This is a genomic window from Klebsiella sp. 1SOBk10mer (genome assembly GCF_046602535.1).
GTDB lineage: Bacteria > Pseudomonadota > Gammaproteobacteria > Enterobacterales > Enterobacteriaceae > Klebsiella > Klebsiella quasipneumoniae.
On sequence record NZ_JBKIUP010000011.1, the window covers coordinates 1 to 55536 of the forward strand.

The following is a 55536-nucleotide window of genomic DNA, read 5'->3' on the forward strand; positions in this document are numbered from 1 at the left end:
TCTTCTTAAAATATGGCGGTGAGGGGGGGATTCGAACCCCCGATACGTTGCCGTATACACACTTTCCAGGCGTGCTCCTTCAGCCACTCGGACACCTCACCATATTGTCTTTCCCGTTGTTGTCGGGAACGGGCGCTAATGTAGGGAAATACGTATCGCCCGTCAATCAACTTTTTGCAAAATCAGCGCGTTTAGACAAACTTCGAACAACTTGCTCCTTAAACGTGCGAAATCCGTTTTTTTTGTCGCCACTCCCTTTTCACTTTGCGGCAAGGGGAAATTTGTTATGCTGGCAAACCAATAGAAAACAATGAGTAAAATAAGACGCCAGCGTCAATCGGCCAAAGGCGTCTGCTATCAGGAGCCACTATGGAGATTATTTTTTACCATCCGACCTTTGATACCCAATACTGGATCCGAGAGCTGGAAAAGCAGTTACCCGGCGCGCGAGTACGCGAGTGGAAAGCGGGCGATAACCAGCCGGCGGACTATGCCCTGGTCTGGCATCCACCGGTAGAGATGCTGCAAGGCAGGGCGCTGAAGGCCGTGTTCGCCCTTGGGGCGGGGGTGGATTCGATCCTTAGTAAGCTGCGCGATCATCCGGATATGTTGCCCTTGTCGATCCCGCTGTTTCGTCTCGAAGATACCGGTATGGGACGGCAGATGCAGGAGTATGCCGTGAGCCAGGTGCTCCACTGGTTCCGCCGGTTCGATGACTATCAGGCGTTGAAGTTGGCTTCCCGCTGGCAGCCGCTGCCCGAGTACCGCGCCGACGAATTCACCATCGGGATTATGGGCGCCGGCGTGCTGGGGGCGAAGGTTGCGGAAAGCCTGCAACCCTGGGGATTCCCGCTTCGCGTCTGGAGCCGTAGCCGTAAATCCTGGCCGCAGGTACAGAGCTTTGCCGGCCAGGCCGAGCTGGGTGGATTCCTGCAGGGGACCCGCGTCCTGATCAACCTGCTGCCGAATACCGCCGAAACCGTCGGTATTATCAACCAGACGCTTTTGGCGCAGCTGCCTGATGAGAGTTATCTCCTCAACCTTGCCCGCGGCGTGCATGTCGTAGAAGAGGAGCTGCTGGCGGCGCTGAACAACGGTAAGCTCAAAGGCGCGATGCTCGATGTCTTCAGTCGCGAACCGCTGCCGCAGGAGAGTCCGCTATGGGCGCACCCGCGGGTGGCTATGACTCCCCACGTGGCGGCAGTCACCCGCCCGATGGAGGCAATTGCCTATATCGCCGGGACCATTAGCCGGCTGGAGCGAGGGGAATCGGTTAGCGGTCAGGTCGATCGTCAGCGCGGTTATTAAGATAAGCGAACCCCGCCACGGCGGGGTTTTTGCTAATCAATAGCCCGGTTTCCTGCTATTCTTGCGGCAAACAGAAGAGGAGAATGTGATGTATCCCGTTGACCTGCACATGCATACCGTCGCCAGCACCCACGCCTACAGCACCCTGCACGATTATATTGCGGAAGCAAAGCGTAAAGGGATCAAACTCTTCGCCATCACCGACCATGGCCCGGATATGGCGGATGCCCCGCATTACTGGCACTTCGTTAATATGCGCATCTGGCCCCGCCTGGTAGACGGGGTGGGGATCCTGCGCGGTATTGAGTCGAATATTAAAAATATCGAAGGTGAGATCGACTGCTCCGGGCCGATGTTGACGTCGCTCGATTTGATCATCGCCGGATTCCACGAGCCGGTGTTTCCGCCTCAGGATAGCGCCACCCATACGCAGGCGATGATTGCCGCGATGGCCAGCGGTAAAGTGCATATGATTAGCCATCCCGGTAATCCGAAATTCCCGGTGGATATCCCGGCCATTGCCGAAGCGGCGGCCCGTTACCAGGTGGCGCTGGAGATCAATAACTCCTCTTTCGTTTCATCGCGCGTGGGCAGTGAAGATAACTGCCGTGCTATCGCCGCCGCGGTGCGCGACGCCGGAGGGTGGGTGGCGCTGGGCTCGGACTCTCATACGGCGTTTACCCTCGGAGAGTTTACCGAGTGCCGCAAGATCCTCGATGCTGTCGATTTCCCGGAGGAGAGGATCCTCAACGTTTCTCCGCGTCGCCTGCTCGACTTCCTCGAGTCGCGTGGTATGCCGGCGATCCCGGAATTTGCTGACCTTTAATTTGTATAACTGGAATAACTGAATGAACGAGTTTTCAATCCTCTGCCGCGTGCTGGGTTCGCTGTATTTCCGTCAACCGCAGGACCCGCTGCTGGTGCCGTTGTTTAGCCTGATCCGCGAGGGCAAACTGGCCGCCAACTGGCCGCTGGAGCAGGACGAGCTGCTGGCGCGTCTGCAGAAAAGCTGTGAAATGCAGTCCCTGGCGACGGACTATAATGCGCTGTTCGTCGGTGAAGCCTGCAGCGTTCCGCCGTACCGTAGCGCGTGGGTGGAGGGTTCCTCTGAAGCGGAGGTCCGGGCTTTTCTGAGCAATCACGGCATCCCGACAGGAGAAGGTCCGGCGGATCATCTCGGATCGCTGCTGCTGGCCGCCTCCTGGCTGGAGGATCATGCCACAGAAGCGCAGAGCGAGACGCTGGAGCTCCTGTTTGCCGACTATATCCTGCCGTGGTGCGGGACGATGCTGGGGAAAGTCGAAGCGCATGCGCACACACTGTTCTGGCGCACCATGGCGCCGTTAACCCGCGACGCCATCGCCGCGATGTGGGACGAGCTTCAGGAAGAAGATGAGCAATAAAATGTGATTTAAGTCACTATTATAATGCAACTGAAATCAAGTTCATTCATTTAGTGTGTTTTAGATCGCATTCTTTCGGTGCGTATCTGCTAGGATACGCGCCATGAACATACTCTTCGCAATCGCATTAACGACGGGCATTCTCTCCGGGATTTGGGGATGGGTGGCCGTCGCCCTCGGCCTGCTGAGCTGGGCCGGTTTCCTCGGCTGTACGGCCTATTTCGCCTGCCCGCAGGGCGGTCTGAAAGGTCTGGCCATCTCCTCCTGCACGGTAATGAGCGGCGTGGTCTGGGCGTTGGTGATTATCCACGGTAGCGCGCTGGCCCCACAGCTGCAGATCCTCAGCTATATGATGACCGGCGTCGTGGCCTTTCTGATGTGCATCCAGGCGCGACAGACGCTGCTGTCGTTTGTCCCCGGCACCTTTATCGGCGCCTGCGCGACCTTCGCGGCAGATGGCGACTGGCGTCTGGTGATCCCTTCCCTGGCGCTGGGCCTGGTCTTTGGCTATGCCATGAAGAATAGTGGCCTGTGGCTGGCGGCCCGTGCGGAAAAGCAAAAATCGTTCGCCAACGACAACGCCTGAACGGCGGGACGATGATATCAACAGGACCCTCAGGGTCCTGTTTTTTTTACCATCTTGTCGCCGGCGCTGCGGGATAATCTTGCTCCCGGGGGCGGGTATGCCCTAGTATCGGCAGAAAGCCGTACCCACGCGCTATGCCGACAGGAGGAGAAATGGCTGTTCAACCTGAAGTAATTCTCGGCGATATTACGACGCTTGATGTCGATGTGATTGTGAATGCGGCAAACCCCTCGCTGTTGGGCGGCGGCGGGGTGGATGGCGCGATCCACCGGGCGGCCGGTCCCGCGTTGCTGGCGGCCTGCAAGCAGGTGTTGCAGCAGCAGGGCGAATGTCCCCCAGGTCATGCGGTGATCACGATAGCGGGCGATCTTCCCGCCAGCGCGGTGATCCATACCGTGGGTCCGGTCTGGCACGGCGGCGACCGCATGGAGGCGCAAACCCTGGCCGATGCCTACAAAAACAGCCTGCAGCTGGCGGCGGCAAACAACTATCGCTCCATTGCGTTTCCGGCGATCAGCACCGGCGTGTATGGCTATCCGAAAGAGGAAGCGGCGGCGATCGCCGTGCGCACCGTGACCGCGTTTCTCACCCGCTATAACCCGCTTGAACGGGTCCTGTTCGTCTGTTTCGACGAGGAAACGGCAGCTATCTATCGTCGCCTGCTGGCGGCATGCCCCTGATTCAGCAGAATAGGCTATGATAACCGCCGATATTGACAGGAATGATGGATAGCAGGAGGGAGCAGGGTGTCAGAAGGAAAAGTACAGCAGAAGCAGCAGGCGCGCCGCGCGGAGATCGTTGCCGCTGCGCAAAGATGTTTCGCGGCGAAGGGATTGCATGGCGCCTCTGTCGCGGATATCGCCCGCGAGGCGGGTCTGAGCGTCGGTCAGCTGTATCGCATTTTTGCCAGCAAGGAAGCGATCATCGAAGCAATTGTCAGCGAAATCGTCAACGCTAGAGTCGGCGAGATGATCGATGAGAACCACAATCTGGCGCGAAAAGCGGCGGTGCTGGCGGGCAGGATCCCGACTTCGGCAGCCACCAGAAGCGACAATTATCTGTTGATGGAAATTAACGCCGAAGCCTCGCGCAACCCACGCTTGCGCGAGATCCTGGTGCAGGCCGACCGGCGGTTGAAAGAGGAGGGCGGGCGTTTGTCGCAGCGTTATCATCCCGGGCTCAGCGATGCGCGACGCAATGCCGCTTCAGAGCTCATCGCCGTTCTGACGGAGGGGGCAGCCTACCGCTGTGAGCTGAGCGCATCCACCCCGGTCGATAAAGCGGATTTAGAAGCCCTGTATAACATGATCTTCGACCGGCTGTTTGAGGAGCAAGCGTAGCGCGGCACGCCAGGCGTGCCGCAAAAGCTAAAGGTTAACTGGCCGAGGCCGGGGTTTTGGCCGGTTTGTTCATCGGTTTACCGGAGAACAGGAAACGCAGCAGCGGAATACGCAGGTGAATTTCATACAGGATCAGGGCAATACCCACCACAAAAACCAACCCGCCAATAAAGCCTAAGGTATTCGACTTGATGGCCGGGGTGATCCACGCCCCGTACAACAGCGTCAGCGGATGGTGCACCAGGTAAATAAACAGCGAAGCATTGACGAAATAGGTCACCCGCGCCGACTGGAAGTTCAGCAGGCGATGGCCGAGCGAAAAGACCACATTGACCATCCACAGCCCCAGCACCATGGTGATCACCGATTCCGTTTCATACATCCAGCCGTCGCCGGAGCCGTACTGCTGGTTCAGCCGATAGGCGATAAATCCCAGCAGCGCTGCCGCGCAGCACCATGGCGACGGCGTGGTGAACATCGCCTTTAAGCGCGGATTAATAAAGGTCTGCGCCCCCAGCACAAAGAAGGGCAGATAGAACAGCGTCTGCATGACCACAAAGTTAAACAGACCATTGCTTAGCAGGGGCGGATAGATCACGAACAATGACCGACGGATCAGCGCGTAAAGCACCCCTAGCGCAAGGAAAATCATCGTCAGCTGGCCCATAGTGACAGTGTCACCGAAAGCGTGAGCACCTCCTGCCGGGCGGCGCGTCAGCCATTTGAACAGCACCACGCCCAGCGAAGTCAGCACCACCAGGACCAGCAAAAACCACAGGTGGGAAATGAGCTCCCACGCCAGGGTGTTGAATTTGTCGTACCCGGAAAGGGTGTGCCAGTTTTCCGCCTTGCCGTTGACGTACTGCAGCATAATAAACTGAGGCAGCGTCAGCAGCGGGATGGCGGTCAGCATCGGAATGCCGACCCGTTCGACGCGCACTTTCCACCACTTTTTCAGCGGGTAGCGCAGGAACAGCATATAGGAAAAATAGCCGGAGATGACGAAGAAGACCTGCATGCGGAAGGCATGAATGAAATCATTAAACAGCGTCAGCCACCACGAGGGCTCAGCGCTGTTGACATGCCAGCTGTGGCTGGAATAAATCAGCGAAATGTGAAAAGGGATCCCCAGCAGCATCAGCCAGGCGCGGATGCTGTCGAAAAAATATTCACGCTGTACCGGAGTATTATTCATACGATTCACGACAATCTCAGATAATTCGTCTTATCACTCAAGATGATAACGCTTACATTATCAGCAACCCTACATGAACTCGGGGTACCTGTCTCCAGGATAAGCACGCAAAGTGCAAACGGGACTGCGAACTGTTTATTCCCTGCGCCGCTACGCTGAACAAAGCAGGGATTATGTTGTCGGATTGCCTGAGTTTCCATTAAAATAGATCGGATCGATTTAAGCACACAAAGGGGGAAGTGCTTACTTATATGAAACATAAACCACAGATGATGAAAATGCGTTGGTTAAGCGCAGCCGTAATGTTGTCCCTGTGTACTTCATCTGCATGGGCATTTAGCATTGATGACGTTGCAAAAGAGGCCAAAACGTTAGCCGGGAAAGGCTATGAAGCGCCAAAGAGTAACCTGCCCTCCGCTTTCCGCGATATGAAATACGCGGACTACCAGCAAATTCAGTTTAATCACGATAAAGCTTACTGGAATAACCAGAAAACCCCATTCAAGCTTGAATTTTACCATCAGGGTATGTACTTCGACACGCCGGTCACCATCAATGAAGTGACGGCCACCAGCGTGCGTAAAATTAAATATAGCCCGGACTATTTTAACTTTGGTAACGTTCAGCACGATAAAGACACGGTGAAAGACCTTGGTTTCGCCGGCTTCAAAGTACTGTATCCGATCAACAGCAAAGATAAGAACGATGAAATCGTCAGCATGCTCGGTGCCAGCTACTTCCGCGTGCTGGGTCAGGGTCAGGTATACGGTCTGTCCGCGCGCGGTCTGGCTATCGATACCGCGCTGCCTTCCGGCGAAGAGTTCCCGCGTTTTCGTGAGTTCTGGATCGAGCGACCAAAAGCCACCGACAAGCGTCTGACTATCTATGCGCTGCTGGATTCGCCGCGGGCAACCGGCGCCTATCGCTTTGTGATCATGCCGGGACGCGACACCGTGGTGGATGTCCAGTCCAAAGTTTACCTGCGTGACAAAGTGGGCAAACTGGGCGTGGCGCCGCTGACCAGCATGTTCCTGTTCGGTTCCAACCAGCCTTCTCCGGCGCTCAACTATCGTCCGGCGCTGCACGACTCCAATGGTCTGTCGATCCTGGCGGGCAACGGCGAGTGGATCTGGCGTCCGCTGAACAACCCGAAACACCTGGCCGTTAGCAGCTATGCGATGGAAAACCCGCAAGGGTTCGGCCTGCTGCAGCGCGGCCGTCAGTTCTCGCGCTTCGAGGACCTTGACGATCGTTATGACCTGCGCCCGAGCGCCTGGATCACCCCGAAAGGGGAGTGGGGCAAAGGGAAAATCGAACTGGTCGAAATCCCGACCAACGATGAAACCAACGATAACATCGTGACTTACTGGACGCCGGATCAGCTGCCGGAGCCGGGCAAGGAGATGAACTTCAAGTACACCATCACCTTCAGCCGCGATGAAGACAAGCTGCATGCGCCGGATAACGCGTACGTTATGCAGACCCGCCGCTCTACCGGCGACGTGAAGCAGTCGAACCTGATCCGCCAGCCGGACGGCACCATTGCTTTCATTGTCGACTTTACCGGCGCCGATATGAAAAAACTGCCAGCGGATACCCCGGTCGCCGCCCAGGCGAGCACCGGCGATAACGCTGAAATCGTTGAAAATACCGTGCGTTACAATCCGGTGACCAAAGGCTGGCGTATGATCCTGCGTTTGAAGGTGAAAGATCCGAAGAAAACGACGGAAATGCGCGCCGCACTGGTTAACGGTGATGACACGTTGAGCGAAACCTGGAGCTATCAGCTGCCTGCCAATGAATAAGATAACGAAGTACATTGACGCATTGCCGCTGTCGGACGCCGAGAAATCGGCGCTGCCGGACACCAGCCTGCAGGCCGTTCATCAGGCCCTGGATGACGAACATCAGACCTTCGCCCGCGAAGACGACTCCCCGCTGGGGTCGGTAAAGGCGCGGCTGGCGCACAGCTGGCCGGATTCGCTGTCTGGCGATCAGCTGGTGAAGGATGATGAAGGCCGCACCCAGCTGCATGCGATGCCGAAAGCCAAGCGCTCCTCGATGATCCCGGACCCGTGGCGTACCAACCCGGTTGGCCGCTTCTGGGACCGCCTGCGCGGACGCGATGTCACGCCGCGCTATCTCTCCCGCCTGACGCAAGAAGAGCGCGAGAGCGAGCAAAAATGGCGTACCGTCGGCACTATTCGTCGCTACATCCTGCTGCTGCTGACGCTGTCGCAGACCGTGGTGGCTACCTGGTACATGAAAACCATTCTGCCTTATCAGGGCTGGGCGCTGATCAACCCGGCCGACATGGTGGGGCAGAACCTGTGGATCTCTTTCATGCAGCTGCTGCCGTACGTGTTGCAGAGCGGCATTCTGATCCTCTTCGCGGTGCTGTTCTGCTGGGTTTCCGCTGGCTTCTGGACCGCGTTAATGGGCTTCCTGCAGCTGTTGATCGGTCGCGATAAGTACAGTATTTCCGCCTCGACGGTCGGTGACGAACCGTTGAACCCGGCGCACCGGACAGCGCTTATTATGCCGATCTGTAACGAAGACGTTGACCGCGTGTTCGCCGGGCTGCGGGCGACCTGGGAGTCGGTGAAAGCCACCGGCAACGCCGCCCATTTCGACGTCTATATCCTCAGCGACAGCTATAACCCCGATATCTGTGTTGCTGAGCAAAAGGCGTGGATGGAGCTGATTGCCGAAGTGCAGGGCGAAGGGCAGATCTTCTACCGTCGTCGTCGTCGTCGCGTGAAGCGTAAGAGCGGCAACATCGATGATTTCTGCCGCCGCTGGGGCAGCCAGTATAGCTACATGGTGGTGCTTGACGCGGACTCGGTAATGACCGGAGAGTGTCTGAGCAGCCTGGTGCGTCTGATGGAAGCGAACCCGAACGCCGGGATCATCCAGTCATCCCCACGCGCCTCGGGCATGGACACGCTGTATGCGCGTTGCCAGCAGTTTGCCACCCGGGTGTATGGTCCGCTGTTTACGGCGGGTCTGCACTTCTGGCAGCTGGGGGAGTCCCACTACTGGGGACATAACGCCATTATCCGCGTGAAGCCGTTCATTGAGCACTGCGCGCTGGCGCCGCTGCCGGGCGAGGGCAACTTTGCCGGGTCGATTCTGTCGCACGACTTCGTTGAAGCCGCGCTGATGCGCCGCGCCGGCTGGGGCGTGTGGATTGCCTACGATCTGCCGGGCTCTTATGAAGAGCTGCCGCCGAACCTGCTGGACGAGCTGAAACGCGACCGCCGCTGGTGCCAGGGCAACCTGATGAACTTCCGCCTGTTCCTCGTGAGAGGGATGCACCCGGTCCACCGAGCGGTATTCCTTACCGGCGTGATGTCCTACCTGTCAGCGCCGCTGTGGTTTATGTTCCTTGCCCTGTCGACAGCGTTGCAGGTGGTGCATGCCCTGACCGAGCCGCAGTACTTCCTGCAGCCTCGTCAGCTGTTCCCGGTGTGGCCGCAGTGGCGTCCGGAGCTGGCTATTGCGCTGTTCGCCTCGACCATGGTGCTGCTGTTCCTGCCGAAGCTGCTGAGTATAATCCTGGTGTGGTGTAAGGGGCCGAAGGAGTACGGTGGATTTATCCGCGTGACGCTTTCCCTGCTGCTGGAGGTTCTGTTCTCGGTCCTGCTGGCGCCGGTTCGCATGCTGTTCCACACCGTCTTCGTGGTCAGCGCCTTCCTCGGCTGGGAAGTGGTGTGGAATTCGCCGCAGCGTGATGATGACTCCACGCCGTGGGGAGAAGCCTTTATGCGTCACGGCTCGCAGCTGCTGCTGGGGCTGGTATGGGCGGTCGGAATGGCATGGCTGGATCTGCGCTTCCTGTTCTGGCTGGCGCCGATTGTCGTATCGCTGATTCTGTCGCCGTTCGTGTCGGCTATCTCCAGCCGGGCGACCGTGGGCCTGCGCACCAAGCGCTGGAAGCTGTTCCTGATTCCGGAAGAGTATTCGCCGCCGCAGGTGCTCAAGGATACCGATGCGTACCTGACGCTGAACCGTCAGCGTTCGCTGGACGATGGCTTTATGCACGCGGTGTTTAACCCGTCGTTTAACGCCCTTGCCACCGCGATGGCCACCGCGCGGCACCGTCAGGGTCATATCCTGGAGATCGCCCGCGAGCGTCATGTCGAGCAGGCGCTGAATGAAACGCCGGATAAGCTGAACCGCGATCGTCGACTGGTGCTGTTGAGCGACCCGGTAACCATGTCGCGTCTGCACTATCGCGTATGGGCCGCGCCGGAGAAATACTCCTCGTGGGTGAACGCCTATCAGCAGCTGGCGCTTAACCCGCTGGCGCTGAAAACGAAATAAGCCGTACGTTAATGAAAATACCGGCAGCGATGCCGGTATTTTTTTATCTGAAAGACGAGGTTGTGGATGCGAATACTACCGATCATTGCCATGGCGCTGCTGCTCAGCGGCTGCGGCAGCATTATCAGCCGGACGGTGCCCGGGCAGGGGCATGGCAATCAATATTACCCGGGCGTGCAGTGGGACGTTCGCGATTCAGGATGGCGCTATCTCACCATTCTGGACCTGCCGTTCTCGCTGGTATTCGATACGCTTCTGCTGCCGCTGGACGCCAGCCACGGGCCCTATAACTGATTAACGCTCGTCCCACTCGTCGGCCGCCGTCTGTCCCTCTTCGGTGTCCAGAGAGGGCTCGAGCTGGAATTCACCTTCATCCCACTCATGAAGCGTATTTTCCTCCAGCCACTCCTGACGGAGCTCTATCTCATCATAATCCCCATCGAAGACGCTCTGCGCGGCTTCGCCGCTAAGCATCGGTAAGCATTCGCCTTGTTCCTCTTCGTCAGCAAAAAATTCGGCCTGCCAGGCGATATCGCCATCCTGCAGCACATACTTTTGAATATTGAGCTGCTCAACGTTAGCGCTCTCTTCATCGCTGTCAGGGTTGTTGGCGAGAAATTCTTCACGTGCTGCATCAATAGCTTCTTCGAGCGTGGCATAGAACATCGAATCCTTTGGCATAGCGAATCTCCTGAGAAGAATATGAATTGAACACGATTCAATCTATAGAAGGCGCTTGGCAAGGCGTCAAGGGGCTGAGCCCCTCTGGACGTTAATTTACTGAATGGCGGTCGGGCTGCGAGGCGTCCGCGGCTGGTCGGCGCAGGCTAAGGGTCGAATAGATCGCGTTAAACAATACCACTCCTGCGGTGACAAGGAAGACGGCGCGAAAGCCGTAGTTGGCGGAAACCGAGGCGCCGATCAGGGGGCCGGTGACGTTGCCAATATCACGAAATGACTGGTTATAGCTGAAGATCCGCCCGGAGATCTGGCTGGTGGAGTTATACACCAGCAGGGTTTGCACTGCCGGCAGCAGCGCGCCGTCCGCGGCGCCGAGCAGGAACCGCAAGATACCTAACTGCAGCGGGGTCTGGACGAACGCCATCGGGATCAGCAACAGCACCGAGATAATCAGCGCCACGATGAGGATTTTTTCCGGTCCGATACGATCCCCCAGTTTGCCCAGACGGGGGGCGCTCATCAGGGCGGCAATGCCCGGCACTGAGGCGATCATCCCGCTGATAAAGGCGATATTGCTCACATTACCCGCCAGATCGCGCACGTAAAGCGTCAGGATCGGCGCAATGGAGCCGGTGGCGACCTGGATGATCAGCGAGGTGACAAACAGACTGAGCACCAGTTTCGGATTCTGCAGAGAGGAGAATACCGCCTTCGCGCTGAGCATCTCTTTTTTAGCAATTGGGACAAAATTTTCACGGATTAAAAACAGGGTAAACAGAAAGCAGATAAACAGCACTGCGGCGGTCATAAAGAAGACGGTACGCAGGCCCCAGTGGTCTGCCAGGAAACCACCCGCCAGCGGGCCGAGCAGGGCGCCGCTTACCGCGCCGGTTGACAGCGTGCCCAGCGCCCAGCCGCTTTTATGACGTGGGATCTGGGTGGCGATCAGGGCGTTGGCGTTGGGAATAAAGCCGCCCAGCAGGCCGAGTAGCGCGCGCAGCAGCAGAAACTGCCAGATATTCTGCGCCATCCCCATCAACATCATGACGATGGCCATCCCGAGGGCTGAACGCAGCAGCATGATTTTACGTCCCTTGCGGTCAGCAAGTCCGCCCCAGAACGGCGAGGCGATGGCGGAGAAGAGAAAGGTAATGCTAAAGACCAGCCCGGACCACATGTTCAGGGCGCTATGGCCGGTGACGCCGAGTTGTTCGACATAGAGCGGTAGAAAGGGCATGACCAGGCTGAAGGCAGCGCCGGTTAAAAAGCAGCCAAGCCAGGTGACGGTCAGGTTTCGTTTCCAGTTAATGGGGGTATCAGCAGACGACATAGGGTTCCACTGGCCTGCGCAGCAGGTCAAATTAAGAGAAAATATGAGCCTGCTAATTATGCGCCTGGGAAATAAATGCCGCAATGGAGGAGAGCTTTTAAAGCTAAAGCAGAGCGTAAAGCCTGAGCGGTGGGGATTCCCGGCCGGGAGGCGCGCGGCCGGGAAAGGGGATCAGTAGCGGGAGGGCGTCCCCTCGGGGCGGGTTTTAAAGCGGCGATGGAGCCACATATATTGTTCCGGGGCCATCATAATGCACTGCTCTACGATCTTGTTCATCCACGCGGCGGTGGTTTCCGCGTCGTCCAGCGGCGGGGAGCACTCTGGCGGCAGGATAATCAGTTCATAACCTTTACCGTCCGGTTTACGGCGTGGAACAAAGGGCACGATGCAGGCTTTGGACATTTTCGCCAGCATCCAGGTGCCGGAGGTGGTCGCCGCCTGGTCAACGGCAAACAGTGGGGCGAAGACGCTGGCGGTCGGGCCGTAATCATGATCCGGCGCGTACCACACCACCTCGCCTTTTTTCAGCGCGCGGATCATACCTTTCAGATCCTTGCGGTCGATCATGTCCTTGTTGGAGCGCAGCCGGCCCCAGGTCTGCAGCCAGTCGATGACCGGGTTATCGTTGGGACGATAGACGCCAATCCCCGGCTCGTTCATGCCGAACATTCGCGCGCCCATTTCCAGTGTCAGGAAATGAATGCCGATCAGCAGAATGCCGCGCTGCTGCGCCTGCACATCGCGAATATGCTCAAAGCCGATGGTGTCGGTCCAGCGGGCGATTCGGCGAACTGGCCAGAACCAGGCCATACCGGTCTCCATCAGCCCCATGCCAACCGATTCGAAGTTCATCACCACCATCCGGTGACGTTCCTGCTCGCTTTTCTCGGGGAAGCAGAGCTCAAGGTTGCGATAGGCGATCTTCGCCCGGCGCTTCATAAAGCGCATGGCCAGGCGGCCGATGGCGTTCCCGATGCGGTAGATCAGCGGGTAGGGCAGTTGGACAACCAGCCACAGCAGGCCGATACCCAGCCACAGCAGCCAATAGCGCGGATGCAGCAGCGCCGGAGAAAATTTAGGCAAATGAGTCATTTCATACCCGTATCAGTAAGCAACATCTTATATTATCGCATTTTTTTACCGGCCAGCCAAAGGCGGCGACAGCCACATTGTTTTGTTAAGTGGGGGGCGACCGGGTGAGAAAAATGTAGCGTAAAATGTAGGGATGTAAATTAATAAGCTTTGCTATATCATGCCCGCCGTTTATTTCCTCATTTCTATGTCGAGCAGGTACACCATGCCAGTGTTACACAACCGCATTTCAAATGAGACGTTAAAGGCGCAAATGCTGGCTGAAACCGAGCCGCGCACGACGATCTCGTTCTATAAATATTTCACCATTGTCGATCCGCAGGCGACCCGCGATGCGCTGTGGGTTGCCTTAACCCAGCTGAAAGTCTTTGGCCGCATCTATCTGGCCCGGGAAGGGATCAACGCGCAAATCAGCGTGCCGCAAAGCAACGTTGAAGCCCTGCGTGAGTTTCTCTATGGCTTCGATCCGGCGCTGGCGGGGCTGCGTTTCAATATCGCTCTCGAGGACGACGGTAAGTCGTTCTGGGTACTACGCCTGAAAGTGCGTGACCGCATCGTTGCCGACGGCATCGACGATCCCTCCTTCGACGCCTCCAACGTCGGAGACTATCTCAAGGCGGCTGAGGTCAATGCGATGCTTGACGATCCGGATGCCGTGTTTATCGATATGCGCAACCACTATGAATATGAGGTGGGCCATTTCGAAAACGCGCTGGAGATCCCGGCGGATACCTTCCGCGACCAGTTGCCGAAAGCCGTGGAAATGATGCAGGACCATAAAGACAAGAAAATTGTCATGTATTGCACCGGCGGTATTCGCTGTGAAAAAGCCAGCGCCTGGATGAAGCATAACGGCTTCAATAAGGTCTGGCACATCGAGGGTGGCATCATCGAGTACGCCCGCCGCGCCCGTGAGCAGGGGCTGCCTGTGCGTTTCATTGGCAAAAACTTTGTCTTTGATGAACGGATGGGCGAGCGGATCTCCAATGACGTTATCGCGCACTGTCATCAGTGCGGCGCGCCGTGCGACACCCATACCAACTGCCTGAACGATGGTTGCCATCTGCTGTTTATCCAGTGCCCGAGCTGCGCCGAGAAGTTTGCCGGCTGCTGTAGCGAAGCCTGCATGGAAGAGCATAAGCTACCGGAAGAGGAGCAGCGTAAGCTGCGCGCCGGGCGTGAAAACGGCAATAAAATCTTTAATAAATCTCGTGGTCGGCTGAACACCAAACTCGGGATCCTCGATCCTGAGCCATCAGAAAAACCATAACCAGACGAGATCGATGATCGCCAGCAGCAGCCAAAGCGCCAGGTAGATCATAAAGTGCTCGCGGACGTTATTGACCAGCAAATTAAACAGGCGACGCATAATCGCTCTCAATGACTAACGGCCTCGACAGAGGCCGTTTTTTTTGCCCGACGGCAAAAGTGCCGCATTCCATTACGCGTTAAATCGCGCCAGCGAGAAGGGCGCCAGGTTGAAGCTCGATGCTTCGCCCTGAGCAAACTGACTGGCAATTTCCCCCAGCACCGGGGCAAACTTAAAGCCATGCCCGCTCAGACCGGTGATTAGCAACGTGTCTGGTCTGCCGGGTAACGTATCGATAATAAAATCTTCATCGACGGTATTGTCATAAGTACAGGAGGCGCCGTGCAGGCAGCCGCCGATCCCTGGCAGGACGTTGCGCAAAAAAGGAAACGATTCGGAGCCATCGCTGGCGACAGCGCCAAATGCCACTCGCTCCTGCGGCATGGAGATCGGTTGACCGCCGTTATGCTTGCCAATCTTCAGCTCGTTATCTTCTGCCGGGAAACCGTAGTATTGATCGCCGTTGGGCAACTCGCCGGTGAAGGCCGGAAAGTGATTCTTGCTGCTGTAACGGCCATCGGCCTGGTACCAGGCAAACACCTTACGTACCGGCTGGATGGGGAGGTCCGGGAGCAGGCGGGTGACCCAGGTCCCGGCGCTGATCAGCAGCTTTTTACCATGATATTCACCGTCGAGAGTATCGATGGTGATCCCGTCAGCATGGTGATGAATAGCCGAGACCGGACAGTTGAATAGCTGCGCGCAGCCTGCTTCCCGCGCCAGACGGATCCAGGTTTCGACGGCCAGCTCGCTGCGCAGTACGCCGGAAGCGGGTTCGAAAATCGCCCGATAGTCCTCGGGGAGGCGTATCTCTGGCCAGCGCTGCATTACGGCCTGGGCATCCAGCTCTTCCACCTCAAGCTTGAACGCACGGGCGCTGGCGGCGACGTTGGCGAGAAAAGCGGAGCTGGCGGGGCCGAGGTTAATGACGCCGGTGCGTTCAAACACGGCTTCGCCACTGATCTCTGCCAGTTCATCCCATAGCTGCTGGGCACGCAGCACCAGCGGAACATATTTCTCACCTTCGCCATAGGCGTGACGGATAAGACGGCTGCTGCCGTGATGGCTGCCTTCCTGGTGGGGAGGTTGATGGGCGTCGGTCATCAGAACATTGAGTCCGGCACGGCGCGCATAATAGCCAGCGGCGGCGCCGACGGAGCCGCTGCCAATAATGATAAGATCGTATTGCATGGTGAGTTCCGGGTAATTGCCTTGTTAGCAGGGTAATTAACTCCCTGTGCTTATACAAGCCCGAAAATAATTCAGGCACCCGCAGGTGCCTGTTAAGTTTAATGTTAAGTCATTCGCAAGCCGCGTTAATGTCGGCGGTACTCGTTTTCCTGGTATTCGCCAGATTCAATCTTCGCAATGCCTGCTTCCAGGATTGAAATAAACTGACGTGCGACGTCCGTCGTTAGCCATAGCGTCTGGCCGATCTCAGCATCATTACTGTTTTCTTGAGTGGGGTTCTGGTAGTGCAGGCGCAACATCAGCGCATCGTAGCTATCAACGGTGCTGATGTCCCATCCAACGAGGGGATGGGTCTGAATGACTTCATTATTTTTTTCCATCATAACCCCTTATTCATATGTTAAAAGACAACAATTCTCGAGGTTTAATGCATATTTTTTGAAGCAAGTTAATTATATCAGGGATCAAGAATAAACTCGAGAAATTAAATGAAAGGCAGCATGATTTTCTTCTTTTGCCGCTTTTTTATTCAAGATAAGCGCGTAAAATGGCCACTTTAGTCGATATTGAGCAGAATAATCAGGACTATTCTGAACAGAAGAGGGGCTAAAAAAAGCCGGGGCGACCCGGCAAAAAAAAGCACAATGAGGGAGCAAACCAGAGTAACTGGATCCCGCCATGCTTCAGGAGAGATCGTGGACAAACCAGTCGTCCGCGCTTTCCCATGTTTCCTGCAGGATTTCGCTTATCCGGTCTTTGTCTTCTTTCAGGGCGCCAAACACCGAGAGCTGATTGCCGGTGGCGTAGCGGACGCTCACCTGGCTGTCGATGGCCGGGAATTGCTCGGCGATACGGCGAGAGAGTTCGTTATTCAGCGCTTCCAGCGCGCCGTTGGGTAAGGCGGTAGTTTTGGCGATAGACACTTCAATGCGCATAATTGCCCCCTGCGTTCGATACTGGTTATTTATACAGTATCCGGTTGGCGTTGACAACAGGGGGCTACGTTTTTATTTCTTCACGGTCCAGCGAACGGTTTCACCTGCCAGGAAGGGCACCAGGGTGTCATTAGGCAGGGAAATGCTGTCCACAACGGTCGTCTCTTCACACACCAGTTCAACGTAGCTCTCATTGACCGGCAGACCGTAGAAGCGCGGGCCATTCAGCGAGCAGAAAGCCTCAAAGTGCTGCAGAGCGTTCATTTCTTCAAACACCGTGGCGTAGCTGCCGAGGGCGGTCGGGGCGTTGAAGCAGCCGGCGCAGCCGCAGCTGGCCTCCTTACGGTGGCGGGCATGCGGTGCGGAGTCGGTGCCGAGGAAGGCGCGGCTGAAGCCGCTGGCGACCAGCTCCCGCAGAGCCTGCTGATGAATATTGCGTTTAAGTACCGGCAGGCAGTATAAGTGAGGACGAATACCGCCGACCAGCATATGGTTACGGTTGAACATCAGATGCTGCGGGGTGATAGTGGCCGCCAGCAGTTCATTGCCGTCACGCACATACTCGGCGGCATCTTTGGTGGTGATATGCTCAAAGACCACCTTCAGTCCGGGCAGGCGCTGGCGCAGCGGCTCCATCACGGTTTCAATAAAGCGCGCTTCGCGATCGAATATATCAATCTCGGCGTGGGTGACTTCCCCATGTACCAGTAGCGGCATCCCCAGTTTTTCCATCCGCTCCAGCACCGGCATAATGGCGTCGGTGCTGGTGACGCCGTGGCTGGAGTTGGTGGTGGCGTTGGCCGGGTAGAGCTTGGCGGCGGTGAATACGCCTTCGTTAAAGCCGCGCTCCAGCTCCGCCGGGTCGAGGGAGTCTGTCAGATAGCAGGTCATCAGCGGGGTAAAATCATGCCCGGCCGGGACGGCGTCCATAATGCGCTGGCGATAGGCGATAGCCGCCGCGACGGTGGTGACAGGCGGCACCAGATTCGGCATCACGATCGCCCGGCCATAAAACTCACTGGTATAAGGCACGACGGTTTTCAGCATATCGTCATCACGTAGATGGATATGCCAGTCGTCTGGGCGGCGGATTTTCAATACCTGGGATTGTGCTGTCATGGAAGGCTCCGGCTAATAGGTTCAGTCATCAGGGCTGTTTTTTGCCGGGCACTAAGGATAAGCGTAAACGTTTTCCTTTGCACTCATTTCCGTAAAAAATTGAGGGCGCCGCGGCGCCCTGGAGATTAATTGGTAAAGGGGATGACAATCTCGCCCGGCTTCACCTCGATGCCTTTGGCGTATTTCTTCGCCAGCGCTTCACCGGTGCTGGCGTCCTCACGCAGGACATAGGCCGGCTGCTGGCTGAAGTAACTGCGCAGCGACTGATTCAGGTAGGGGAGCAGGGCCTGAATGACCGACTGCAGCTTCTCGGGCGCCACTTTGGCATCCACCACCTCCATTTCCTGCAGGAAGATGGCGCCTTTCTCTCTGTCAAAGGTTGGCAGCGCTTTGAGCTTCAGATCGATCGTCGCTTTCTGCGTGCCGAACAGGGAGTTCAGGTCAACGTTAGCGATCCCGGTCAGCGTGACTTTGCCCGGCTCCTCGCGTCCGATGGCGCTGGTGAGGTTCTGCAGTTCGATATGGGCGTCGGCAACGCCTTTCAGACCAATATCTTTGGCAAAATGGTTTCGCTTCTGCAGGGCCTGGTTAATCTCCTGCTCGCTTACCGTGTATTGGGTCAGCTGATTACAGCCGCTCAGCAGGCCGCTGACAATCAGCGCGGCGGCGATCAAAATCTTTTTCATGGGGTTCCTCTGGCTCATACCTTCATTCATCCTGACACAAAGCATCATGACCTGTCAGCATCCTCGATACCAGCAGAATAGGCTGAAAGCAGGAGAAACCGCCGCCGCGCGCATCAGGTCCGCGGCTCCAGCATGCCGGAGGCAGAGCGTTTCGGACTAAACTGCCACCACAGCGCCAGAAAGGTGATAACCCCGATGGCCCCGAGCATCAGCCACGGCAGCTCGGGCTGACCGGCGGCTTTACCAGCATCAAACAGCCAGCCGCCGCCTGCATATCCCAGCGCGCCGCCAAAGGCGAGCCCCAGGCGGCTGAAGCCCATATAGCTGCCGCGCGCCCGGGCGTCCGCCAGCGAGGCGCCCAGCGTCTCCCGGGCAGGTTCAGCAATGATGGAACCGATGTAAAACAGGCAGATCAGGGTAAACAGCTGCTGCAAACTGCTGGTCATGCCGATGGGGAGCATGGCCAGGGTCATCACCAGCAGACCGGCCATCAGCCGGTGCTCAAGGCGAAAACGTTTTTCGCTCCAGCGGGCAATGGGATAGAGCAGGGTCAGCGAAATGGTGGCTTCGATGGCGTACATCCACTTTACGGCGGCCGGCGAGCCGGCGATGTCATTCACCATGATCGGCAGCATCAGCATCACCTGAACCGCCAGCATGTAATAGCCCGTCAGAGTCAGGACATAGGTGACGAAGCGCTTGTCCCGCAGCACCCGGCCCAGCCCCTCGCGGATCGGCGTTTTTACCGTCGAGAGCTTCCACGCCGGCAGATACCAGGCGTTAAACGCCGCGCAGGCGATAAACAGCGCGGCGCCGGCGCTGCACACCAGGCGGAAATCATACTGCAGCAGCCAGCTGCCCAGCAGCGCGCCAATCACCGCGCCGGCGCTATCCTGCATCATCAGGATGGAGAAAAAGCGGCCGCGCTGATGCGGGCGCACCAGCTTAACCACCAGCGCCGCCCGCGGCGGGTCGAACAGCGTGCCGCCGAGCCCGGAAAGTATGCATGAGAACCACAGCACCCACGGCTCATGGGCGACGGCCATCGCCGCGAAGCCGCCGGCGCGCATCAGCATACCGGTGACGATCATCGGTTTGGCGCCAAAGCGGTCGGCGATGGCGCCGCCAAAGATACCTAATCCCTGCTGCACGAGCTGGCGCAGGCCGAGCGCGATGCCGACCATCAGCGCCGCCCAGCCCATCTGATCGACAAAGCGGATGGAAATCAGCGGGAAGACGACAAAAAAGCCCAGCACGACCAGCATGTTATCGACTAACAGGAAATATTTACCCAGGCTCCTTGCCTGCGAGACGCGGGACATTTCCCCTCCAGGGAAAAATAGAGATAAGCGTGGATATTCTGCGGGCAATCTGCTGCTTTTCCCAGCGCCCTTGCGACAATATTTTTTTATCAAAATGCAAGTTTGATTGAGGCTATTCATCGAAAAGAGGAGATGGCGCAGAAAATGGTATGTTGCTGTTTTCACACCGTCGCGCAGGACAGGTATAGTGAAGGCAGCAAGAATGAAGTCAGGGGGACTGAAAAGGAAATGTTTGGCTATCGCAGTAACGTGCCGAAGGTGCGTTTGACGACGGACCGGCTGGTGGTGCGCCTGGTTCACGATCGTGACGCCTGGCGTCTGGCCGATTATTACGCCGAGAATAAGGCGTTCTTAAAACCCTGGGAGCCGGTTCGTGACGACAGCCACTGCTATCCTTCCGGATGGCAGGTGCGTCTGTCGATGATCGCCGAGTTTCATAAGCAGGGGTCTGCTTTTTATTTCGCGCTACTCGATCCGGAGGAAAAGGAGATCGTCGGCGTGGCGAATTTTTCCAACGTGGTGCGCGGGTCATTCCATGCCTGTTATCTCGGCTACTCTATTGGCGAGAAGTGGCAGGGGCAGGGACTGATGTTTGAAGCGCTGACGTCGGCGATTCGCTATATGCAGCGTACGCAGCATATTCATCGCATTATGGCCAACTATATGCCGCATAATCAGCGCAGCGGCGCGCTGCTGGCGCGGTTGGGGTTTGAAAAAGAGGGTTACGCCAAAGATTACCTGCTGATTGACGGGCAGTGGCGTGACCATGTATTGACGGCGCTAACGACGCCGGACTGGTCAGCGGGACGTTAAGGAGAGAGGATGAAATATCAGTTAACCGCGCACGAAGCGCGCGTCATTGGCTGTCTGCTGGAAAAGCAGGTCACCACGCCCGAGCAGTATCCGCTGTCGGTGAACGCCGTAGTGACCGCCTGCAATCAGAAAACCAACCGCGAGCCGGTGATGTCGCTGAGCGAAGGCGAAGTCCAGGCTCTGCTGGATACCCTGGTGAAACGCCATTATCTGCGTACGGTCAGTGGCTTCGGCAATCGGGTAACCAAGTATGAGCAGCGCTTTTGCAACTCCGAATTTGGCGATCTGAAGCTCAGCGCCGGCGAGGTGGCGGTGGTGACGACGCTGCTGCTGCGCGGCGCCCAGACGCCGGGTGAATTACGCAGTCGGGCGCAGCGGATGCATGAGTTCAGCGATATGACGGAAGTGGAAAGCGTGCTGGAAGGGCTGGCGACCCGCGAAGATGGTCCCTTTGTCGCCCGTCTGCCCCGGGAGCCGGGGAAACGGGAAAGCCGCTATATGCATCTGTTTTGCGACGACATGGACACACTGATCACGACAGTGGAAGCACTCTCGCCGCTGGAAGAGGAAGACGATCTGCGTGCCAGGGTTGAAGCGCTGGAAGGCGAGGTGGCGGAGCTGAAAGCGCGCCTCGATTCGCTGTTACACCATCTGGGGGACTAAACGTGGGGACAAGATTGCGCATTGGGGTGGTTGGCCTGGGCGGTATTGCGCAGAAAGCGTGGCTGCCGGTTCTGGGGGCGGCGGAAAGCTGGACGCTGCAGGCGGCCTGGTCGCCGGGAAAAGAGAAGGCGCTGCGGGTTTGCGAAACCTGGCGGATGCCATACGCTGAATCGCTGGATGCCCTGGCGGCGCAGTGCGATGCGGTCTTTGTTCATACGTCGACGGCTTCACATTATGAAGTGGTGAATCATTTGCTGAATGCCGGGGTTCATGTTTGCGTAGATAAACCGCTGGCGGACAAGCTGAGTGAGGCGGAGACGCTGGTCGAGCTGGCGGCGCGGCGTCGTCTGACGTTGATGGTCGGTTTCAATCGCCGCTTCGCACCGCTCTATCGGGAGCTAAAGGGGCGGCTGGGCGAGGCGGCCTCGCTGCGGATGGATAAGCACCGCAGCGATAGCGTGGGCAACGATCTGCGCTTTACCCTGCTTGATGACTATCTGCACGTGGTGGATACCGCGCTATGGCTGGCCGACGGTCAGGCGCGTCTGCGCGGTGGCGCGCTACAGATCACTCCGCAGGGCGAGATGCTGTATGCCGAACACCAGTTCAGTTCGCCCCGGCTGCAGGTCACCACCAGCATGCACCGCCGCGCAGGCAGCCAGCGTGAGTGGGTGCAGGCGGTTACGGATGGCGGGCTATATGCTGTCAGCGAGATGCGCGAATGGCAGGAGGAGTGCGGTCACGGCGTGGTCCAGCGCCCGGTCGCCAGCTGGCAAACCACCCTGGAGCAGCGCGGCTTTGTCGGCTGCGCGCGCCATTTTATCGAATGCGTGCAAAATCAGACGGTTCCTGAAACCGCAGGCGAACAGGCGCTGCTGGCTCAGCGGGTGATCGACAAACTTTGGCGCGACGCCATCAGCGAATAATCCGTTGTAACAACTGACAGTAGTAATTCATGTTGAACCCGGTAGACTATCGCCACTTTCCAGCGCCCGCATTTGCGGGCGTTTTACTCCAGGGTTTGGAATAACAGCGTAATGAACCTTTTAAAATCACTGGCGGCCGTCAGTTCGATGACCATGTTTTCGCGCGTGCTGGGCTTTGCCCGCGATGCGATTGTGGCGCGCATTTTTGGCGCCGGGATGGCGACCGACGCCTTTTTCGTCGCCTTTAAACTGCCTAATCTGCTGCGGCGTATTTTTGCCGAAGGCGCCTTCTCTCAGGCGTTTGTACCGATCCTTGCCGAATATAAAAGCAAGCAGGGCGAAGATGCCACCCGGGTGTTTGTCTCGTATGTCTCCGGATTGCTGACCCTGGCCCTGGCGATCGTCACCGTTATCGGGATGCTGGCGGCGCCGTGGGTGATCACCATCACCGCCCCCGGGTTTGCTGATACCGCCGATAAATTTGCGCTGACTACCCAATTGCTGCGCATTACCTTCCCCTATATTTTGCTGATCTCCCTCGCCTCGCTGGTGGGGGCGATCCTTAATACCTGGAACCGCTTCTCGGTGCCGGCCTTTGCGCCGACGTTCCTCAACGTCAGCATGATTGGCTTTGCGCTGTTTGCCGCGCCGTACTTTCATCCGCCGGTGCTGGCCCTGGCCTGGGCGGTCACGGTCGGCGGCGTGCTACAGCTGGCCTACCAGCTGCCGCACCTGAAGAAAATTGGCATGCTGGTCCTGCCGCGCATCAATCTGAAAGATGCCGGCGCGATGCGGGTGGTGAAGCAGATGGGGCCGGCGATCCTTGGCGTGTCGGTAAGCCAGATCTCCCTTATTATCAATACTATCTTCGCTTCGTTTCTCGTGTCGGGATCGGTGTCTTGGATGTACTACGCCGACCGTCTGATGGAGTTTCCGTCCGGTGTCCTGGGAGTGGCGCTCGGCACTATCCTGCTGCCATCGCTGTCAAAAAGCTTCGCCAGCGGTAATCATGACGAGTATTGCCGGCTGATGGACTGGGGGCTGCGTCTCTGCTTCCTGCTGGCGCTGCCGAGCGCGGTGGCGCTGGGGATCCTCGCCAAACCGCTGACCGTGGCCCTGTTCCAGTACGGCAAATTTAGCGCTTTTGATGCGGCAATGACCCAGCGCGCGCTGGTGGCCTATTCCGTGGGACTAATGGGGCTTATCGTGGTGAAGGTGCTGGCGCCGGGCTTCTATTCCCGCCAGGACATCAAGACCCCGGTCAAGATTGCCATTGTCACCCTGATTATGACCCAGGTGATGAACCTGGCGTTTATCGGCCCGCTGAAGCATGCGGGTCTGTCGCTGTCCATTGGCCTGGCGGCCTGCCTGAACGCCGCGCTGCTTTACTGGCAGTTGCGTAAACAGAAGATCTTTACCCCGCAACCGGGCTGGCTGGCCTTCCTGCTGCGTCTGATTGCTGCGGTGCTGGTTATGGCTGCGGCGCTGCTGGGCGTCATGCATATCATGCCGGAGTGGTCGCTGGGGACGATGCCGTTCCGTCTGATGCGCCTGCTGGTGGTGGTTGTCGCCGGGGTGGTGGCCTATTTCGCCACACTGCTGCTGTTGGGCTTCCGCGTGAAAGAGTTTGCCCGACGTACAGCCTAAGCGGTTGTGCGGGAATGGATGAACCCGCTTCGCCTCAGGCGAAGCGGGTTTTTTTATGATGCGCGGCGTTCGGCAGCGACGATACGGGCATTCTCCAGCAGGCGGATTGCCAGGGCGATCGCCCCGCTGACCACCGCCAGGGTAACCACCCCGTTCCAGCCGGCCAGCACGTACAGCTTGCTGCCCAGCACCGACCCCAGCGACATCCCGATGAAGACCACGGTAAACAGCAGGGCGTTAAGGCGGCCGCGGGCCTGCGGCTCGAGGCCATACACCAGGTTCTGATGCGCCACCAGGCTTGACTGCAGGCCAAGGTCGAAGCCAATCGCCGACAGGGCAATCAGCGCCAGCTGGCCATGCAGTGGCAGCAGCGGCAGTATAAACATCAGGGCGAAGGAGACGGTGACCAGCGCCGCCCCCATTTGAGTCACTTTACCGGCACCAAATTTATCGGCCAGTCCGCCGGCCAGCGGCGCGGCCAGCGCCCCGGCAGCCCCGGCGATACCAAAGCCGCCCGCTACCGCACTGCCCATGTGATAGTGTTCGGAGAGCATCACCGCCAGCGTCGACCAGAAGGCGCTGAAGGCGACAGAGAGCGCCCCCTGAGCCAGCGCAGCGCGGCGTAGCGCCGGGTAGCGCTGCCACAAATGCGCCATTGAGGCCATCAGCTGCGGATAGCTCAGCGTCGAGTGAATGGCGAAGCGCGGCAGCACCCGCCACATCACCAGGCCAATCAGCGCCACGCTGACCGCCGCCGCCTGATACATCACCCGCCAGCCAAACACTGCGCCCACCACGCCGCTGACCGTCCGGGAAAGCAGGATCCCCAGCAGCAGCCCGGTCATCACCGTGCCCACCATTTTGCCCTGCTTGCCCGCCGGGGCGAGGATCGCCACCGCAGGGACGATATCCTGCGCCATGGTCGCCGCCATACCGATCAGCAGACTGACCACCAGCAGTGAGCTGAGCTGGCCGGTGAGGCTGCACAGGAGCAGCAGGAGCGCCAGCAGCGCGCTTTTCACCAAAATCAGCCGGCGGCGATCGTGGCGGTCGCCGAGCGGGAGCAGGAACAGAATGCCGAGCGCATAACCCGCCTGCGTCAGAGTAGGGACCAGACCCATACCTTCTACCGTCAGGTGGAGATTGGCGCCCATCAACGGCAGCAGCGGCTGCGCGTAGTAGATAGAGGCGACGCTAAAGCCGGCGCCGAGCGCGAGAATGAAGATAATCCAGCCTGCGTCGCGGGTGGAAAGGGAAGTCGGTGTCATGATCAATACCTCGTGAATGCGATGGGGCTATTTTTCCCTGAATGCGGCTGGCGCGGTAGCCGGGCTGGTGGTAAAACGGTTATACGTAGCACGTATAGGCAAAAGAAAAATGAAAAGACAGGAGCGTATAGATCGCATTGAGCTGATGCGTACCTATATTCGTATTATAGAGGCAGGGTCGCTCTCCGCCGCGGCGGGGCAGATGGAGACCACCCAGGCGACCGTCAGCCGCCGCCTGCAGTCCCTTGAAGGGCTGCTGGGAGTCAAGCTGATCCTGCGTACCACCCATGCGATGAAGCTCACTGACGATGGCGAACGTTGCTACCGTCACGCCCGCCAGCTGGTGGATGCCTGGCTGGCGCTGGAAGATGACCTGCGTATTGCCGACGATCGGCCGGTGGGGGTGCTGCGGGTGAGGGCGCCGCACGCTTTTGGCCAGCAGCAGCTGCTGGGGCCGCTGGTCGCCTTTCTCCAGCGCCACCCGCAACTGTCGGTGGAGTGGATGCTGAATGATAATACTGTCGACTTTCTCAGCGATAATATCGACTGCGCCATCCGCGTGGGGGCGGAGGTGGATCCGGCCACGGTCTCCGTGCTGCTGGCGGAAGTGCCGCGCTGCGTGGTGGCCTCCCCTGAACTGCTGGCGAAGTACCCGCCGTTAACCTCGCTGGAGGCGTTATCCGGCCTGCCGTGGATCGCCATTAACACCTTTTATCAGCATGAGGTGCGGCTCCGACATCAGGTCAGCGGACAGCTCGTCTCCACGGCGATCACCCCCTGTCTGAGCACCGACAGCCTTTACGTCGCGCGTAACACTGCGCTGGCGGGGCTGGGGGTGGCGATGGTGTCCAGCTGGGCCGTGGCGGAGGATCTTGCTGCCGGAAGGTTGACAGAGCTGTTCCCGCAGTGGCGTCCCGCCTCGCTGCCGGTCCACCTGGTCTATCCCTGGGCGCGCTATTATCCGACGCGGCTGCGTAAATTCCTCGACCTGATGCGGGAGATCATGCCGGACCTCGCCGGCATGCAGCCTCCGCAAAGCGCATAAAAAAACCGGCCAGGAGGCCGGTTTTTTATTTAGCACGCTTACTCGACGGGCTGTGGGCGGGTCGGTTCAGCGGTGGCTTTATGGGTGGCGCTATGACCGCCGGCGGCGCCTTTGCCTTCAAAAGCGAATGGCGGGCGCACCCAGGTGCTGTGGCGCGGCGCTTCCGGGACATAGTCCGGCGCTGGCGCACGGGTCATTGGCGCGGTGGCATGGCGATGACCCGCCACCACTACCGGCTTACTCACCGGAGGCTCGGCTTTGACCGGCTCGACAGGCGCGGCTTCGACAACCGGTGCGTCAACAACCGGTGCTTCAACTGCGGTTTCCGCCGCCGGCGCGATGGCTTCCACTGGCGCTTCAACGACAGGCGCCGTTTCCACCACTTCAGGTTCTACCACCACCGGCTCGGCGTCGAGCGTCGCTGGCGCGATAGCCTGAGGCGCTTCGACAGCCGGCGCTTCGGTGACCAGCTCCTGCGGCGCTGGCTCGACGGCTGCTGGCGCGACACCCTCCGCAGCATCAACCACCACCGGCTCGGCGGCTACGACCGGCTCGACGACCACAGGCTCGGCGGTAACCGGCTCCATGGTAGCCGGCTCGACGGTGACCGGGGCAGCGGTAACGGTTTCAACGACGGCAACCGGGGTCGCGACGGCCGCGACGGTTTCCACAAGGTTGTCGTTCTGAACCTGAACCTCTTCCGGCTGCTGATCCTGCGGACGAACCACCGGGTAGCGGATCCAGACTTTACCGGAAGCCATCTCCGGCGATGCGCAGGCCACGGTCAGCGGCATTGGCGACTGGGTCGGATAGCGTTCGTCACGATAGCGACGACGACGCTGACCGCTGACGCGCAGGTGACGCGGGGAACGACGTGAGCGACGCGGCATACCGTTCGCTTCACGGGATTCGCCATTTTCGTCCTGGTCAGCCACGCTCTCCACTACTGCTGGCAGCTCGCCTTTCACCGGCTCGCTGCGCGGAGCGATAACTTCCGCCACTACGGCTTCTGGCACGATCTCGGCAACCTGCTCAACGACAGCGGACTCAACGCGTACTTTCTGTGCCAGCTGGCGCGGTTTACGACGCGGCAGGGTCTGCACACGCTCTTCCTGCTCCGTCTCCTGCGCTACCGGCTCTTCGCGAGTCTGCGCTTTGGCTTCCTGCTGCGCCTGACGTTTGTCGTCATTGCGGCGGCGGGTGCGTTCGCGGCGCGGCTGCTGCTCGTCACGAGATTTCGCTTTCTCCGCGTCGTCGCCTGAGGTCTGGCGAACATCACGGGCTTCCACGTTCTGCGACGGCTTCTCACGACGGTTGCGACGGTTCTCTTCACGCGATTCGCGCGGTTCACGGCCCTCGGCATTGTCCGCACGAGTGTCACGATTGTCACGGTTATCGCGGTTGTCACGATTGTCGCGGCGGTCGTTGCGATCGCGGCGGTTGTTGGCGCGCGGTTTACGGCGCTCCTGCTGACGCTCCGGTTTTTCTTCCGCTTTCTTCTCGACCTGAACTTCAGCCGGTTTGGCCTCTTCGGCGCCTGAGAAGATATTCTTCAGCGCGCTGAAGAAGCGTGAGAGCAGGCCAGGCTGCGCCGGTGCGGTGGCCGCGACCGGTGCCGCTGCGGCGACAGGCGCGGCGACAGGCTCTTCAAGCATCGGGGCCGGCGGCGCGTCAGGCATGACAAAAGCGGCCAGGGCCGGCTGTTCCGGACGTTTCCGTTCTGCCGGCTCATCGTCGCCCGGCAGCGCCATCTCTTCTTCATGCAGCTTCGGCAGCAGGTAGCTCAGCGTTGAGGTCTCTTCACCTTTGCGCACGCGCAGGACGGAGTAGTGCGGCGTCTGCATTTCGTCGTTTGGCACGATAATAACGCGCACATCGCCCTGACGGGATTCGATAGCGCTCACCGCGGCACGTTTTTCGTTCAGCAGATAGGAGGCGATCGGTACCGGAACGATGGCGTGTACTTCTTTGGTGTTCTCTTTCAGCGCTTCTTCTTCAATCAGACGCAGAATAGAGAGCGACAGCGATTCGTTATCACGGACGGTACCGGTGCCGGAGCAGCGCGGGCAGACGTGGTGGCTGGATTCGCCCAGCGACGGGCTCAGGCGCTGGCGGGACATCTCCAGCAGGCCGAAGCGCGAGATATGGCTGATCTGAATGCGCGCCCGGTCCTGACGGACGGCTTCGCGCAGACGGTTCTCCACAGCGCGCTGGTGGCGAACCGGAGTCATATCGATAAAGTCGATAACGATCAGGCCGCCGAGGTCGCGCAGACGCAGCTGGCGGGCAATCTCGTCAGCCGCTTCGAGGTTGGTGTTGAACGCCGTCTCTTCGATATCGCCGCCGCGGGTGGCGCGGGCGGAGTTGATATCGATCGCGGTCAGCGCTTCAGTGCTGTCGATGACGATAGAGCCACCGGACGGCAGACGCACTTCACGCTGGAAGGCGGATTCAATCTGGGATTCGATCTGGTAGTGGCTGAACAGCGGGATTTCACCGGTGTACAGTTTGATTTTGCTGCTGAAATCAGGACGACCCAGCGCGGCGATATGCTGGCGCGCCAGCTCGAGCACTTTCGGATTATCGATCAGGATTTCGCCGATATCCTGGCGCAGATAGTCACGGAAGGCGCGGACAATGACGTTGCTTTCCTGGTGGATAAGGAACGGCGCCGGACGGCTTTCCGCGGCTTTCTGAATCGCTTCCCAGTGTTTCAGACGGAAGCTCAGGTCCCACTGCAGGGCTTCGGCAGATTTGCCGACGCCAGCGGTGCGAACGATAAGGCCCATGCCGTCCGGAAGCTCCAGGCTCGCCAGCGCTTCTTTCAGTTCGGTACGGTCGTCGCCCTCGATACGGCGGGAAATTCCCCCCGCGCGCGGGTTGTTCGGCATCAATACCAGATAGCTGCCCGCCAGGCTGATAAAGGTGGTGAGCGCAGCGCCTTTGTTGCCGCGTTCTTCTTTATCAATCTGCACGATAACTTCCTGACCTTCACGCAGTACGTCTTTGATATTAGGACGGCCGTGCGCATTGTAGTTGGCGGGGAAATATTCGCGGGCGATTTCTTTGAGGGGGAGGAAACCATGACGCTCTGCGCCGTAATCAACAAACGCGGCTTCAAGGCTGGGTTCAATGCGGGTGATTTTGCCTTTGTAGATGTTCGCTTTTTTCTGTTCGTGCCCGGGGCTTTCGATATCCAGGTCGTACAGGCGCTGCCCATCAACAAGGGCGACGCGCAACTCTTCCTGCTGAGTTGCGTTGATTAACATTCTTTTCATCGTAACTTACTCATTATTCTTACATTGACGACTAAGCTGCGGGCAGAGTAATGCCTTTCCGGGGGAAAACCGATGGCCTCGTGTCTGGTTCACGTCGCCAACCTCACGGTTGTCGCGCGCTTAAGAGGCGCAGAGTGTCGGTCGCCTGTGTTTCAAACGGAAACACAGCGCAATTATTCAGGGGAACAGCCTGGGATGTATCACCAGAGAATATTCCATTTATACTCGTCGTCTTTCGCGTTGCAGGCATGATGGCTTAACCTGCTCACCTCGATCAGCGGATCCAGATGAGCTCCCGGGAGTCCCGGAGTTGACGCCTTCCTGCGACTTGAAATCCATAGAGCCTGTACCGGTAAGGACTGCAACCCGCAGCCCGCTAACTGTCTGAAAGATCACAACGTCTTACGCCATTGCTGCGTGGGCGATCGGTCAGACAAAACTGGTCATTCCGCTAATGTCTTGTTCTAACAAGATGCAATACGGAAAACGGTCTCATTATTCCATTGCTAACCTTGTTATAGCAAGTTGACTTTCACCTTTTATCACCCGGTTACTCACAGTTTTATCACCTGCCCATACAGATTGTTCTAATAACAAACAATATGGCGGTCAGGCAAACCGTGAAAACAGGATAATGATAAATATAAGCATATAAAAATGAGTGGCGCTAATGCGTCCGGCTATTTAGAATCGCGCACCATGAAAACTGAGACCCCAACCGTAAAAATGGTTGCCATTGCTGCTGATGAAGCGGGGCAACGTATCGACAACTTTTTGCGTACCCAATTGAAAGGCGTACCGAAGAGCATGATTTATCGCATCCTGCGTAAAGGCGAGGTGCGGGTGAATAAAAAACGCGTGAAGCCGGAGTATAAGCTGGAGGCGGGCGATGAAGTCCGTATCCCGCCGGTGCGTGTGGCGGAACGTGAAGAAGAGGCGGTATCGCCGCATCTGCAGAAAGTGGCGGCGCTCTCTGAGGTGATCCTCTATGAAGACGATCATATTCTGGTCCTCAATAAGCCTTCCGGTACCGCGGTACATGGCGGCAGCGGCCTGAGCTTCGGCGTGATTGAAGGGCTGCGCGCCCTGCGCCCGGAGGCGCGCTTCCTTGAGCTGGTGCATCGGCTCGACCGCGATACCTCTGGCGTGCTGCTGGTGGCGAAAAAGCGCTCGGCGCTGCGTTCGCTGCACGAGCAGCTGCGTGATAAAGGCATGCAGAAAGACTATCTGGCGCTGGTGCGCGGCCAGTGGCAGTCGCATACCAAAGTGGTGCAGGCCCCGCTGTTGAAGAACATTCTGCAGAGCGGCGAGAGAATCGTCCGCGTGAGTCAGGAAGGCAAGCCGTCAGAGACGCGCTTCAAAGTGGAAGAGCGTTATGAATTCGCCACTCTGGTGCGCTGCAGTCCGGTCACCGGACGCACGCATCAGATTCGCGTTCATACCCAGTATGCCGGCCATCCTATCGCCTTTGACGACCGCTATGGCGACCGCGAATTTGACAAGCAACTCTCTGGTACCGGCTTAAACCGCCTGTTCCTCCACGCTGCTGCGCTGAAGTTTACCCACCCGGGGAGCGGGGAGGTGATGCGCGTTGAGGCGTCGCTGGATAACCAGCTGAAGCACTGTCTACAGGTGCTACGGAAGAGCAAATAAGTGCAACGGCGGAATCAGTTCCGCCGTTTTTTTTACCTCAGCCTAACAGCGGGTTGTAATTTTCGCGGCGCAGCATCTGACAGAGCGCGATCAAGGGTAAACCGACCAGCGTATTCGGATCTCGGCCTTCCAGCCGTTCGAACAGCGTAATACCTAACCCCTCGCTCTTAAAACTCCCGGCGCACTGCAGCGGGTTCTCTTTACGCACATAGCCTTCGATCTCTTTATCGCTGAGATGCCGGAAGTGGACGTCAAAGGGCTCGCATTCGGTTTGCAGATGACCGCTGGCGGAGTTGTACAGCGCGAGCCCGGTATAAAAGGTAATGATCGACCCGCTCGCCTTTCTCAACTGCCTGCGGGCATTTTCCTCGGTGTGCGGTTTGCCGGTGATCTCACCGTCCAATACGCAAACCTGATCGGAGCCTATAATAAGGTGATTGGGGTAGCGCGAAGCCAGGCTCTGCGCTTTGGCCTGCGCCAGCCGGGTGACAAGCTGACGCGCGGATTCTTCAGGGCGGGGCGTTTCGTCGACGTCAGGCGCCGCACATTCAAATGGTAACCCCAGTTTTTCCAGCAGCATGCGCCGCCAGGGAGAGGTTGACGCCAGGATAAGTTGAGACATATTTTTTCATCCACATATAGCGCTTCGCAGAGCATCATCTTAAACTATGCGCCGCAATGTGTGCGAATAAATGGCAAAAGGCAACCTGAGGCTGCCTTTTTCTTTGACTCTATGACATTACAAAGTTAATATGCGCGCCCTATGCAAAAGGTAAAATTACCCCTGACTCTTGATCCGGTACGCACGGCTCAAAAACGCCTTGATTACGAAGGCATCTATGCCCGCGATCAGGTTGAACGTGTAGCCGATTCTGTAGTCAGCGTGGACAGCGATGTGGAATGCAGCATGTCGTTCGCTATCGATAACCAGCGTCTCGCCGTTATTACAGGCGATGCGAAGGTGACGGTAACCCTCGAATGCCAGCGTTGCGGGAAACCGTTCTCCCATCACGTCCACACCACGTATTGTTTTAGCCCCGTCAGAAATGACGAACAGGCCGAAGCACTACCGGAAGCGTATGAGCCGATTGAGGTTAACGAATTCGGTGAAATCGACCTGCAGGCAATGGTCGAGGATGAAATTATCCTCTCCCTGCCCGTAGTTCCGGTGCATGATTCTGAACACTGTGAAGTGTCCGACGCGGACATGGTCTTTGGCGAACTGCCTGAAGAGGCACAAAAACCAAACCCATTTGCCGTATTAGCCAGCTTAAAGCGTAAGTAATTGAGGAGTAAGGTCCATGGCCGTACAACAGAATAAACCAACCCGTTCCAAACGTGGCATGCGTCGTTCCCATGACGCGCTGACCGCAGTCACCAGCCTGTCTGTAGACAAAACTTCTGGTGAGAAACACCTGCGTCACCACATCACTGCCGACGGTTTCTACCGCGGTCGCAAGGTTATCGCTAAGTAATCACGCGATACTCGCAGGATTTCCCGTTGCAGGCCATGGCGGGCGTGTACGTACCTGGGCACTCGGTTAACCCGGTAACCAGAGGCGTCAATGCCCGGATTGTTGCGTCTGCAGCGTGAAAATTCGCGGGTGCCAGCGTGATGAAGCTTAGTGAGGACTCCCCGGGCAACTGGGGAATCACCGAACCGGGCAGCGACGATACCTTGACACGTCTAACCCTGGCGTTAGATGTCATGGGGGGCGATTTCGGCCCATCCGTGACAGTGCCTGCAGCACTGCAGGCACTGAACTCTAATTCGCAACTCACACTTCTTTTAGTCGGCGATCCCGACGCCATCACGCCATTACTCGCCAAAGCTGACTTCGAACAACGTTCGCGTCTGCAGATTATTCCTGCGCAGTCAGTTATTGCCAGTGATGCGCGACCCGCACAGGCTATCCGCAGCAGTCGCGGAAGCTCAATGCGCGTGGCGCTGGAGCTTGTGAAAGAAGGGCGGGCGGAAGCCTGCGTCAGCGCCGGCAACACCGGCGCGCTGATGGGCCTGGCGAAACTGCTGCTCAAACCGATTGAAGGTATTGAGCGGCCGGCGCTGGTGACGGTGCTGCCGCACCAGCAGAAGGGCAAAACCGTGGTGCTGGATCTCGGCGCCAACGTCGATTGCGACAGCACGATGCTGGTGCAGTTCGCGGTGATGGGGTCAGTGCTGGCGGAAGAGGTGGTTGGCATTGCCAATCCTCGCGTCGCCTTGCTGAACATCGGCGAAGAAGAGATGAAAGGCCTCAGCAGCATCCGCGATGCTGCTGCAGTGCTCAAAACGCTGCCTTCCCTCAACTACATCGGCTATCTTGAAGCCAATGAACTGTTGACCGGAAAAACCGATGTGCTGGTTTGTGATGGATTCACGGGCAACGTCACACTAAAAACCATGGAAGGTGTTGTCAGAATGTTCCTTTCACTGCTGAAATCTCAGGGAGAGGGCAAAAAACGGTCGTGGTGGCTGCTGTTACTAAAACGTTGGTTACAAAAAAGCCTGGCGAGGCGATTCAGTCACCTCAACCCCGACCAGTATAATGGCGCCTGTCTGTTAGGATTGCGCGGTTCCGTGATCAAGAGTCATGGTGCTGCCAATCAACGCGCCTTTAGCGTCGCGATAGAGCAGGCAGTGCAGGCGGTGCAGCGGCAAATTCCTCAACGGATCGCCGCGCGCCTGGAATCTTTATACCCAGCTGGTTTCGAGCTGCCGGAAAGCGACAGTGACGTGAACGCCCGACAGCAAAGCGGGACGAATGGACACCACTGACGCCGCGGCGGTTGAACGAGGCGGGTATATTACCCAAGAGTGACTGAGCGTACATGTATACGAAGATTATTGGTACCGGCAGCTATCTGCCCGAGCAAGTGCGTACAAACGCCGACCTGGAAAAAATGGTAGAGACCTCTGACGAGTGGATTGTCACCCGCACAGGTATCCGTGAGCGTCGTATTGCCGCAGCGCATGAAACAGTTGCTACGATGGGCTTTGAAGCCGCAAAGCAGGCGCTGGCGATGGCGGGCGTGTCCGCGGAGCAAATTGGTCTGATCATTGTTGCGACCACCTCCGGCACGCACGCGTTTCCGAGTTCGGCATGCCAGATTCAGTCTATGCTGGGCGTCAAGGGCTGCCCGGCGTTTGACGTCGCGGCCGCCTGCGCCGGTTTCACCTATGCGCTGAGCGTCGCCGATCAGTATGTCAAGAACGGCGCGGTGGACTATGCGCTGGTCGTCGGCGCTGATGTGCTGGCGCGCACCTGCGATCCGGCCGATCGCGGGACGATTATTATTTTCGGCGATGGCGCCGGGGCGGTGGTGCTGGGCGCCTCCGAAGAGCCTGGCATTATCTCGACGCATCTGCATGCTGACGGTAGCTATGGCGAACTGCTGACCCTGCCGAACGCCGATCGCGTCGATCCGGAAAATCCGATCTATCTGACGATGGCCGGGAATGAAGTCTTCAAAGTGGCGGTCACTGAGTTAGCGCACATCGTTGATGAGACGCTGGCCGCGAATAATCTTGAACGTTCTGCGCTGGACTGGCTGGTGCCGCATCAGGCAAACCTGCGGATCATCAGCGCGACGGCGAAGAAACTGGGCATGTCGATGGATAACGTCGTAGTGACCCTCGACCGCCATGGCAACACCTCCGCGGCGTCAGTCCCTTGCGCGCTGGATGAGGCCGTCCGCGATGGCCGCATTCAACGTGGGCAGCTGATTTTGCTGGAAGCCTTTGGTGGCGGTTTCACCTGGGGTTCCGCGCTGGTTCGTTTTTAGTATAAGGATTTAAACATGACGCAATTTGCTTTTGTGTTCCCGGGACAGGGCTCGCAGGCCGTAGGCATGCTGGCCGATATGGCGGCGACCTGGCCGGTCATTGAAGAGACCTTCGGTGAAGCTTCCGCAGCGTTGGGTTACGATCTGTGGGCGCTGACGCAACAGGGCCCGGCAGAAGAACTGAATAAGACCTGGCAGACCCAGCCAGCGCTGCTGACCGCCTCCGTGGCGCTGTACCGCGTCTGGCAGCAGCAGGGCGGCAAAGCGCCGGCGCTGCTGGCTGGTCACAGCCTCGGCGAATACTCCGCGCTGGTTTGCGCGGGCGTTATCGCTTTCGCTGATGCCGTTCGCCTGGTTGAACTGCGCGGCAAATTCATGCAGGAAGCTGTACCGGAAGGTACTGGCGCCATGTCAGCGATTATCGGTCTGGACGACGCGGCTATTGCCAAAGCCTGTGAAGAATCGGCCGAAGGGCAGGTCGTCTCTCCGGTGAACTACAATTCCCCGGGCCAGGTGGTTATCGCCGGTCACAAAGAGGCCGTTGAACGCGCAGGCGCCGCCTGTAAGGCCGCGGGCGCTAAACGGGCGCTGCCGTTGCCGGTGAGCGTGCCGTCTCACTGTGCGCTGATGAAGCCAGCTGCGGAGAAACTGGCGCTTGAGCTGCAGAAAATCACCTTCAACGCGCCGACGATCCCGGTGGTAAATAACGTCGATGTGAAGTGCGAAACCGCGCCTGACGCCATTCGCGACGCGCTGGTACGCCAGCTGTATAGTCCGGTTCAGTGGACTAAAACCGTTGAGTTTATGGCTGCTCAGGGCGTAACGCATCTGTATGAGGTTGGCCCGGGTAAAGTCCTCACCGGCCTGACCAAACGTATTGTTGACACCCTGACCGCTTCCGCGCTTAACGAGCCGGCGGCGATGTCTGCGGCGCTTGAGCAATAAAAGAGGAAAACCATGAGTTTTGAAGGAAAAATCGCGCTGGTTACCGGTGCAAGCCGCGGTATTGGCCGCGCCATCGCTGAAACGCTCGTCGCCCGCGGCGCGAAAGTTATCGGTACTGCGACCAGCGAAAGCGGCGCGCAGGCGATCAGCGACTATTTAGGCGCCAACGGTAAAGGTCTGATGTTGAATGTGACCGACCCGGCATCTATTGAATCTGTTCTGGAAAATGTGCGCGCAGAGTTTGGCGAAGTGGATATCCTGGTGAATAATGCCGGGATCACTCGCGACAACCTGTTAATGCGCATGAAAGATGACGAGTGGAACGATATCATCGAAACCAACCTGTCATCGGTTTTCCGTCTGTCAAAAGCGGTAATGCGCGCTATGATGAAAAAGCGTCATGGACGTATTATCACTATCGGTTCTGTGGTTGGTACCATGGGAAATGCGGGTCAGGCCAACTACGCTGCGGCGAAAGCGGGTCTGATCGGCTTCAGTAAATCACTGGCGCGTGAAGTTGCGTCCCGCGGTATTACTGTAAACGTTGTTGCTCCGGGCTTTATTGAAACGGACATGACGCGTGCGCTGACCGATGAGCAGCGTGCGGGTACGCTGGCGGCAGTTCCTGCGGGGCGCCTTGGCACCCCAAATGAAATCGCCAGCGCGGTTGCATTTTTAGCCTCTGACGAAGCAAGTTACATCACTGGTGAAACCCTGCACGTCAACGGCGGAATGTACATGGTCTGACCGAGATTTGTGCAAAACGTTCAGGAACCGCGCACTTCGCACGGTTCTCTGTGCGGTTTTGTGCGAAAAGATTTGCGTTCTTAGGGCAAACGGCCTCAAAATAGCGCAAAATCGTGGTAAGACCTGCCGGGATTTAGTTGCAAATTTTTCAACATTTTATACACTACGAAAACCATCGCGAAAGCGAGTTTTGATAGGAAATTTAAGAGTATGAGCACTATCGAAGAACGCGTTAAGAAAATTATCGGCGAGCAGCTGGGCGTTAAGCAGGAAGAAGTTACCAACAATGCTTCCTTCGTTGAAGACCTGGGCGCTGATTCTCTTGACACCGTTGAGCTGGTAATGGCTCTGGAAGAAGAGTTTGATACTGAGATTCCGGACGAAGAAGCTGAGAAAATCACCACCGTTCAGGCTGCCATTGATTACATCAACGGCCACCAGGCGTAAGTGAACATCTCCAGGCGGTCATTCGACCGCCTGAGTTTTATCTTTATTTGTCCCACAAGAATCTATTTTCCCTCCCTGGAGGACAAACGTGTCTAAGCGTCGTGTAGTTGTGACCGGACTGGGCATGTTGTCTCCTGTCGGCAATACCGTAGAGTCTACCTGGAAAGCTCTCCTTGCCGGTCAGAGTGGCATCAGCCTGATCGACCATTTCGATACTAGCGCCTATGCAACGAAATTTGCTGGCTTAGTAAAGGATTTTAACTGTGATGACATCATCTCGCGCAAAGAGCAGCGCAAGATGGATGCCTTCATTCAATATGGAATTGTCGCTGGCGTTCAGGCCATGCAGGATTCTGGCCTTGAAGTGACGGAAGAGAATGCTACCCGTATTGGTGCCGCAATCGGCTCTGGTATTGGCGGTCTCGGCTTGATCGAAGAAAACCACAGTTCGCTGGTCAACGGCGGACCGCGTAAGATCAGCCCATTCTTCGTTCCCTCCACAATTGTTAACATGGTGGCCGGCCATCTGACCATCATGTTTGGTCTGCGTGGACCAAGTATCTCCATCGCGACCGCCTGTACTTCAGGCGTGCACAACATCGGTCAGGCTGCGCGCATTATCGCCTATGGCGATGCCGATGCGATGGTGGCAGGCGGTGCGGAAAAAGCCAGTACCCCGCTTGGCGTGGGCGGCTTTGGCGCAGCGCGGGCGCTCTCCACGCGCAATGACAACCCGCAGGCGGCAAGCCGTCCGTGGGATAAAGATCGCGACGGCTTCGTGCTGGGCGACGGCGCGGGCATGGTGGTGCTGGAAGAGTACGAGCACGCAAAAAAACGCGGCGCGAAAATCTACGCCGAGATCGTCGGCTTCGGCATGAGCAGCGATGCTTACCATATGACATCACCGCCGGAAGATGGCGCGGGCGCCGCGCTGGCGATGGTGAATGCCATTCGCGATGCGGGCATCGAACCGGGCCAGATCGGCTACGTCAACGCCCACGGCACCTCGACGCCGGCTGGCGATAAAGCGGAAGCGCAGGCGGTTAAGTCTGTCTTCGGCGATGCGGCGAGCCGCGTACTGGTGAGCTCCACCAAATCCATGACCGGGCATCTGCTGGGTGCGGCAGGGGCGGTAGAGTCGATTTACTCTATCCTGGCGCTGCGCGATCAGGCGGTTCCGCCGACGATCAACCTCGACAACCCGGATGAGGGCTGCGACCTCGACTTCGTTCCGCACGAAGCGCGTCAGGTTTCCGGTATGGAGTACACCCTGTGCAACTCCTTCGGCTTTGGCGGCACTAACGGTTCGCTGATCTTCAAAAAAGTGTGACAGGGCTTGCCCCGGTACTGCTTTAACAAAAGGCCCGATTGTCGGGCCTTTTTTATTCGGCTTTCTCCACTTGTCCTCTGCTCCGTGTCCTGAGACACTCACCGACCAGTGAAAAGGAGTCCTTTATGTTCTTGATAAATGGCGTTGAACAGGACACGCTGGCGGCGAACGATCGCGCCGTCCAGTTTGGCGACGGTTGTTTTACCACTGCCCGTATACAGCATGGACAGGTTGCGTTACTGGACGCCCATCTGCAGCGTTTGCAGACAACCTGCGAAAAATTACGCATCCCGTTTGACGACTGGCTGACGCTAAGCGACGAGATGCAGCGTCTGGCTCGACCGCACGCGCAGGGCGTGCTTAAGGTGACCCTTACCCGCGGCGTTGGGGGAAGGGGATACAGCACGGCGGGCTGTGCGTCGCCCACCCGTATTCTGAGCGACTCTCCGCTTCCGGCGCACTACGCGCGCTGGCGGGAGGAGGGCATTACCCTGACCCGGAGCCCGGTGACCCTGGGGCGCAACCCCTGGCTGGCTGGCCTGAAGCATCTTAATCGTCTGGAGCAGGTGCTGATTCGCTCTCATCTTGAACAGACGGACGCCGATGAGGCGCTGGTCCTTGACAGTGACGGGTGGCTTACGGAATGCTGTGCCGCGAATTTATTCTGGCGTCAGGGACGGGATGTATTTACTCCGCGACTCGATTATGCCGGGGTCAACGGCATAATGCGGCAGCGCTGTATCGCGCAGCTGGCACCATCGACGTTTCGCGTTGTCGAAGTGACAGCGCGTCCCGAGGCGTTGCGGGAGGCCGATGAAGTGCTGATCTGCAATGCGCTGATGCCGCTGGTGCCGGTTCGTCGCTGGGAGGAGACCGTCTGGTCCTCGCGCGAGCTTTACCATTTTTTAGCCCCTTTGTGTGAGCTGTCTGGTTAGTATGAAGAAAATGTTACGTTTTATCCTGTTGCTGGTGGTGCTGTTGGGCATCGCCGCGGCGGCAGGAATGTGGAAGGTACGCCAGCTGGCGGACAGCAAGCTGCTGATTAAAGAAGAGACCATCTTTACCCTCGAAGCCGGCACCGGCCGGCTGGCGCTGGGGCAGGATCTCTATCGCGAGAAGGTGATCAATCGCCCGCGCGTGTTCCAGTGGCTGCTGCGGATGGAGCCTGAGCTGTCTCACTTCAAGGCCGGGACCTATCGCCTCACGCCGCAAATGACGGTGCGCGAGATGCTGCAGCTGCTGGCCAGCGGCAAAGAGGCGCAGTTTCCGCTGCGCTTTGTCGAAGGCATGCGCGTCAGCGACTACCTTCGTCAGCTGCGCGATGCTCCCTACGTGAAGCACACGCTTGAAGACGATAGCTACGCGACGGTGGCTAAGGCGTTAGGTCTTGACCATGCCGACTGGGTGGAAGGCTGGTTCTGGCCGGACACCTGGATGTACACCGCCAATACTAGCGACATCGCCATCCTCAAGCGCGCGCATCAGAAAATGGTCACTGAAGTGGCGAAGATTTGGGAAGGACGGATGGATAATCTGCCCTATGCCGATCAGAATCAGCTGTTGACCATGGCCTCGATTATTGAGAAAGAGACCGCGGTGGCGGAAGAGCGCGATCGCGTCGCGTCGGTATTTATCAACCGCCTGCGCATCGGCATGCGCTTACAGACCGACCCAACGGTGATCTACGGGATGGGCGAAGGGTATAATGGAAAGTTAACGCGTAAGGATCTGGAGACGCCGACCGCGTACAATACCTATACCATCAGCGGCCTGCCGCCAGGCCCTATCGCGGTGCCGGGCGAAGCGTCGCTGAAGGCGGCCGCCCATCCGGCGAAAACACCATACCTCTATTTTGTCGCCGACGGGAAAGGGGGCCATACGTTTACCACAAACCTGGTCAGCCATAACCGCGCGGTGCAGGACTATCTGAAAGTACTTAAGGAAAAAAATGCGCAGTAACTATATCGTCATCGAGGGGCTGGAGGGCGCCGGGAAGACCACCGCACGTCAACTGGTGGTGGAGACGCTGCAGTCGGCAGGTATTCACGATATGGTGTTTACCCGTGAGCCGGGGGGCACAATCCTTGCTGAAAAACTGCGTAGCCTGGTGCTGGATATCCAGTCCACGGGCGATGAAGTGATTAACGATAAAGCGGAAGTGCTGATGTTTTACGCGGCGCGCGTCCAGCTGGTGGAGACGGTGATTAAGCCTGCTCTGGCTCGCGGCCAGTGGGTGATCGGCGATCGTCACGATCTCTCCACCCAGGCCTATCAGGGCGGCGGCAGGGGCATTGACCGCACGATGCTGGCGATGCTGCGCGACGCCGTTCTCGGCGATTTTCGTCCCGATTTGACGCTGTACCTCGACGTTACGCCGGAAGTGGGGCTGCAGCGCGCCCGCGCCCGCGGCGAACTGGATCGCATTGAGCAGGAGTCGATGAACTTCTTCAATCGTACCCGCGCGCGCTACCTTGAGCTGGCTGCGGCAGATCCTTCTATCCGCACGGTGGATGCGACGCAGCCGCTGGATGCCGTCGCGCGCGATATTCGCGCCACGATCGCCCAGTGGATGGCGGAGCAACCGGCATGAAATGGTATCCGTGGCTGCGCCCCTCGTTCGAACAACTGGTCGGTAGCTATCAGGCCGGACGTGGCCACCACGCCTTACTGTTACAGTCTCTGAGCGGGATGGGCGGCGAGGCGTTGATTTATGCGCTGTGCCGCTTCCTGATGTGCCGCCAGCCTGAAGGGCATAAAAGCTGCGGTCACTGCCACAGCTGCCAGCTGATGCAGGCCGGTACGCACCCCGATTACTATCCGCTGAGCCCTGAGAAAGGCAAGAGCGCGCTGGGTATTGACGCGGTGCGCGATGTCAACGACAAGCTCTATGAGCGCGCGCGCCTCGGTGGGGCGAAGGTGGTATGGATTAGCGATGCCGCCTTGCTGACCGATGCTGCCGCCAACGCGTTGCTGAAAACGCTGGAGGAGCCGCCGGAAAATACCTGGTTCTTCCTCGCCTGCGAGGAGCCGGCGCGTCTGCTGACCACCCTGCGCAGTCGCTGCCGCCTGCACCACCTGTCGCCGCCGACGGAATCTTATGCCCTGGCCTGGCTGGAGCGTGAGGTGAACCTGCCGCAGGAGGCGCTGCTGACCGCGTTACGTCTGTGCGCCAGCGCGCCGGCCGCCGCGCTCGAACTGCTTAAAGAGCCGCAGTGGACGGCGCGACAGCAGCTGTGTCAGGCGCTGGCGACCACACTGGCGAGCGGTGACTGGCTGGCGCTGCTGCCGATACTCAATCATGAACAGGCGGCGGTTCGCCTGCACTGGCTGGCATCGCTGCTGGTCGATGCGCAAAAACGACAGCAGGGAATTGCCCTGGTGAGTAACCCGGATGTCTGGCCGCTGCTGGAGCAGCTGGCGCACAGTCTGCCCGCCGCCCGGCTGCAGGCGATTGCCCATGACGTCTGTACCTGCCGCGAGCAATTGCTGAACGTCGTCGGCGTCAACCGCGAACTGCTGCTCACCGAGCGCCTGCTGCGCTGGGAACATTACCTGCAACCCGGGACGGTTTTACCCGTCTCCCACCTCTGAGTGAGACATTATGTTTTTAGTCGACTCCCACTGCCATCTTGATGGTCTGGATTATCAAACCCTGCACAAAAACGTCGATGACGTACTGGCAAAAGCGGCCGCACGCGATGTGAAATTTTGCCTGGCGGTCGCCACGACGCTGCCTGGCTACCGCAGTATGCGCGAGCTGGTAGGAAGGCGTGACAACGTCGTCTTCTCCTGCGGCGTGCACCCGTTAAACCAGGATGAGCCCTACGAGGTGGAGACGCTGCGCACGCTGGCGGCGGAAGAGGGCGTCGTCGCGATGGGAGAGACCGGACTGGACTATTTTTATACCCCGGAAACCAAAGTCCAGCAGCAAACTTCGTTCCGTGACCATATCCGCATCGGCCGGGAGCTGAACAAGCCCGTGATCGTGCATACCCGTGACGCTCGCGCCGATACCCTGGCCATTTTACGCGAAGAAAAGGTGACGGATTGCGGAGGCGTACTACACTGTTTCACTGAGGACAGGGAGACGGCGGGTAAGCTGCTCGACATGGGGTTCTATATCTCGTTTTCCGGTATCGTCACTTTCCGTAACGCCGAGCAGCTGCGCGATGCGGCGCGCTATGTTCCGCTGGATCGTCTGCTGGTGGAGACCGATTCGCCATACCTGGCGCCGGTACCCCATCGCGGCAAAGAGAACCAGCCGGCGCTGGTGCGTGACGTTGCTGAATACATGGCGGTACTGAAGGGTGTGTCGCTGGAGCAACTGGCTCAGCAGACCACCGACAATTTTGCCACGCTGTTCCACATTGACCCCGCCCGCTTGCAACCTGCTTGATCTGCTTATTATTTTAAGGCTCGTAATTAATAGCCAAAGCGAGTAAAGTTCACCGCCACAAAAGTGGCGGTGAAGGTTTTTTGGCAACATCTGGATACAACTTATGTAAGCTGATGTAAATTTTTACCGGAAGGCTGATTGAAACGTGATAGCCGTCAAACAATCATCCCGTTAATTATTTTACTCTGTGTAATAAATAAAGGGCGCTTAGATGTCCTGTCCACGGCGCGGTTCTCCCCCCGGGCCAATGCGTGAAAACGTAAAAAAGTACCAAATACTCAGGAGCACTCTCAATTATGTTTAAGAATGCATTTGCTAACCTGCAGAAGGTCGGTAAATCGCTGATGCTGCCGGTATCCGTACTGCCTATCGCAGGTATCCTGCTGGGCGTCGGTTCCGCAAACTTCAGCTGGCTGCCAGCCGTGGTCTCCCACGTTATGGCAGAAGCAGGCGGTTCAGTTTTCGCCAACATGCCGCTGATCTTCGCTATCGGTGTGGCCCTCGGCTTCACCAATAACGACGGTGTATCCGCACTGGCTGCAGTGGTAGCTTACGGCATCATGGTGAAAACCATGGCGGTGGTTGCGCCGCTGGTGCTGCATTTACCTGCTGACGAGATTGCGGCAAAACACCTGGCTGATACCGGCGTGCTTGGCGGTATTATTTCCGGTGCTATCGCCGCGTACATGTTTAACCGCTTCTATCGCATTAAGCTGCCAGAATATCTCGGCTTCTTTGCGGGCAAGCGCTTTGTACCGATTATCTCTGGTCTGGCCGCTATCTTCACCGGCGTGATCCTCTCCTTCATTTGGCCGCCGATCGGTTCCGCGATCCAGACCTTCTCCCAGTGGGCTGCTTATCAGAACCCGGTGGTGGCGTTTGGTATCTACGGTTTCATCGAGCGTTGCCTGGTGCCGTTTGGTCTGCACCACATCTGGAACGTTCCTTTCCAGATGCAGATCGGCGAATACACCAACGCGGCTGGTCAGGTATTCCACGGCGATATCCCGCGCTACATGGCAGGCGACCCGACCGCGGGCAAACTGTCTGGCGGCTTCCTGTTCAAAATGTACGGTCTGCCGGCAGCGGCTATCGCGATTTGGCACTCTGCTAAACCGGAAAACCGCGCCAAAGTGGGCGGTATCATGATCTCCGCCGCGCTGACCTCGTTCCTGACCGGTATCACCGAGCCGATCGAGTTCTCGTTCATGTTCGTGGCGCCGATCCTGTACGTTATCCATGCCATCCTGGCGGGTCTGGCGTTCCCGATCTGTATCCTGCTGGGTATGCGTGACGGTACTTCGTTCTCTCACGGCCTGATCGACTTTATCGTGCTGTCCGGTAACAGCAGCAAGCTGTGGCTGTTCCCGATCGTCGGTATCTGCTATGCGATCGTGTACTACGTCATTTTCCGCGTGCTGATTAAAGCCCTGGATCTGAAAACACCGGGTCGTGAAGATACCACCGAAGAGAGCAAAGCTGGTGCAACCAGCGAGATGGCTCCGGCTCTGATCGCCGCTTTCGGCGGTAAAGAGAACATCACCAACCTCGACGCATGTATTACTCGTCTGCGTGTTAGCGTGGCGGATGTAGCGAAAGTTGACCAGGCTGGCCTGAAAAAACTGGGCGCCGCTGGCGTGGTAGTGGCAGGTTCTGGCGTACAGGCCATCTTCGGTACCAAGTCCGATAACCTGAAAACTGAAATGGATGAGTACATCCGTAACAGTTAAGACGTAGTATCGGGGAGACTAAGGCAGCCAACTGGCTGCCTTTTTTACGTGACAAGATAGGCCTTCCAGAGGCGATAACCCTGCTAACTGTCCGCCAAATGCTTATTCCCTCAGCAGCTAAGTCTATAGTTGAATAAGAAAAAGAGCTTTCAGGTTGAAAGAGAGGGAGGATGTCGCTCATACTCTTACCGGAACCTGTGCGTCTGCGTTTATCTGCAGAAGCAGGCCAGCGTACGGGATAAAACTAATAAGGAATCAGTCATGGCAGAAGAAACGATTTTCAGCAAAATCATTCGCCGGGAGATCCCGTCGGATATTGTTTATCAGGATGAGCTTGTGACCGCTTTTCGCGACATCTCCCCGCAGGCGCCCACCCACATTCTGATTGTCCCGAACGTTCTGATTCCTACCGTAAATGACGTCACCACCGAACATGAACTGGCCCTGGGCCGGATGATGACCGTCGCGGCGAAGATTGCCCGCGATGAAGGCCTCGCCGACGATGGCTACCGGTTGATCGTCAACTGCAACCGCCACGGCGGCCAGGAAGTTTACCATATCCATATGCATCTGCTGGGCGGTCGTCCGCTGGGTCCGATGCTGGCGCACAAAGGCTAACGCCATGCTAAGGACCCTTTTGGGCGCGTGTCTGGCGGCGGGGCTGCTGGCCGGATGTAGTTCACACCCGGAGATCCCGGTTTCTGACCAGCAGGCGCTGGTGATGGAGTCGAGCGTGCTGGCCGCCGGGATCAGCGCCAGCGAGCCTGTCGTCGTGGCGACGGAGATCCAGGCTACCGCCTCCTCTACGCTGTATAACGAGCGCCAACAGCCGGTCACCGTGCATTATCGTTTTTTCTGGTATGACGCCCGAGGGCTGGAGATGCACCCGCTGGAGGCACCGCGCACCATCGTGGTCCCGGCTCGCTCCTCGGTGACGTTGTATGGCAGCGCCAATATCCTGGGGGCGCATAAGGCCCGCCTTTATCTTTATCTGTAAGGGGTAATTATAATGATGAAAATGTGTCGCTATGCGTTAATCACAGCACTGGCGATATTCCTCGCAGGCTGTGCGGGGCTGCGTGAGCAGCCCGCGCCGGTAGAAGAGGCCAAACCGCAGCCGCAGCAGCCTGTGCAGCCACAGCCCACGGTGCCGACGGTACCGGCGGTGCCCTCCGTCCCGTCGCAGCCAGGACCGATTGAGCATCAGGATCAGCAGTCGGGTCAGCCGGCGCCGCGCGTGCGTCATTATGACTGGAACGGCGCGGTGCAGCCGATGGTGGGACAGATGCTGCAGGCGGGCGGGGTCAATGCCGGCAGTATTCTGCTGGTTGACAGCGTGAACAACCGCACCAACGGTTCGCTGAATGCCGGAGAAGCCACCACCGCGTTACGTAACGCGCTGGCGGGCAACGGCAAATTTACCCTTGTTTCACCGCAGCAGCTGGCGGTCGCCAAGCAGCAGCTGGGCCTGTCGCCGCAGGACAGCCTCGGCAGCCGCAGCAAAGCCATGGGCATCGCCCGCAACGTGGGCGCGCAGTATGTGCTTTATTCCAATGCCACTGGCAATGTCAACGCGCCCGAGCTAAAGATGCAGTTGATGCTGGTGCAAACCGGCGAGATTATCTGGTCAGGTAAAGGTGCGGTTCAGCAACAATAAGCTAACGCGCGACGAGCTCTTGTCGCGCTTCTTTCCCCACTATCATCCTGTCGCCTCGCTGAGCCAGACCGGCCTCAGCGGCGGCAGTGTGATTATCAGCGATGGCGACCAGCGACGAGTGCTGCGTCAGCCGCACGACCCGTCTGCCGCTGCCTGTTATTTTCGCCGTCAGTATCGTGCGCTGCGCCGGCTGCCTGCCAGGCTGGCGCCCAATCCTCTGTTTTACTCGCCCTGCTGGATGGTGGTGGAGTATTGCGCGGGTGAGGTGAAAAGCGAGTTACCTGACTGCCCGCAGCTGTCTGGCTTATTGTATGATTTGCATCAGCAACCGCGGTTCGGCTGGCGTGTTAGTCTCGGGCCGCTGCTGGCGCAGTACTGGCAGAGGAGCGATCCGGCCCGGCGCACGCCGCGCTGGCTACGTTGGCATCAGCGGCTGTGCCGCCGGGGCGAGCCTCGTCCTCTGCGGCTGGCGCCGCTGCATATGGACGTCCATGCCGGCAATATTATCCACAGCGACGCCGGTCTGAAGCTGATCGACTGGGAATATGCCGGCGATGGCGATATCGCGCTGGAGCTGGCCGCCGTGTGGATCGCCCCGGACGAGCGCCGCCAGCTGGTGGCGGCATATGCCCGACGGGCGGCTATCGACGCGCAGCAGCTATGGCGGCAGGTGGCGCGCTGGCGTCCGTGGGTACTGCTGCTCATGGCGGGCTGGTATGAAATGCGCTGGCGGCAGAGCGGGGATCGGCAATTTATCATGCTGGCAGATGAAACATGGTGTCAGTTAGACAACGAACGCAAAGGATAAGAGAGGTCAGTGTGGGCCCAGTGATGTTGGATGTTGAAGGGTATGAACTGGATGCGGAAGAGCGAGAGATTCTGGCGCATCCATTGGTGGGAGGGTTGATCCTCTTCACCCGAAATTATCACGATCCGGCGCAGCTGCGGGAGCTGGTGCGCCAGATCCGCGAAGCCTCCCGTAACCATCTGGTGGTGGCGGTCGATCAGGAAGGGGGACGCGTTCAGCGTTTCCGCGAAGGCTTTACCCGTTTACCGGCGGCCCAGTCTTTCGCTGCGCTGCTGGGGATGGAAGAGGGGGGCAAACTGGCCGCCGAGGCTGGCTGGCTGATGGCCAGCGAAATGATCGCCATGGACATCGATATCAGCTTTGCGCCGGTGCTGGACGTCGGTCACATCAGCGCCGCAATCGGCGAACGTTCTTATCATGAAGATCCGCAGAAAGCGTTGACGATGGCGCGTCACGTCATTGACGGCATGCACGCCGCGGGCATGAAAACCACCGGCAAACACTTCCCGGGACACGGGGCGGTGACTGCCGATTCGCACAAAGAAACCCCCTTCGATCCGCGTCCGGCATCGGTTATCCGCGACCACGATATGGCGGTATTCAAAAGCCTTATCGCCGAGCAGCGTCTGGATGCCATTATGCCGGCGCATGTGATTTACCCGGAGCTCGACCCGCGTCCGGCGAGCGGTTCGGCCTATTGGCTGAAAACGGTGCTGCGCGGCGAGCTGGGCTTCGATGGGGTGATTTTCTCCGACGATCTGTCGATGGAAGGGGCGGCGATCATGGGCAGCTATGCCGAACGCGGCCAGGCATCGCTCGACGCCGGTTGCGATATGATACTCGTCTGCAATAATCGTAAGGGCGCGGTCAGTGTTCTGGATAACCTGTCGCCGATCAAAGCAGAGCGTGTTACGAAATTGTATCATAAAGGTTCCTTTTCCCGTCAGGAGTTAAGGGATTCAGCCCGTTGGAAAACGGTGAGTGCCCAGCTGGAGCAGCTTCATGCGCGCTGGCAAGAGGCGAAGTCCGCGTAACGCTCTGCGGGGCGTTGTTGTCTGGTGAGGATGCGATGATTATCTATTTACACGGTTTTGACTCGAACAGCCCCGGTAACCACGAGAAGGTGATGCAGTTGCAGTTTATTGACCCTGACGTGCGGTTGATAAGCTACAGCACGCGCCATCCCAAGCACGACATGCAGCATCTGCTGAAAGAGGTTGATAAAATGCTGCAGCTTACCGCCGATGACCGGCCGCTGATCTGCGGCGTTGGACTCGGCGGTTACTGGGCGGAGCGGATTGGTTTCCTGTGCGATATCCGTCAGGCGGTGTTCAATCCGAACCTGTTTCCGCATGAGAATATGGAAGGCAAAATCGACCGACCGGAAGAGTATGCTGACATCGCCACCAAATGCGTGACCAACTTCCGCGAAAAGAACCGCGATCGCTGCCTGGTGGTGCTTTCCCGACAGGACGAAGCGTTGGACAGCCAGCGTTCCGCCGACCTTCTGCACCACTATTATGAAATTATCTGGGATGAAGAGCAGACCCATAAGTTTAAAAACATTTCGCCGCACCTGCAGCGGCTGAAAGCGTTTAAAACCCTCGGTTAAGCCTTTTCCCCTGTCTCCAAACCCGCGCCGGGTTCACCGCGCGGGTTTTTTCATGTCTACACTTATTGGTTTCGCTGAAAAAATACGCGACAAAACTTGATGCACATCAATTTTGGTATGACCAATGCACCGTTCATGGTATTCTCGACAGTGCTGAATGGTTTCATTGACGTAACTTGTTGTTAAATAAAGGCTATTTTAATAACTTTTATTTAACAATTGGTTAATAATTTTAGGGGTACACATGACTACGCCATTGAAAAAAATCGTAATTGTGGGTGGCGGCGCAGGCGGACTGGAACTGGCAACTCAGCTGGGGAAAAAGTTAGGGCGCCATAAGAAAGCGAAAATCACCCTGGTGGACCGTAACCACAGCCATCTGTGGAAGCCGCTGCTGCACGAAGTGGCCACCGGTTCTCTGGATGAAGGTGTCGATGCGCTGAGCTATCTGGCCCATGCCCGCAACCACGGCTTCCAGTTCCAGCTGGGGTCGGTGGTCGATATCAATCGTGAAGGGAAGACCATCACCCTCGGCGAGCTGCGCAATGAAAAAGGCGAGCTGCTGGTGGCTGAGCGTAAACTGCCGTACGACACGCTGGTGATGGCGCTGGGCAGTACCTCGAATGACTTCAACACCCCTGGCGTTAAAGAGAATTGCATTTTCCTCGACAACCCGCACCAGGCGCGTCGTTTCCATCAGGAAATGCTCAACCTGTTCCTTAAATACTCCGCGAACCTCGGCGCTAACGGTAAAGTAAACATTGCCATCGTCGGCGGCGGCGCCACCGGCGTGGAACTCTCCGCTGAGTTGCATAATGCCGTGAAACAGCTGCACAGTTACGGCTACAAAGGGCTGACCAACGAAGCGCTGAACGTCACGCTGGTCGAAGCGGGCGAACGCATTCTGCCGGCGCTGCCGCCGCGCATTTCCGGGGCGGCGCATAATGAGCTGACCAAGCTGGGTGTACGGGTGCTGACGCAGACCATGGTCACCAGCGCCGATGCGGGCGGCCTGCACACCAAAGATGGCGAATATATTGAAGCGGATCTAATGGTCTGGGCGGCCGGGATCAAAGCGCCAGATTTCATGAAAGAGATCGGCGGCCTGGAAACCAACCGTATCAATCAGCTGGTGGTTGAGCCGACGTTGCAGACCACCCGCGACGCGGATATTTTCGCCATTGGCGATTGCGCCTCCTGCGCCCGTCCGGAAGGCGGCTTTGTGCCACCGCGTGCCCAGGCGGCGCACCAGATGGCTACCTGCGCGCTGAATAACATCCTCGCGCAGATGAAAGGTAAACCGCTGAAGGCGTATACCTATAAAGACCATGGCTCACTGGTGTCGCTATCCAACTACTCCACCGTCGGCAGCCTGATGGGCAACCTGATGCGCGGCTCGATGATGGTGGAAGGGCGCATTGCGCGCTTTGTGTACATCTCCCTGTACCGTATGCACCAGATCGCACTGCACGGCTATTTCAAAACCGGCCTGATGATGCTGGTCGGGCGCATCAACCGCATCATTCGTCCGCGCCTCAAGCTGCATTAATCGCTGTTGCGACCCGGAGCGCGCCCTGGCGGCGCCTCCGGGCTCTTCTGCTGAACCGGCGGCGATCCCGCTCGGAATCCTCTGAATCCCTTTGATTTGCAGCGAATTCTCGCACTTTTCATCCGCTATCTGATTTGCGCCTTCCCGGGTCCGGTTGCAAAATTGTATCAACAGCAACAAAGGAGGATCTCCCGTGAATAAATCTATGTTGGCGGGTATAGGGATAGGCGTGGCTGCCGCGCTGGGCGTTGCAGCTGTCGCTGGTCTCAACGTGTTAGATCGCGGCCCGCAGTATGCGCAAGTGGTCTCCAGTACACCGATTAAAGAAACCGTGAAAACCCCGCGCCAGGAATGCCGCAATGTCACCGTGACCCATCGTCGTCCGGTACAGGATGAAAACCGCATCGCCGGTTCCGTGCTGGGCGCGGTGGCGGGCGGGGTGATTGGCCACCAGTTCGGCGGCGGTCACGGACGCAGCGTGGCGACGGTGGTGGGCGCGCTGGGCGGCGGCTATGCCGGTAACCAGATCCAGGGCGCGATGCAGGACAACGACACCTACACCACCACGCAACAGCGCTGCAAAACGGTGTATGACAAATCCGACAAAATGCTGGGTTACGATGTGACCTATAAGATAGGCGATCAGCAGGGGAAAATCCGGATGGATCACGATCCTGGCAGCCAGATCCCGCTGGACAACAACGGCCAGCTGGTCCTGAACAACAAAATCTAAAAACAGATTTGTGTATTGATTAGCCCCTCAATCGCTCAGGCTGAGGGGCTTTTTTTATCAGAAGGTTAACGCGTAATTCAGACCGAAGGTGCGGCCGCGGCCCTTGTATTCATACAGCGACGAGCTGCCGTACGTTGGGCTGTAGAGCAGCGGCGCGCGCTGGCCCCAGATGGTGATATAGTCTTCGTTAAGCAGGTTTTCGATACTGAAGGTCAGTTTTCCCACCGGCAGCGCGTAACTGCCGATAAAATCGACGGTGTTATAGCCTTCCAGCTTGTTGCCGGCGGCGTCGCTGAGGTCAAACACCTGCTGGCTCTGCACGCGCAGGCTCCACGGATCCGGCGCCCAGCCCACCCAGGCGGTGGCTTTGGACGGCGAGGCGAGGGTGACGTCCCACTTCTGCCAGCGGCCATCGGTCTGCACCTGTGATTTCAGCACGTTGAAGTTGCCGCCGACGCTCCAGTCGCTGTCCGGAATAAAGTAATCGACCGCACCCTCAACGCCGTAAATACGCCGTTTGTCGGACTGAACATCGATGGTCATATCGGTACGGTTGACGACGATGGTCTTATCCGAAGTCGAGTAATACGCCGCCAGCTGAGTGCGCAGGTTATCGCCGGTATAGCGCCAGCCCAGCTCATACGAGTTAACCTTGATCCCCTGCAGCGGCGAGTCATCGACGTTGACGCTGGAGAGCAGCGGCAGATGACCATTGACCGCCGCGCCGTATTTCCCGATGCCATAGTATTTACCCGGATCCGGCAGCTCAACGCCCTGCGAGAAGTTAAACCAGGTCTGCTGACGCTCGGTCAGATGGGCCACGATCCCGGCGTTAAACAGGAAGTTGTCATAATCGGTTTTGCCGCCTTTGATGGCGTCGGCGGAGCGCGCTTTGCCGTTGGCGATATCCTGTTGCTGGGCGTAGCCGACAAAGTCGTCAACCCGGTTTTCGGTCCACTGGTAGCGAACCCCGCCGCTGAGGGTAAAGATATCGTTCAGATCATAGCTCGACTGCAGGAACGGCGCGACGTTGGAGATACTGTATCCCGGATAGCGACCGGTGGTGTAGATCGATTCGTTGTGCAGCCCGCCGGACGCCAGCGATTGTTGCAGATCGAAGAACATCTGGTTGGCATTGAAGGTCTCATGATCGGCGTCGAGACCCCAGGTGAGATCCCATCCCGCCAGCGGCTGGCTGTTGAGGGTCAGCTTTGCCCCGTACTGATCGGTATCCTGCTGCGACGAGGAGAAGCTGCTGACCTGACCTTTGCTGAGCGTCGGGAATGGATAGAAGGTGAGGGACTCATCGCGATAGTACACCTGGCTCACCAGATTCTGGCCGAAGAAATCGGCATCGGAGTACTGGAGGCTGATCAGATGGCGCTCGGTGCCGGGGATACGATCGGAATTGAGCCCATCGGTGGTGTACGCTTTGCCGCCGCTGGTGACCGCGGACATATTTTTCCCGAGCCACAGACCATAGTCATCATCGCCCTGGCTTTTATAGTACTGGGTGACCAGCTGCAGCTGGCGGTTGTCGTCGATCTCGATCGTCCCCGTCCCCATGACGTCCAGACGATCAGAGTGCTGGAGCCCCGTTTGGGTGTTATCGAGGATCAGCGCATCGTTATTGCCGTCGTACCAACCGCCGAAACGCTGATAGGCTACCGATAAACGCCCGGACGCGTGGTCTGTCCCGCCGCTGACCGCCGCCGCGACGCGCTCATCATGATCGTTGCTGTTTGCAAACCCGCTCTTGCTGCCCACCTCAAGATCGACCTGGCGATCCTGCTGCCCTTTTTTGGTGACGATGTTGATAAGTCCGCCGGTACTGCCGCCGCCGTACAGCGAGGTTGCCCCGGAGATCACTTCGACATGCTCGATGTTGAACGGGTCGATGGCGTCGAGCTGGCGGCTGTCGGTGCGGGAAGAGTTGAGCCGGACGCCGTCAATCAGCACGACGATGGCGCGCCCGCGCATGTTCATCCCATAGTTGGTGCGCCCCTGGCTGCTGACGTCGATGCCTGGGATCAGCTGCGCCAGCACGTCTTTGAACTCTTTTCCGCCCTGGACCTGCTGCTCAATCTCCTGGCCCTCAATGACCCAGGTGGTTTGGGCCATTTCGGCAACGGTGCGATGGGTGCGGTTCGCGCTAACGATAATGCTGTCTTCTTCAGACTGAGCCGCCAGCGCAGGCAGCGCGCTGGCCAGCAGCAGAGGGTGGAGCACCCAGAGGCGCTTTTTCATATCCATTCCTTTTATGAGCAAGTTGTTTTGTCGTTGTTATGGGCCGGCGTCGGGCCGGTATTCGTTACAATGCGAAACATCTGGAAAAACTCAAAAAAGGATTTTGCACATAATGAATATCGCAATCAATATCATTTGCGTTTATCTTGCGCGAGAAAAGGTAATAAAAATCAATCTATTTTGTGGGGATAAAGCGAAACGGCGGGCGGTTCCGGCGGTTGAACACCGCCGGAAGCGGGGCGCATCAGGACTCGAGGACCAGCGGCCAGAGACGGAGGGTGGTGTCAGTGATTTGCATCAGTTTGTCAAAATCGGCGCCTTCCCGTGCGCTGATGGACATCCCCTGCAGGACACAGTTGAGAAACTGCGCCAGCTGCCCCACGTCGCGGCCCGCGGGCAGTTCGCCCTGCGCTTGCCGCTGCTGCAGAAACTGGGTTAGCGCCTGCTCCTGCATCGCATGGCGGGATTTGATGGTATTGGCGATATCCGTCGAGGAGGCGGCCAGCGCGGCGGAGGTATTAATGATAAAGCAGCCGGCCGGTGTCTCTTTGCTGGTAAAACAGGTGGCGACCGCGGTGAAGTAGTCGCGCAACGCCCGATCGACGGATTTTCCCTCAGCAAACAGCACGGCTTCGTGCTTCGCGGCAAAGCGCGAAATGTAACGGTCCAATACTGCGCGGAACAGTCCTTCTTTATTCACAAATTCCGCATACAGGGTGGGGGCTTTTGCTCCTGTCGCCTCGACCAGATCGGCGAGCGAGGTCGCCTCATAGCCGTGCTGCCAGAAGAGTGTCATGGCTTTGTCCAGCGCCGCATCCCTGTCGAACACCTTCGGTCGGCCACGGCTTTTTTTGGCGCAACTCTGAACGTCAGTTGTCATGATGCCGTTGTACCTATGTTGGTTTGGTGAATCGTCATTATAAAAATAAACGATCGCCGGGGCCAGCGCTGTTAGTTCAAAAATAAATAATTCATATGCGTATGAAAATTAAGCATTTTATAAATAGTTAAACGATCGTTATAAAAATGCGTTGACGTGTGACTTAGATCACATTAATATTTACCTATCGATCGTTAAGTTAATGCTAACGACCCTACTATAAAATTCATCTGCATAGGTATAATAATCATGAAAACCGTTAATACTCTGGCTATTGCCGCCGTTCTTAGCTCCCTCTCTTTCGCCAGCTTTGCCGCTGTTGAGGTGCAGTCCACCCCAGCCGGCCAGCATAAAGTGGGTACTATCTCAGCTTCCGCAGGGACTAACCTGGGTTCGCTGGAAGACCAGCTGGCGCAGAAAGCGGATGAGATGGGCGCCACCTCATACCGTATTACTTCGGTAACCGGTCCGAATACCCTTCACGGTACCGCGGTTATCTACAAGTAAACCCGATGCGTCGCTGCCCGGCCCCCTTCACCGGTCAGCGATGAGTAAAACCCTGTTGTACCCCTGTTTGACCCTTGCCAACAAAAAACCCGCCTGAAGGCGGGTTTTTTGTTTTCTGCGGTGTGAGGTTACAGCGACTGCGGGCCGGGGTCCGCATGACGGGTGACGTCAATGGGCATGCCCGAGCGGTAATTCATCGCGCGCTCCATCACTGTTCCGTCGGTCTGCGGCGCCTGTTTGAACGCCTTCATGGCCGCGTTAAGCGTAATAGGCAGGGTCTGCGGGTCGTCATCGATATGCTCAGACAGCGGCTGATGGACCTCAACCAGACGGCGACCGTCCGGCTCTACCGACGCCTTGATCGGCGTGTTGATAATATTCACCTTCGTGCCCGGCGAGATGGCGTTGTACAGCGCCTTGATATCGTTGTCGCGCAGACGAATACAGCCGGAGCTGACGCGCATACCGATGCCGAAATCGGCATTGGTGCCGTGCAGGAGATAGACTCCGCCATAGGCGGCGAGGCGGATGGCGTGATGTCCCATCGGGTTGTCAGGACCGGCAGGCACCACCGCCGGCAGCTCAATCCCCATCGCTTTGTAGCGCGCGCGAATGTTGGCGGTTGGCGTCCAGGTCGGATTGGCCCGCTTGTCGGACACGGTGGTAACCATTGTCGGTGTGATGGTGGTTCCGCCCAGCTGGCCGATGCCGATCGGGTAGACGGTCACTTCATTCTTGCCTGGCGGGTAATAGTAGAGGCGCAGTTCGGCAAGGTTAATCACCAGCCCTTCGCGCGGCGCATCGGGCAGCAGCGTCTGCAGGGGGATGGTCAGCACGCTGCCGGCGCGCGGAACGTAGGGGTCCACCCCGGGATTGGCCTGCAGCAGGGCCAGGAAGCCGACATTGTACTTTTTGGCAATCGCCTCCAGCGAACCGCCGTTATCCTGCACCACATGGAACTGATTCTGCCCCACCAGTCGGCTGCCCGG

Annotated in this window: 57 protein-coding genes, 1 tRNA gene and 1 pseudogene (1 of these 59 only partly in view); 40 read left to right on the forward strand and 19 right to left on the reverse strand. The window is 58.0% G+C overall.

Translation table 11 applies throughout. The features are described from left to right. Positions 1-13: 13 nt before the first annotated feature. A tRNA-Ser gene (locus ACLH1I_RS21765) sits at positions 14-101 on the reverse strand. A 268-nt stretch (positions 102-369) separates the two neighbouring features. On the opposite strand from ACLH1I_RS21765, the gene ghrA reads away from it, so the two are divergent. The 6 genes from ghrA (at position 370) to ACLH1I_RS21795 (ending at position 4637) form a co-directional block, all read left to right on the forward strand. Continuing rightward, positions 370-1308, forward strand: coding sequence for a glyoxylate/hydroxypyruvate reductase GhrA (ghrA, locus tag ACLH1I_RS21770; protein ID WP_004204524.1), 939 nt, complete (start codon positions 370-372; stop codon positions 1306-1308). Between the two features lie 88 nt (positions 1309-1396). After that, positions 1397-2134 carry a phosphatase gene (locus ACLH1I_RS21775; RefSeq protein ID WP_004204525.1) on the forward strand — a complete coding sequence of 246 codons (738 nt, stop codon included), beginning with the start codon at positions 1397-1399 and terminating at the stop codon, positions 2132-2134. A 22-nt stretch (positions 2135-2156) separates the two neighbouring features. After that, positions 2157-2711 (forward strand): molecular chaperone, encoded by a 555-nt coding sequence (locus tag ACLH1I_RS21780; RefSeq protein WP_048323651.1) that lies wholly within the window; start codon positions 2157-2159, stop codon positions 2709-2711. 103 nt (positions 2712-2814) lie between these two features. Continuing rightward, the gene (locus ACLH1I_RS21785) at positions 2815-3297 is read left to right on the forward strand and encodes a DUF1097 domain-containing protein (RefSeq protein ID WP_032455818.1); all 483 of its coding nucleotides are present in this window, start codon (positions 2815-2817) and stop codon (positions 3295-3297) included. A 152-nt stretch (positions 3298-3449) separates the two neighbouring features. Continuing rightward, a complete protein-coding gene (gene ymdB / locus ACLH1I_RS21790) occupies positions 3450-3977 on the forward strand; it encodes an O-acetyl-ADP-ribose deacetylase (RefSeq protein ID WP_023317904.1) in 528 nt (175 codons plus the stop codon). Between the two features lie 66 nt (positions 3978-4043). Next, a complete protein-coding gene (locus ACLH1I_RS21795) occupies positions 4044-4637 on the forward strand; it encodes a TetR/AcrR family transcriptional regulator (RefSeq protein ID WP_048323653.1) in 594 nt (197 codons plus the stop codon). A gap of 34 nt (positions 4638-4671) precedes the next feature. Here the strand turns inward: ACLH1I_RS21795 and mdoC are convergent, their stop codons facing one another. After that, positions 4672-5832 carry a glucans biosynthesis protein MdoC gene (gene mdoC, locus ACLH1I_RS21800; protein ID WP_004204532.1) on the reverse strand — a complete coding sequence of 387 codons (1161 nt, stop codon included), beginning with the start codon at positions 5830-5832 and terminating at the stop codon, positions 4672-4674. A 251-nt stretch (positions 5833-6083) separates the two neighbouring features. Here mdoC and mdoG point away from each other — a divergent pair, with 251 nt between their 5' ends. The 3 genes from mdoG to ACLH1I_RS21815 all read left to right on the forward strand — a co-directional run bounded on the left by mdoG (position 6084) and on the right by ACLH1I_RS21815 (position 10452). Then, positions 6084-7637 (forward strand): glucans biosynthesis protein MdoG, encoded by a 1554-nt coding sequence (gene mdoG / locus ACLH1I_RS21805; RefSeq protein WP_004140751.1) that lies wholly within the window; start codon positions 6084-6086, stop codon positions 7635-7637. Then, on the forward strand, positions 7630-10158 hold the full coding sequence (gene mdoH / locus ACLH1I_RS21810) for a glucans biosynthesis glucosyltransferase MdoH (protein WP_004204533.1): 2529 nt from the start codon (positions 7630-7632) through the stop codon (positions 10156-10158). Before mdoG ends, mdoH begins: the two co-directional genes overlap by 8 nt. 66 nt (positions 10159-10224) lie before the next feature. Next, positions 10225-10452 (forward strand): YceK/YidQ family lipoprotein, encoded by a 228-nt coding sequence (locus ACLH1I_RS21815; RefSeq protein WP_004204534.1) that lies wholly within the window; start codon positions 10225-10227, stop codon positions 10450-10452. On the opposite strand, the gene ACLH1I_RS21820 is transcribed toward ACLH1I_RS21815, so the two are convergent. The 3 genes from ACLH1I_RS21820 to ACLH1I_RS21830 all read right to left on the reverse strand — a co-directional run bounded on the left by ACLH1I_RS21820 (position 10453) and on the right by ACLH1I_RS21830 (position 13261). Then, positions 10453-10839, reverse strand: a complete 387-nt coding sequence (locus ACLH1I_RS21820; protein WP_002898981.1) for a MysB family protein — start codon at positions 10837-10839, stop codon at positions 10453-10455. A gap of 91 nt (positions 10840-10930) precedes the next feature. Further along, positions 10931-12169: a multidrug efflux MFS transporter MdtG gene (gene mdtG, locus ACLH1I_RS21825; RefSeq protein WP_004204535.1), complete on the reverse strand. Its 1239-nt coding sequence runs from the start codon at positions 12167-12169 to the stop codon at positions 10931-10933. A 171-nt stretch (positions 12170-12340) separates the two neighbouring features. Beyond that, positions 12341-13261 (reverse strand): Kdo(2)-lipid IV(A) acyltransferase, encoded by a 921-nt coding sequence (locus tag ACLH1I_RS21830; RefSeq protein ID WP_023317908.1) that lies wholly within the window; start codon positions 13259-13261, stop codon positions 12341-12343. A gap of 205 nt (positions 13262-13466) precedes the next feature. Between ACLH1I_RS21830 and ACLH1I_RS21835 the strand changes: the two genes are divergently transcribed. Further along, entirely contained in the window at positions 13467-14531 is a 1065-nt protein-coding gene (locus tag ACLH1I_RS21835) for a rhodanese-related sulfurtransferase (RefSeq protein WP_023317909.1), read from the forward strand. Here ACLH1I_RS21835 and ACLH1I_RS21840 read toward each other — a convergent pair. From ACLH1I_RS21840 to mdtH, 7 genes are all read right to left on the reverse strand, one after another. After that, a complete protein-coding gene (locus ACLH1I_RS21840; protein WP_004204539.1) occupies positions 14517-14630 on the reverse strand; it encodes a DUF2770 family protein in 114 nt (37 codons plus the stop codon). The genes ACLH1I_RS21835 and ACLH1I_RS21840 overlap by 15 nt on opposite strands. 72 nt (positions 14631-14702) lie before the next feature. Then, positions 14703-15821: an N-methyl-L-tryptophan oxidase gene (gene solA, locus ACLH1I_RS21845; RefSeq protein ID WP_128335623.1), complete on the reverse strand. Its 1119-nt coding sequence runs from the start codon at positions 15819-15821 to the stop codon at positions 14703-14705. A gap of 125 nt (positions 15822-15946) precedes the next feature. Beyond that, entirely contained in the window at positions 15947-16201 is a 255-nt protein-coding gene (gene bssS / locus ACLH1I_RS21850) for a biofilm formation regulator BssS (protein ID WP_002898992.1), read from the reverse strand. Between the two features lie 303 nt (positions 16202-16504). Beyond that, positions 16505-16756, reverse strand: coding sequence for a DNA damage-inducible protein I (gene dinI, locus ACLH1I_RS21855; RefSeq protein WP_002898994.1), 252 nt, complete (start codon positions 16754-16756; stop codon positions 16505-16507). 72 nt (positions 16757-16828) lie between these two features. After that, positions 16829-17875, reverse strand: coding sequence for a dihydroorotase (gene pyrC, locus ACLH1I_RS21860; protein WP_198080080.1), 1047 nt, complete (start codon positions 17873-17875; stop codon positions 16829-16831). 125 nt (positions 17876-18000) lie between these two features. Continuing rightward, entirely contained in the window at positions 18001-18561 is a 561-nt protein-coding gene (locus tag ACLH1I_RS21865; RefSeq protein ID WP_004204546.1) for a lipoprotein, read from the reverse strand. Positions 18562-18674: 113 nt separating this feature from the next. Further along, on the reverse strand, positions 18675-19883 hold the full coding sequence (mdtH, locus tag ACLH1I_RS21870; RefSeq protein WP_023289127.1) for a multidrug efflux MFS transporter MdtH: 1209 nt from the start codon (positions 19881-19883) through the stop codon (positions 18675-18677). A 228-nt stretch (positions 19884-20111) separates the two neighbouring features. Here mdtH and rimJ point away from each other — a divergent pair, with 228 nt between their 5' ends. The 4 genes from rimJ (at position 20112) to murJ (ending at position 23932) form a co-directional block, all read left to right on the forward strand. Further along, positions 20112-20696: a ribosomal protein S5-alanine N-acetyltransferase gene (gene rimJ, locus ACLH1I_RS21875; RefSeq protein WP_198080081.1), complete on the forward strand. Its 585-nt coding sequence runs from the start codon at positions 20112-20114 to the stop codon at positions 20694-20696. Positions 20697-20705: 9 nt separating this feature from the next. Then, complete coding sequence (locus ACLH1I_RS21880; protein WP_060656428.1) at positions 20706-21359, forward strand: YceH family protein; 654 nt, start codon at positions 20706-20708, stop codon at positions 21357-21359. Positions 21360-21373: 14 nt separating this feature from the next. Next, positions 21374-22285: a Gfo/Idh/MocA family protein gene (locus ACLH1I_RS21885; RefSeq protein WP_074404010.1), complete on the forward strand. Its 912-nt coding sequence runs from the start codon at positions 21374-21376 to the stop codon at positions 22283-22285. Between the two features lie 111 nt (positions 22286-22396). After that, complete coding sequence (murJ, locus tag ACLH1I_RS21890; RefSeq protein WP_004204551.1) at positions 22397-23932, forward strand: murein biosynthesis integral membrane protein MurJ; 1536 nt, start codon at positions 22397-22399, stop codon at positions 23930-23932. Positions 23933-23985: 53 nt separating this feature from the next. Here the strand turns inward: murJ and ACLH1I_RS21895 are convergent, their stop codons facing one another. Beyond that, positions 23986-25200, reverse strand: coding sequence for an MFS transporter (locus tag ACLH1I_RS21895; protein ID WP_198080083.1), 1215 nt, complete (start codon positions 25198-25200; stop codon positions 23986-23988). 16 nt (positions 25201-25216) lie between these two features. Here ACLH1I_RS21895 and ACLH1I_RS21900 point away from each other — a divergent pair, with 16 nt between their 5' ends. Next, complete coding sequence (locus ACLH1I_RS21900; RefSeq protein WP_072140423.1) at positions 25217-26245, forward strand: LysR family transcriptional regulator; 1029 nt, start codon at positions 25217-25219, stop codon at positions 26243-26245. Between the two features lie 38 nt (positions 26246-26283). On the opposite strand, the gene rne is transcribed toward ACLH1I_RS21900, so the two are convergent. Beyond that, positions 26284-29523 carry a ribonuclease E gene (rne, locus tag ACLH1I_RS21905; RefSeq protein ID WP_227680018.1) on the reverse strand — a complete coding sequence of 1080 codons (3240 nt, stop codon included), beginning with the start codon at positions 29521-29523 and terminating at the stop codon, positions 26284-26286. A 699-nt stretch (positions 29524-30222) separates the two neighbouring features. Between rne and rluC the strand changes: the two genes are divergently transcribed. Continuing rightward, on the forward strand, positions 30223-31176 hold the full coding sequence (gene rluC, locus ACLH1I_RS21910) for a 23S rRNA pseudouridine(955/2504/2580) synthase RluC (RefSeq protein WP_182971319.1): 954 nt from the start codon (positions 30223-30225) through the stop codon (positions 31174-31176). A 37-nt stretch (positions 31177-31213) separates the two neighbouring features. On the opposite strand, the gene ACLH1I_RS21915 is transcribed toward rluC, so the two are convergent. Further along, positions 31214-31798, reverse strand: coding sequence for a Maf family protein (locus tag ACLH1I_RS21915; RefSeq protein WP_004204559.1), 585 nt, complete (start codon positions 31796-31798; stop codon positions 31214-31216). 141 nt (positions 31799-31939) lie between these two features. Between ACLH1I_RS21915 and yceD the strand changes: the two genes are divergently transcribed. The 22 genes from yceD to ACLH1I_RS22025 all read left to right on the forward strand — a co-directional run bounded on the left by yceD (position 31940) and on the right by ACLH1I_RS22025 (position 50913). Then, positions 31940-32461 (forward strand): 23S rRNA accumulation protein YceD, encoded by a 522-nt coding sequence (gene yceD / locus ACLH1I_RS21920; RefSeq protein WP_017900733.1) that lies wholly within the window; start codon positions 31940-31942, stop codon positions 32459-32461. A 16-nt stretch (positions 32462-32477) separates the two neighbouring features. Further along, a complete protein-coding gene (gene rpmF, locus ACLH1I_RS21925) occupies positions 32478-32651 on the forward strand; it encodes a 50S ribosomal protein L32 (protein ID WP_000290724.1) in 174 nt (57 codons plus the stop codon). Positions 32652-32854: 203 nt separating this feature from the next. Continuing rightward, on the forward strand, positions 32855-33952 hold the full coding sequence (gene plsX / locus ACLH1I_RS21930) for a phosphate acyltransferase PlsX (protein ID WP_202821001.1): 1098 nt from the start codon (positions 32855-32857) through the stop codon (positions 33950-33952). Between the two features lie 53 nt (positions 33953-34005). Further along, on the forward strand, positions 34006-34959 hold the full coding sequence (locus ACLH1I_RS21935) for a beta-ketoacyl-ACP synthase III (protein WP_002899288.1): 954 nt from the start codon (positions 34006-34008) through the stop codon (positions 34957-34959). Between the two features lie 15 nt (positions 34960-34974). Continuing rightward, entirely contained in the window at positions 34975-35904 is a 930-nt protein-coding gene (fabD, locus tag ACLH1I_RS21940; protein ID WP_004204563.1) for an ACP S-malonyltransferase, read from the forward strand. 12 nt (positions 35905-35916) lie between these two features. After that, on the forward strand, positions 35917-36651 hold the full coding sequence (fabG, locus tag ACLH1I_RS21945) for a 3-oxoacyl-ACP reductase FabG (protein ID WP_002899294.1): 735 nt from the start codon (positions 35917-35919) through the stop codon (positions 36649-36651). A 210-nt stretch (positions 36652-36861) separates the two neighbouring features. Further along, complete coding sequence (gene acpP / locus ACLH1I_RS21950; protein WP_000103754.1) at positions 36862-37098, forward strand: acyl carrier protein; 237 nt, start codon at positions 36862-36864, stop codon at positions 37096-37098. A gap of 88 nt (positions 37099-37186) precedes the next feature. Continuing rightward, on the forward strand, positions 37187-38428 hold the full coding sequence (gene fabF / locus ACLH1I_RS21955) for a beta-ketoacyl-ACP synthase II (protein WP_002900666.1): 1242 nt from the start codon (positions 37187-37189) through the stop codon (positions 38426-38428). 125 nt (positions 38429-38553) lie between these two features. Then, positions 38554-39363: an aminodeoxychorismate lyase gene (gene pabC, locus ACLH1I_RS21960; RefSeq protein ID WP_057214305.1), complete on the forward strand. Its 810-nt coding sequence runs from the start codon at positions 38554-38556 to the stop codon at positions 39361-39363. A gap of 1 nt (position 39364) precedes the next feature. Continuing rightward, the gene (yceG, locus tag ACLH1I_RS21965) at positions 39365-40387 is read left to right on the forward strand and encodes a cell division protein YceG (RefSeq protein ID WP_004204565.1); all 1023 of its coding nucleotides are present in this window, start codon (positions 39365-39367) and stop codon (positions 40385-40387) included. Continuing rightward, on the forward strand, positions 40377-41018 hold the full coding sequence (gene tmk / locus ACLH1I_RS21970) for a dTMP kinase (RefSeq protein ID WP_151628533.1): 642 nt from the start codon (positions 40377-40379) through the stop codon (positions 41016-41018). The genes yceG and tmk overlap by 11 nt, the downstream gene beginning before the upstream one ends. Then, complete coding sequence (gene holB / locus ACLH1I_RS21975) at positions 41015-42019, forward strand: DNA polymerase III subunit delta' (RefSeq protein ID WP_017900729.1); 1005 nt, start codon at positions 41015-41017, stop codon at positions 42017-42019. The genes tmk and holB overlap by 4 nt, the downstream gene beginning before the upstream one ends. A gap of 10 nt (positions 42020-42029) precedes the next feature. Further along, on the forward strand, positions 42030-42824 hold the full coding sequence (locus tag ACLH1I_RS21980; protein ID WP_004204569.1) for a metal-dependent hydrolase: 795 nt from the start codon (positions 42030-42032) through the stop codon (positions 42822-42824). A 296-nt stretch (positions 42825-43120) separates the two neighbouring features. After that, the gene (gene ptsG / locus ACLH1I_RS21985) at positions 43121-44554 is read left to right on the forward strand and encodes a PTS glucose transporter subunit IIBC (protein WP_004204570.1); all 1434 of its coding nucleotides are present in this window, start codon (positions 43121-43123) and stop codon (positions 44552-44554) included. Between the two features lie 261 nt (positions 44555-44815). Next, complete coding sequence (hinT, locus tag ACLH1I_RS21990) at positions 44816-45172, forward strand: purine nucleoside phosphoramidase (RefSeq protein ID WP_004204571.1); 357 nt, start codon at positions 44816-44818, stop codon at positions 45170-45172. A 4-nt stretch (positions 45173-45176) separates the two neighbouring features. Beyond that, a complete protein-coding gene (locus ACLH1I_RS21995; RefSeq protein ID WP_004204572.1) occupies positions 45177-45551 on the forward strand; it encodes a YcfL family protein in 375 nt (124 codons plus the stop codon). Positions 45552-45572: 21 nt separating this feature from the next. Continuing rightward, the gene (lpoB, locus tag ACLH1I_RS22000; protein ID WP_074194131.1) at positions 45573-46211 is read left to right on the forward strand and encodes a penicillin-binding protein activator LpoB; all 639 of its coding nucleotides are present in this window, start codon (positions 45573-45575) and stop codon (positions 46209-46211) included. Beyond that, complete coding sequence (thiK, locus tag ACLH1I_RS22005; RefSeq protein WP_004204574.1) at positions 46192-47019, forward strand: thiamine kinase; 828 nt, start codon at positions 46192-46194, stop codon at positions 47017-47019. Before lpoB ends, thiK begins: the two co-directional genes overlap by 20 nt. 23 nt (positions 47020-47042) lie before the next feature. Next, on the forward strand, positions 47043-48053 hold the full coding sequence (gene nagZ, locus ACLH1I_RS22010) for a beta-N-acetylhexosaminidase (RefSeq protein WP_072140424.1): 1011 nt from the start codon (positions 47043-47045) through the stop codon (positions 48051-48053). Positions 48054-48088: 35 nt separating this feature from the next. Continuing rightward, the gene (gene ycfP / locus ACLH1I_RS22015; RefSeq protein WP_002900775.1) at positions 48089-48631 is read left to right on the forward strand and encodes an alpha/beta hydrolase YcfP; all 543 of its coding nucleotides are present in this window, start codon (positions 48089-48091) and stop codon (positions 48629-48631) included. A 244-nt stretch (positions 48632-48875) separates the two neighbouring features. Next, on the forward strand, positions 48876-50180 hold the full coding sequence (locus ACLH1I_RS22020) for an NAD(P)/FAD-dependent oxidoreductase (RefSeq protein ID WP_008805997.1): 1305 nt from the start codon (positions 48876-48878) through the stop codon (positions 50178-50180). Positions 50181-50373: 193 nt separating this feature from the next. Further along, complete coding sequence (locus ACLH1I_RS22025) at positions 50374-50913, forward strand: glycine zipper 2TM domain-containing protein (protein ID WP_002900781.1); 540 nt, start codon at positions 50374-50376, stop codon at positions 50911-50913. Positions 50914-50970: 57 nt separating this feature from the next. Here ACLH1I_RS22025 and ACLH1I_RS22030 read toward each other — a convergent pair whose 3' ends face one another. Further along, entirely contained in the window at positions 50971-53160 is a 2190-nt protein-coding gene (locus ACLH1I_RS22030; protein ID WP_043519501.1) for a TonB-dependent siderophore receptor, read from the reverse strand. 69 nt (positions 53161-53229) lie between these two features. Between ACLH1I_RS22030 and ACLH1I_RS22035 the strand changes: the two genes are divergently transcribed. After that, positions 53230-53352 carry a hypothetical protein gene (locus ACLH1I_RS22035; protein WP_004140642.1) on the forward strand — a complete coding sequence of 41 codons (123 nt, stop codon included), beginning with the start codon at positions 53230-53232 and terminating at the stop codon, positions 53350-53352. Between the two features lie 52 nt (positions 53353-53404). On the opposite strand, the gene ACLH1I_RS22040 is transcribed toward ACLH1I_RS22035, so the two are convergent. Together ACLH1I_RS22040 and ACLH1I_RS22045 are read right to left on the reverse strand one after the other, a co-directional pair. Next, positions 53405-54040 carry a TetR/AcrR family transcriptional regulator gene (locus ACLH1I_RS22040; protein ID WP_004204579.1) on the reverse strand — a complete coding sequence of 212 codons (636 nt, stop codon included), beginning with the start codon at positions 54038-54040 and terminating at the stop codon, positions 53405-53407. Continuing rightward, positions 54037-54156 (reverse strand): annotated as a pseudogene (locus ACLH1I_RS22045) (hypothetical protein). Before ACLH1I_RS22045 ends, ACLH1I_RS22040 begins: the two are co-directional and overlap by 4 nt. A 133-nt stretch (positions 54157-54289) precedes the next feature. Here ACLH1I_RS22045 and bhsA point away from each other — a divergent pair. Beyond that, complete coding sequence (bhsA, locus tag ACLH1I_RS22050) at positions 54290-54547, forward strand: multiple stress resistance protein BhsA (protein WP_002900788.1); 258 nt, start codon at positions 54290-54292, stop codon at positions 54545-54547. Between the two features lie 128 nt (positions 54548-54675). Here bhsA and ACLH1I_RS22055 read toward each other — a convergent pair whose 3' ends face one another. Next, a protein-coding gene (locus tag ACLH1I_RS22055; protein ID WP_017898955.1) for a L,D-transpeptidase family protein crosses the window boundary here: on the reverse strand, positions 54676-55536 show its 3' portion. The gene runs 93 nt beyond the window's last position; the window shows 861 of its 954 coding nt (coding positions 94-954); the start codon falls outside the window, past its right edge; it ends in the stop codon at positions 54676-54678.

What these genes read in the sequence shown, in the direction of transcription:
- ghrA (WP_004204524.1), top strand. Translation starts at nt 370, where the DNA reads ATGGAGATTATTTTTTACCATCCGACCTTTGATACCCAATACTGGATC.
- ACLH1I_RS21775 (WP_004204525.1), top strand. Translation starts at nt 1,397, where the DNA reads ATGTATCCCGTTGACCTGCACATGCATACCGTCGCCAGCACCCACGCC.
- ACLH1I_RS21780 (WP_048323651.1), top strand. Translation starts at nt 2,157, where the DNA reads ATGAACGAGTTTTCAATCCTCTGCCGCGTGCTGGGTTCGCTGTATTTC.
- ACLH1I_RS21785 (WP_032455818.1), top strand. Translation starts at nt 2,815, where the DNA reads ATGAACATACTCTTCGCAATCGCATTAACGACGGGCATTCTCTCCGGG.
- ymdB (WP_023317904.1), top strand. Translation starts at nt 3,450, where the DNA reads ATGGCTGTTCAACCTGAAGTAATTCTCGGCGATATTACGACGCTTGAT.
- mdoC (WP_004204532.1), bottom strand. Translation starts at nt 5,832, where the DNA reads ATGAATAATACTCCGGTACAGCGTGAATATTTTTTCGACAGCATCCGC.
- mdoG (WP_004140751.1), top strand. Translation starts at nt 6,084, where the DNA reads ATGAAACATAAACCACAGATGATGAAAATGCGTTGGTTAAGCGCAGCC.
- mdoH (WP_004204533.1), top strand. Translation starts at nt 7,630, where the DNA reads ATGAATAAGATAACGAAGTACATTGACGCATTGCCGCTGTCGGACGCC.
- ACLH1I_RS21815 (WP_004204534.1), top strand. Translation starts at nt 10,225, where the DNA reads ATGCGAATACTACCGATCATTGCCATGGCGCTGCTGCTCAGCGGCTGC.
- ACLH1I_RS21820 (WP_002898981.1), bottom strand. Translation starts at nt 10,839, where the DNA reads ATGCCAAAGGATTCGATGTTCTATGCCACGCTCGAAGAAGCTATTGAT.
- mdtG (WP_004204535.1), bottom strand. Translation starts at nt 12,169, where the DNA reads ATGTCGTCTGCTGATACCCCCATTAACTGGAAACGAAACCTGACCGTC.
- ACLH1I_RS21830 (WP_023317908.1), bottom strand. Translation starts at nt 13,261, where the DNA reads ATGACTCATTTGCCTAAATTTTCTCCGGCGCTGCTGCATCCGCGCTAT.
- ACLH1I_RS21835 (WP_023317909.1), top strand. Translation starts at nt 13,467, where the DNA reads ATGCCAGTGTTACACAACCGCATTTCAAATGAGACGTTAAAGGCGCAA.
- ACLH1I_RS21840 (WP_004204539.1), bottom strand. Translation starts at nt 14,630, where the DNA reads ATGCGTCGCCTGTTTAATTTGCTGGTCAATAACGTCCGCGAGCACTTT.
- solA (WP_128335623.1), bottom strand. Translation starts at nt 15,821, where the DNA reads ATGCAATACGATCTTATCATTATTGGCAGCGGCTCCGTCGGCGCCGCC.
- bssS (WP_002898992.1), bottom strand. Translation starts at nt 16,201, where the DNA reads ATGGAAAAAAATAATGAAGTCATTCAGACCCATCCCCTCGTTGGATGG.
- dinI (WP_002898994.1), bottom strand. Translation starts at nt 16,756, where the DNA reads ATGCGCATTGAAGTGTCTATCGCCAAAACTACCGCCTTACCCAACGGC.
- pyrC (WP_198080080.1), bottom strand. Translation starts at nt 17,875, where the DNA reads ATGACAGCACAATCCCAGGTATTGAAAATCCGCCGCCCAGACGACTGG.
- ACLH1I_RS21865 (WP_004204546.1), bottom strand. Translation starts at nt 18,561, where the DNA reads ATGAAAAAGATTTTGATCGCCGCCGCGCTGATTGTCAGCGGCCTGCTG.
- mdtH (WP_023289127.1), bottom strand. Translation starts at nt 19,883, where the DNA reads ATGTCCCGCGTCTCGCAGGCAAGGAGCCTGGGTAAATATTTCCTGTTA.
- rimJ (WP_198080081.1), top strand. Translation starts at nt 20,112, where the DNA reads ATGTTTGGCTATCGCAGTAACGTGCCGAAGGTGCGTTTGACGACGGAC.
- ACLH1I_RS21880 (WP_060656428.1), top strand. Translation starts at nt 20,706, where the DNA reads ATGAAATATCAGTTAACCGCGCACGAAGCGCGCGTCATTGGCTGTCTG.
- murJ (WP_004204551.1), top strand. Translation starts at nt 22,397, where the DNA reads ATGAACCTTTTAAAATCACTGGCGGCCGTCAGTTCGATGACCATGTTT.
- ACLH1I_RS21895 (WP_198080083.1), bottom strand. Translation starts at nt 25,200, where the DNA reads ATGACACCGACTTCCCTTTCCACCCGCGACGCAGGCTGGATTATCTTC.
- ACLH1I_RS21900 (WP_072140423.1), top strand. Translation starts at nt 25,217, where the DNA reads ATGCGATGGGGCTATTTTTCCCTGAATGCGGCTGGCGCGGTAGCCGGG.
- rne (WP_227680018.1), bottom strand. Translation starts at nt 29,523, where the DNA reads ATGAAAAGAATGTTAATCAACGCAACTCAGCAGGAAGAGTTGCGCGTC.
- rluC (WP_182971319.1), top strand. Translation starts at nt 30,223, where the DNA reads ATGAAAACTGAGACCCCAACCGTAAAAATGGTTGCCATTGCTGCTGAT.
- ACLH1I_RS21915 (WP_004204559.1), bottom strand. Translation starts at nt 31,798, where the DNA reads ATGTCTCAACTTATCCTGGCGTCAACCTCTCCCTGGCGGCGCATGCTG.
- yceD (WP_017900733.1), top strand. Translation starts at nt 31,940, where the DNA reads ATGCAAAAGGTAAAATTACCCCTGACTCTTGATCCGGTACGCACGGCT.
- rpmF (WP_000290724.1), top strand. Translation starts at nt 32,478, where the DNA reads ATGGCCGTACAACAGAATAAACCAACCCGTTCCAAACGTGGCATGCGT.
- ACLH1I_RS21935 (WP_002899288.1), top strand. Translation starts at nt 34,006, where the DNA reads ATGTATACGAAGATTATTGGTACCGGCAGCTATCTGCCCGAGCAAGTG.
- fabD (WP_004204563.1), top strand. Translation starts at nt 34,975, where the DNA reads ATGACGCAATTTGCTTTTGTGTTCCCGGGACAGGGCTCGCAGGCCGTA.
- fabG (WP_002899294.1), top strand. Translation starts at nt 35,917, where the DNA reads ATGAGTTTTGAAGGAAAAATCGCGCTGGTTACCGGTGCAAGCCGCGGT.
- acpP (WP_000103754.1), top strand. Translation starts at nt 36,862, where the DNA reads ATGAGCACTATCGAAGAACGCGTTAAGAAAATTATCGGCGAGCAGCTG.
- pabC (WP_057214305.1), top strand. Translation starts at nt 38,554, where the DNA reads ATGTTCTTGATAAATGGCGTTGAACAGGACACGCTGGCGGCGAACGAT.
- yceG (WP_004204565.1), top strand. Translation starts at nt 39,365, where the DNA reads ATGAAGAAAATGTTACGTTTTATCCTGTTGCTGGTGGTGCTGTTGGGC.
- tmk (WP_151628533.1), top strand. Translation starts at nt 40,377, where the DNA reads ATGCGCAGTAACTATATCGTCATCGAGGGGCTGGAGGGCGCCGGGAAG.
- holB (WP_017900729.1), top strand. Translation starts at nt 41,015, where the DNA reads ATGAAATGGTATCCGTGGCTGCGCCCCTCGTTCGAACAACTGGTCGGT.
- ACLH1I_RS21980 (WP_004204569.1), top strand. Translation starts at nt 42,030, where the DNA reads ATGTTTTTAGTCGACTCCCACTGCCATCTTGATGGTCTGGATTATCAA.
- ptsG (WP_004204570.1), top strand. Translation starts at nt 43,121, where the DNA reads ATGTTTAAGAATGCATTTGCTAACCTGCAGAAGGTCGGTAAATCGCTG.
- hinT (WP_004204571.1), top strand. Translation starts at nt 44,816, where the DNA reads ATGGCAGAAGAAACGATTTTCAGCAAAATCATTCGCCGGGAGATCCCG.
- ACLH1I_RS21995 (WP_004204572.1), top strand. Translation starts at nt 45,177, where the DNA reads ATGCTAAGGACCCTTTTGGGCGCGTGTCTGGCGGCGGGGCTGCTGGCC.
- lpoB (WP_074194131.1), top strand. Translation starts at nt 45,573, where the DNA reads ATGTGTCGCTATGCGTTAATCACAGCACTGGCGATATTCCTCGCAGGC.
- nagZ (WP_072140424.1), top strand. Translation starts at nt 47,043, where the DNA reads ATGTTGGATGTTGAAGGGTATGAACTGGATGCGGAAGAGCGAGAGATT.
- ycfP (WP_002900775.1), top strand. Translation starts at nt 48,089, where the DNA reads ATGATTATCTATTTACACGGTTTTGACTCGAACAGCCCCGGTAACCAC.
- ACLH1I_RS22020 (WP_008805997.1), top strand. Translation starts at nt 48,876, where the DNA reads ATGACTACGCCATTGAAAAAAATCGTAATTGTGGGTGGCGGCGCAGGC.
- ACLH1I_RS22030 (WP_043519501.1), bottom strand. Translation starts at nt 53,160, where the DNA reads ATGAAAAAGCGCCTCTGGGTGCTCCACCCTCTGCTGCTGGCCAGCGCG.
- ACLH1I_RS22035 (WP_004140642.1), top strand. Translation starts at nt 53,230, where the DNA reads ATGCGAAACATCTGGAAAAACTCAAAAAAGGATTTTGCACATAATGAA.
- ACLH1I_RS22040 (WP_004204579.1), bottom strand. Translation starts at nt 54,040, where the DNA reads ATGACAACTGACGTTCAGAGTTGCGCCAAAAAAAGCCGTGGCCGACCG.
- bhsA (WP_002900788.1), top strand. Translation starts at nt 54,290, where the DNA reads ATGAAAACCGTTAATACTCTGGCTATTGCCGCCGTTCTTAGCTCCCTC.